Origin of the sequence: Dactylosporangium sp. CA-139114, from assembly GCF_050955725.1 — a bacterium.
In the GTDB taxonomy this organism is placed as follows: Bacteria; Actinomycetota; Actinomycetes; order Mycobacteriales; family Micromonosporaceae; genus Dactylosporangium.
The window spans coordinates 5,003,162-5,060,832 of sequence record NZ_CP192080.1 but is presented as its reverse complement, the minus strand read 5'-3'; the positions used below and the strand labels follow the sequence as shown (position 1 = coordinate 5,060,832).

At 76.1% G+C, this 57,671-nt stretch carries 6 protein-coding genes (2 of these 6 running past the window's edge); all 6 read right to left on the bottom strand.

The features are described from left to right. Tightly spaced (at most 42 nt apart), the 6 genes in view from ACQP2P_RS22460 to ACQP2P_RS22435 form a layout consistent with a single transcriptional unit that may run on beyond the window. Nucleotides 1-256: the 5' portion of a phosphopantetheine-binding protein gene (locus ACQP2P_RS22460; RefSeq protein ID WP_433618874.1), read on the bottom strand. 377 nt of this gene lie to the left of the window's left edge; only the first 256 of its 633 coding nucleotides appear in the window; its start codon is at nt 254-256; its stop codon lies beyond the left edge, outside the window. Between the two features lie 32 nt (nt 257-288). Beyond that, nucleotides 289-10,890, bottom strand: coding sequence for a type I polyketide synthase (locus ACQP2P_RS22455; protein WP_433618872.1), 10,602 nt, complete (start codon nt 10,888-10,890; stop codon nt 289-291). A gap of 42 nt (nt 10,891-10,932) precedes the next feature. Further along, on the bottom strand, nt 10,933-24,465 hold the full coding sequence (locus tag ACQP2P_RS22450; RefSeq protein WP_433618870.1) for a type I polyketide synthase: 13,533 nt from the start codon (nt 24,463-24,465) through the stop codon (nt 10,933-10,935). Further along, entirely contained in the window at nt 24,462-35,147 is a 10,686-nt protein-coding gene (locus ACQP2P_RS22445) for a type I polyketide synthase (protein WP_433618868.1), read from the bottom strand. The genes ACQP2P_RS22450 and ACQP2P_RS22445 overlap by 4 nt, the downstream gene beginning before the upstream one ends. Before the next feature lie 38 nt (nt 35,148-35,185). Next, nucleotides 35,186-48,520 carry a type I polyketide synthase gene (locus tag ACQP2P_RS22440; protein WP_433619213.1) on the bottom strand — a complete coding sequence of 4,445 codons (13,335 nt, stop codon included), beginning with the start codon at nt 48,518-48,520 and terminating at the stop codon, nt 35,186-35,188. Between the two features lie 29 nt (nt 48,521-48,549). Then, nucleotides 48,550-57,671 carry the 3' portion of a type I polyketide synthase gene (locus tag ACQP2P_RS22435; RefSeq protein ID WP_433618866.1) on the bottom strand. It continues 700 nt past the right edge of the window, so the window shows 9,122 of its 9,822 coding nt (coding positions 701-9,822); the start codon falls outside the window, past its right edge; it ends in the stop codon at nt 48,550-48,552.

Sequence of the window (57,671 nt, the reverse complement as noted above, 5' to 3'; positions counted from 1 at the left end):
GCTCGGCGAAGAGCGCCTCGGGCGCGACGGCGTCGGCCGAGCCCAGGCCCATCAGCTCCGCGACGGTCTCGCGGACGGTGTCGAGCAGCACCTGTTCCTGTTCCGCCGGGGGCTTGGCCGCCAGGTCACGCGCGAGCGCCCCGGTGTCCGGCGACCGGGTCGCGGCGTCGCCCTCCGGGCTCGGGTCCGGGTCCGCGGTTGCACGCAGGCGCTGCCCCATGCGGGACAGGAACGACCGGGAACGCTGCTCGTGCATGGCTGAACCTTCCTAGCGGCGGTGGGATGGGCTCAGGAGATCCCGAATTCCTTTCCGATGAACGCGAAGACTTCGTCGTCGGTCGCCGACTCGAGGTCCGGCGCGGCGGCCCCGTCGTCGAGGCGGCCGACCGGGGAACTGGCCTTGGCCAGCAGCTCGTACATGCGGGCGGTGAACCGGGCCCGGGCGGCGTCGTCGAGCGGCACGGCCGACAGCAGGCCCTCCAGCGCGTCGAGCTCGGTGAAGACCGGCTGGGTGGACGGGGCGGCGTCGGTGACCAGCTCCGAGCCCAGCCGCTCGGCCAGGGCGGCCGGGGTCGGGTAGTCGAAGACGAGCGTCGCCGGCAGCCGCAGCCCGGAGATGGCGTTGAGCCGGTTGCGCAGGTCGACCGCGGTCAGCGAGTCGAAGCCGAGGTCGGTGAAGAGCCGGTCGGGGTCGATCGCGTCGGCCGAGGCGTGGCCGAGCACGGCCGCGATGTGGGTGCGCACGACGTCGAGCACGACCCGGCCCCGGTCGGCCTCGGGCACGCCGGTGAGGCGCTGGCCCAGGGTCGGGCCGCCGGTGACCGCGCCGCCGTCGGCGCTGCGCCGAAGGCCGGTGCGGACCAGGCCGCGCAGGATGGGCGCGAGGGCGCCCGCCTCGGCCTGGGCCCGCAGCGACGCCTGGTCGAGGCGCAGCGGCAGGATCGTCGCGGCATCCAGGCCGATCGCCGTGTCGAAGAGCGCGAGCGCCTGTTCGGTGCTGAGCGTGGTGGCGCCCTGGTCGGCCATGCGGCGCCGGTCGGCGTCGTCGAGGTGGCCGGTCATGCCGCTGGCCTGGGCCCACAGCCCCCAGCCGAGCGAGAGGGCGGCCCGGCCGGTGCCGCGGCGATGGGCGGCGAGCGCGTCGAGGTAGGCGTTGGCGGCGGCGTAGTTGGCCTGGCCGGCGCTGCCGAACGTGGCGGCCGCGGAGGAGAACAGGACGAACGCGGCCAGGTCCTCGCCCGCGGTCAGCTCGTGCAGGTTCCGGGCCGCGTCGATCTTGGGCCGGGCGACCGCGTCGAGCCGGCCGGGCGTGAGCGCGGTGAACACCCCGTCGTCGAGCACGCCGGCGGCGTGGACGACCGCGGTCAACGGCCGGTCGGCGGGGACGGCGGCCAGCAGCGCCGCCAGGGCGTCCCGGTCGGCGGCGTCGCACGCGACGACGTCGGCGCTCGCGCCCAGCGCGGCCAGCTCGGCCACGAGCGCGCCGGAGCCGTCGGCGGCCGGGCCGCTGCGGCTGGCCAGAATGAGGTGGCGGACGTTGTGGGCGGTCGCGAGGTGGCGGGCCAGGATGCGGCCGAGGGTGCCGGTGCCGCCGGTGATGAGGACGGTGCCGCCCGGGTCGAGCGACCGCTCGGTGCGCTCGGCGTTGGCGGGCACGCGGCCGAGCCGGGGCACGAGCACCTGCCCGCCGCGGATCGCCAGCTGCGGCTCCCCGCTGTGGACGGCGGCCGCGAGCGACTCGCCCGGCTCGTCGGCGTCGACGAGCTGGAACCGGCCGGGGTGCTCGGACATCGCCGCGCGGACCAGGCCCCAGATCGGCGCGGCGGCCAGGTTCACCGGGGAGTCGCCGGCGGCGACGGCCCCGCGGGTCACGATGACGAGCCGGGAGCCGGCCCGCCGCTCGTCGCCGAGCCAGGCCTGCATCTGCCCGAGCACGTCGTGGGTCGTGGTGCCCGCGATGAGGACCACGTCGGGCGTCTCGGCGTCGATGTCGGGCCGGATGCGCGCGCCGGCCGCCTCCATCGCGGCGCAGAGCGCCAGATCGTCGTCGCCGCGCACGACCCAGCCCGCGGTGCCGGGCACGGGGCCGGTGGGCACGGCGAGGGGGGTCCAGTCGACGCGGTAGAGGGAGTCGTTGCGGGCCCCGGCGGCGCCGATGGCGTCGGCGTTCACGGGCCGCATGATGAGCGACTCGACGGTGACGACCGGCGCGCCGGTGGGGTCGGCGACCTCGAACCGGACGCCGGCCTCGCCCGCGGCGGCGAGCCGGACGCGCAGGGCGCCGGCGCCGCGGGCGTGCAGCGTCACGCCGGTCCACGCGAACGGCAGGCGGGGCACGGTGGGGTCGCCGCCGTCGCCCATCCGGCCGAGGAAGCCGACGATCGGCATGGCCTGCAGGGCGCCGTCGAGCAGCGCGGGGTGCACGCCGAAGGGGTCGGCCTGGCCGCGGTACTCCACCGGCAGCTCGACCTCCGCGAACACCTCGTCGCCGCGGGTCCAGGCGGCCCGCAGGCCCCGGAAGGCCGGGCCGTAGCCGAAGACGGTGGACTCGACGCCGGCGTAGAAGTCGTCGGTCTCGACCGCGACGGCGCCCGCGGGCGGCCAGACGCTCAGGTCGAACGCGCCGGCGGCGGGCCCGGACGCGGCCGGGGCGAGCACGCCGGCGGCGTGGCAGGTCCAGTCCCCATCCCGAAGCCCTAGGCCAGCCGGGGTCGGCTCCGCGGCGCCGTCGTGGGGCCGGGAGTGCAGCTGGATCGTGCGCCGCCCGTCGCCGTCGGGCGCGCCGACCGCGAGCTGGACGGCGAGCGCCCCCTGCTCCGGCACGACGAGCGGGGCGAGCAGCGTCAGCTCGTCGACGCGCGGGCAGCCGACCTGCTGGGCGGCGTGGTTGGCGAGCTCGACGAAGCCGGTGCCGGGCATCAGGATCGTGCCCATCACGCGGTGCTCGGCGAGCCACGGGTGGGTGCGCACCGACAGCCGGCCGGTGAACAGCACCCGGTCGTCGTCGGGGTACGTGACCGCGGCGCCGAGCAGCGGGTGGCCGGCGTCGAGCAGGCCGGCCGAGCCGACGTCGTGGATCGGGTTCGGCTGCGGGTCGAGCCAGAAGCGCCGGCGCTGGAAGGCGTACGTCGGCAGGTCCACCGGGGCCGCCGGGGCGAGCACGGCGGTGTAGTCGACGGGCAGGCCGATGCAGTGGGCGTGGGCGAGGTTCGTGAGCAGCCGGGTGGGCTGGTCGGCGTCGCGGCGCAGGGTGTCGAGGATGTGGGCGTCCTCGGCGATCTGCGCGAGGGCCATGGTCAGCACCGGATGGGCGGAGACCTCCACGAACGTGCGGTGCCCGGACTCGAGCGCGGTCCGCACCGCGGCCTCGAACTCGACCGGCTGCCGAAGGTTGTCCATCCAGTACTCGGCCGACATCGTCGCCCCGGCCACCGTCGAGAGCATCGGGATGTGGGCGGGCTGGATCGTGATCCCGGCCAGATCCGCGAGCACCTGCTCACGGACCCGCTCCACGCTCGGATGGTGCGAGGCGTAATCGACGGAGATGAGCCGAGCCCGCTCCACCCGCGACACCAGATCCTCAACCGCGCCCACCGGCCCCGCCACGACAACCGTCCGGGGACCGTTGACCGCCGCGACGACCACACCCTCAGGCAGCAGCGCGGTGACCTCGCCGGCCGACAGCGGAATCGAGGCCATCGTGCCGGTGCCCTTCAGCGCCTTCAACGCCCGCGCCCGCACCGCAACCACCCGGGCCGCGTCGTCCAGCGACAGGATCCCGGCCACGTGCGCGGCCACGATCTCGCCCTGCGAATGACCGATCACCGCATGCGGCCTCACACCCGCCTGCAGCCACACCCGCGACAACGCCACACCGACCGCGAACAGCACCGGCTGCACGACCTCGACCCGGTCCAGCCACCCAGTGTCGTCACCGGTCAACAGACCCGCGATGTCCACATCCAGCCACGGCGTCAGGGCGAGCTGGCACTCCACGATGGCGTCGGCAAACACCGGGCACGAGGAGAACAGCCCCGCGGCCATGCCGGCCGACTGACTGCCCTGACCCGGGAACACCCACACCACGCGGCCGCTCTGGCTCGCGGTGCCGGTGATCGTCAGGTCGTTCAGGCTCGCGACGAGCTCCTCGGTGGTCCGGCCGACGGCGGCCGCCCGGTGGTCGAACACGGCCCGGGTGGTCGCGAGGGACCAGGCGATCTGCTCGGCGGGTGCGGTGTGGGCGACGTCCGCGAGGCGGGCCGCCTGCTCGGCGACCGCCGCGGCACTGCGGCCCGAGATCGGCCACACCACCGCGCCGGTCACCAGGCCGGTGGCGGGGGGCGGCTCGGGAGCGTCCGACGGCTCGGGCTGCTCGATGATGACGTGGGCGTTGGTGCCGCTGATCCCGAACGACGACACGGCCGCCCGCCGCGGGCGATCCACGGACGGCCAGTCCCGGTTCTCGGTGAGCAGCGAGACCGCGCCGGCGGTCCAGTCGACGTGCGGGGTCGGCTCGTCCACGTGCAGGGTCTTCGGCAGCACGCCGTGGTGCATCGCCATGATCATCTTGATCACGCCGGCGACGCCCGCGGCCGCCTGGGTGTGCGCGATGTTGGACTTGATGGAGCCGAGCCACAGCGGCCGGTCGCGGTCCTGGCCGTAGGTCGCGAGCAGCGCCTGGGCCTCGATCGGGTCGCCGAGCGTCGTGCCGGTGCCGTGCGCCTCGACGGCGTCCACCTCGGACGGGCTCAGCGCCGCGTTGGCGAGGGCCTGGCGGATGACCCGCTGCTGCGAGGGGCCGTTCGGGGCCGTCAGGCCGTTGGAGGCGCCGTCCTGGTTGACCGCGCTGCCGCGCACGACGGCGAGGACCGGGTGGCCGTTGCGCCGGGCGTCGGCGAGGCGCTCGACGAGGAGCACGCCGACGCCCTCGCCCCAGCCGGTGCCGTCGGCGCCGGCGGCGAAGGACTTGCAGCGGCCGTCGGTCGCGAGGCCGCGCTGGCGGGAGAACTCCACGAACGCGGCGGGCGTGGCCATCACCATCACGCCGCCGGCCAGCGCGAGGTCGCACTCGCCGAGGCGCAGCGAGTGGCAGGCCCAGTGCAGGGCGACCAGCGAGGAGGAGCAGGCGGTGTCCATCGACACCGAGGGGCCCTCCAGGCCCAGGACGTACGACAGACGCCCCGAAACGACGCTGGACGTGATGCCGGTGAGGCCGTAGCCCTCGGCGCCGGCCGGGGCGTTGCCCAGCAGCGTGCCGTAGTCCTGCCCGCTGGTGCCCATGAACACGCCGGTCGGGCTGCCGCGCAGCGCGTGCGGGTCGAGGCCGGCCCGCTCCAGCGCCTCCCAGGACGTCTCCAGCAGCAGCCGCTGCTGCGGGTCCATCGCGACCGCCTCGCGGGGGCTGATGCCGAAGAAGTCGGCGTCGAACTCGCCGACGCCGCCGAGGAAGCCGCCGGCCTGGGCGTAGAACGTGCCGGGCTGGTCCGGGTCGGGGCTGTAGAGCGACTCGAGGTCCCAGCCGCGGTCGCCGGGCAGCTCGACGACGGCGTCGACGCCGTCGAGGACAAGCCGCCAGAGCTCCTCGGGGCTGCGGACGCCGCCGGGGTAGCGGCACGCCATGCCGACCACCGCGATCGCGTCGTCGCCGGTGTTCGCGTCCGCCACGACGGCGGGCCGGACCGGCTGGACGGTGCCGGCGATCTGGGCCGAGAGGTGCTCGGCGAGGTCGAGCGTGGTCGGGTAGTCGAAGATGAGCGTCGCCGGCAGCCGCAGGCCGACCGCCGAGCCCATCCGGTTGCGCATCTCGACCGCGGTGAGCGAGTCGAAGCCGAGCTCGCTGAACGCCTTGCGGGCCTCGATCGCGGCCACGTCGGCGTAGCCGAGGACCGCGGCGGCCTGCGACCGGACGAGCTCGACGAGGGCGCCGCGCCGCTCGGCCTCCCCCAGCGCCGCGAGCTGCTCGCCGAGCGACGGGCCGGCCGCGATGTCCGCGGCCGCGCGGACCTGGCCGCGGATGAGTCCCCGGTAGAGGGCCGGCACCGTGCCGCGCCCGATCTGGGCGCGCATCGCGGCCAGGTCGAGGCGGGCCGGAACGAGCGCCGGTCCCCCGGCGGCGTCGGCCGCGTCGAACAGCGCCAGCCCCTCCTCGGCCGTCATCGCCGTGACGCCGGAGCGGGAGATCCGGCTGAGGTGGACGTCGTCGAGCTCGGTGGTCATGCCGCTGCGGTCGGCCCACAGCCCCCAGGCCAGCGACAGCGCGGCGAGGCCCCGCTCGCGGCGGTAGTGCGCGAGGCCGTCGAGGAAGGCGTTCGCCGCCGAGTAGTTGCCCTGGCCGGGGCCGCCGGCGGTGGCGGCGAGCGAGGAGTACATGACGAACGCGGCCAGCTGGTGCCCGGCGGTCAGCTCGTGCAGGTGCCAGGCGGCGTCGGCCTTGGAGCGCAGCGTGCCGGCCATGCGGGCGGGGCTGAGCGAGGAGATGACGCCGTCGTCGCGGACACCGGCCGCGTGGATGACGGCGGTCAGCGGGTGCCCGGCCGGGATGCTCGCCAGCAGCGCGGCCACGGCGTCGCGGTCGCTCGCGTCGCAGGCGACGACCTCGGCGGCCGCGCCCAGCTCCGCCAGCTCGGCGACGAGCTCGGCGCTGCCCTCGGCGGCCGGGCCGCGGCGGCTGGTGAGGATCAGGTGCCGGGCGCCGCGGGTGGTGACGAGGTGGCGGGCCATGAGCCGGCCCAGGGTGCCCGTCGCGCCGGTGATGAGGACGGTGCCGTCCGGGTCGAAGGCGGGGGCCGGGTGCTCGGCGGCGGGCACGCGGCCGAGCCGGGCCGCGAACACGGTGCCCGTGCGCACGGCCAGCTGCGGCTCGTCGGTGCCGAGCGCGGCGGGCAGCGCGGCGACGGTGGCCGGGTCCTCGTCGAGGTCGAGCGCGACGAAGCGGTCCGGGTTCTCCGACTGGGCCGAGCGGATGAGGCCGGCCACGGCGGCGCCGGCGAGGTCCGACACGCCCGGGTCGGCCGGTGTCGCGACCGCGCCGCGCGTGACCAGGGCGAGGCGGGTGTCGGCGAGCACGTCCTCGGCGAGCCACTCCTGCAGCAGGCGCAGGGCGTGGTTCGTGACGGCGGCGACCGCCGCGGGGACGTCGGCGGGCTCGCCGGCCACGCCGCAGGCGGCAGTGCAGGCCGCGAGGGCCACGTCCGGGGCCGGGGCGCCCGCCCGGACGGCGGCGGCCAGGGCGGCCACGTCCTCGTAGCGGGCCGCGGCGACGGCTTCGAGACCGTCGCCGAGGATCGCCCAGGTGCCGGAGCCGGTGCCGGGGGCGCCGGGGATCGGGGTCCAGTCGACGCGGTAGAGCGAGTCGGTGTGCCCGGCGCCCGCGACCCGCAGCTGGTCGGCCGAGACCGGGCGCAGCACCAGCTCGTCGACGGCGGCGACCGGCGCGCCGGTCACGTCGGCGACCGCGAGCCGGATGCTGTCCCGGCCGGTGGGCGTCACCCGGACCCGCAGCGCGGCGGCGCCGGCCGCGTGCAGGCTGACCCCGTTCCAGGAGAAGGGCAGGCGGCCGTACCCGACCGGCGCGCCCGGGTGCTCCCCGGCGGGCGGCGGGTTGGTGAGGCCGAGGGTGTGCAGGGCGGCGTCGAGCAGGACCGGGTGCAGCTCGTAGTGGCGGGCCTCGGCGGCCGGCTCCTCGGGCAGGACCAGCTCGGCGAAGACGTCCTCGCCGCGGCGCCAGCCGGCCCGCAGCGCGTGGAAGGCGGGGCCGTAGTCGTAGCCCTGGGCGGCGAGGCCGCGGTACAGGTCGCCGGTGTCGACGGACTCGGCTCCGGCCGGGGGCCACTGCGCGAAGTCGGACCAGGTCGCGTCGCCGGTCGCCGCCGGTTCGAGCACGCCGCTGGCGTTGCGGGTCCAGATCGGCTCGTCGGCGGTGTCGTCGGTCAGCGAGTGCAGCGCCAGCGTGCGGCAGCCGGTGTCGTCGGGCGGGCCGATCCACAGCTGGATGTCGACCCCGCCGGTCGGCGGCAGGATGAGCGGGGCCTCGAGGGTCAGCTCGCGTACCCGCTCGGCGCCCACCTGCGCCCCGGCGCGGATGGCCATCTCGACGAAGCCGGTGCCGGGCAGCAGCACCGTGTCGAAGACGACGTGGTCGGCGACCCACGGGGTGTTCTGGCGCGACAGGCGCCCGGTGAACAGCACGGCGTCGGCCTGGGCGACGGAGACGACGGCGCCGAGCAGCGGGTGCTCGGCGGCGCGCAGGCCGATGGCGGCGGGCTCGCCGCCCATGCCGCGCCCCGGGCGGGGCCAGTAGCGCTGACGCTGGAACGCGTAGGTGGGCAGGTCCACCCGGCGCGGCGCGGTGCCCGCGAAGACGGCGCTCCAGTCGACGGTGACCCCGTTGACGTAGAGCCCGGCGAGGGCGGCCAGCAGCGCGGTGGCCTCGTCGCGGTCGCGGCGCAGCGAGGCGACCACGACCGCCTCGTCGGAGGGCAGGTGCGGCACGAGAACCGCGTCCGGCCCGACCTCCACGAAGGTGTCGACCCCGGCCTCGCGCATGGCGGCCACGTTGTCGGCGAACAGCACCGTGCCCCGCACGTGCCGCACCCAGTAGTCCGCGTCGAACTCCGTGATGAGCCCGCCGGTGACGTTGGAGACGATCGGGATCTGCGGCGGATTGAAGGCGACGCCTTCCAAGACCTCGCGGAACTCGTCCAGCATCGGCTCCATCAACGCCGAGTGGAACGCATGCGACACCCGCAGCCGACTGGTCCGGACCCCAGGGAACTCTGGAAGCAGCTCCGCCGGGCCCGATAACACCCAGGACGACGGCCCATTGATAGCAGCCACCGAAACACCCTCGGGCACGTTCTCAACCGGAGCGCCGACCGCGAGCATCCCGCCACCCGGCGGCAGGGCCTGCATCAACCTCGCCCGCGCCGCGACCACCTTGCAGGCGTCCTCCAGCGACCACACCCCGGCCACATAGGCCGCGGCCAGCTCACCGATCGAGTGCCCGCCGACCACCGAAGGCTGGAGACCCCACGCCTTCAACTGCTCGTAGAGGGCGACCTCGATCGCGAACAACGCCGGCTGGGTGATCTCGGTTTCGTCGATCCGCTCGTCCGGCAGCTCACCGAAGTGGGAGCGAACCTCGGCGTACACCCGCTGGAACACCGGGAAATCACGCAGCCCGGAACCCATGCCGGCCCGCTGGGCGCCCTGGCCCGAGAACAGCACGCCGACCCGCCGGCCGGGCGTCGCGACGCCGGACACCGCGCCGCTGAGGGTGTGCAGGCCCGCGGACAGGGACTCGCGGTCGGCGGCCAGCACGACGGCGCGGTGCTCGAAGGCGGGGCGGGTCGCGACCGACGACCAGCCGACGTCCAGGGCGGACGCGTCGCCGGGCAGCGACCCGGACCAGCGGGCGGCCTGCTCGGCGAGGGCGGCCGCGCTGCGGCCGGACACCACCACGGGCACGACCGGCAGGGTCGCCGTGGCCGGGGACCGCTGCGCCGGGGCGTCCTCGGGGGCCTCTTCCAGGATCAGGTGGGCGTTGGTGCCGCTGACGCCGAACGACGACACGGCGGCGCGGCGGGGGCGTCCGGCGCGCGGCCACTCCTGCGCGTCCGTCAGCAGCGACACCGATCCGGCGGTCCAGTCGACGTGCGGCGTCGGCTCGTCCACGTGCAGCGTCTTCGGCAGCACCCCGTGGCGCATCGCCATGACCATCTTGATCACACCGGCGACGCCCGCGGCGGCCTGGGTGTGCCCGATGTTCGACTTGATGGAGCCGAGCCACAGCGGCCGCTCGCGGTCCTGCCCGTAGGTCGCCAGCAGCGCCTGCGCCTCGATCGGGTCACCGAGCGTCGTGCCGGTGCCGTGCGCCTCGACGACGTCCACGTCGGCGCCCGCAAGGCCGCCGTTGGCGAGCGCCTGGCGGATCACGCGCTGCTGGGCGGGGCCGTTCGGGGCGCTCAGGCCGTTGGAGGCGCCGTCCTGGTTGACCGCGCTGCCGCGCACGACGGCGAGGATCGGGTGGCCGTTGCGCCGGGCGTCGGCGAGGCGCTCGACGAGGAGCACGCCGACACCCTCGGACCAGCCGGTGCCGTCGGCCGCGGCGGCGAACGCCTTGCACCGGCCGTCGGCGGCGAGGCCCCGCTGGCGGGAGAACTCCACGAACGCGGCCGGCGTGCACATGACGGTGACGCCGCTGACGAGCGCGAGCCCGCACTCCTGCTGGCGCAGGGCCTGGGCGGCCAGGTGCAGGGCGACCAGCGACGAGGAGCAGGCGGTGTCGACGGTCACCGCGGGGCCCTCCAGGCCCAGGGTGTAGGCGATGCGGCCGGCCACGACGCTGCCGGCGTTGCCGGTCATGAGGTGGCCCTCGAGCCCCTCGGCGGCGCCCATGACGACGGCGCCGTAGTCCTGGCCGGTGCTGCCCGCGAAGACGCCGGTCTGGCTGCCCTGCAGCGACAGCGGGTCGATCCCGGCGCGTTCCAGGGCCTCCCAGGAGGCCTCGAGCAGCCACCGCTGCTGCGGGTCCATGGCGAGGGCCTCGCGCGGCGAGATCGAGAAGAACGCGGGGTCGAAGTCGGCCATGCCGTCGACGAAGCCGCCCTGGCGCGCGTAGGAGGTGCCGAGGGTGTCGGGGTCGGCGTCGTACAGCGACTCGAGGTCCCAGCCGCGGTCGGCCGGGAAGTCGCCGACCGCGTCGCGGCCGGCCGCGACCAGGTCCCACAGCTGCTCGGGCGAGGCGACGCCGCCGGGGAACCGGCAGCTCATCGCGATGATCGCGATCGGCTCCTGCCGGCCGGACTCGACCTCGCGCAGGCGCTGGCGGGCCTGGTGCAGGTCGGCGGTGACCCGCTTGAGGTACTCGAGGAGCTTCGCCTCGTCAGCCACGGCCCGTCAACTCCTTCGTCAGCGCCGTTCTCGCGATGGCCATCACGACACCCCCAGCTCGCGGTCGATGAAGTCGAACAGCTCGTCCGGAGTCGCCGACTCGATCCGCTCGGTGACCGTCCCGTCCCCGGCGCCGTCCTCGGCGTTGACGGCGGCGAGCAGCGCGTGCAGCCGCTCGGCGATCCGGGCCCGGGCGCTGCGGTCGGGCGCGGCCCGGGTCAGCGTGGCCTCGAGCCGGTCCAGGTCGCCGAAGACCGGGTTGTCGACCGCCACGGCACCGTCGAGGACGAGGGCCCGCACGTAGTCGGCCAGCGCGACACAGTTGGGGTAGTCGAACACGACGGTCGCCGGCAGCCGGACCCCGGCCGCGGCGATCAGCCGGTTGCGCAGCTCGACGCCGGTGAGGGAGTCGAAGCCGAAGTCGCGGAAGGGCCGCTCGACCTCGATCGCCTCGGGCGAGGCGTGGCCCAGGACCGCGGCGGCGTGCCCGCGCACCAGGTCGACGACGGCCTGCTCCTGCTCGGCGGGGGCGAGGCCGGCGAGCCGGGCACCGAGCGCCGGGCCGCCGGCGGCGTCCCCGGCCGGGTCGGCGAGGGCCTGGCGGGCCTGCGGGGCGATCCGGCCGAGCAGCGGGCACGGGCGCACGGCGACGAGGCCGGGCACGAACCGCTCCCAGTCGATGTCGGCGACCACCGTGACGGGCTCGCCGCGGCCGAGGCTCTGGCGCAGCGCGGCCAGGGCCCGCTCGGCCGGCAGGCCGGTGACGCCGCTGCGCTTGCGGCGCTCCTCGACGACGGCGTCGCCCGCGGCCATGCCGTCGACGGCCCAGGGGCCCCAGGCGACGGCGGTCGCGGGGAGGCCGCGGCGGTGCCGGCGCTCGGCGAGCGCGTCGAGGAAGGCGTTGGCCGCGGCGTAGCTGCCCTGGCCGGCGCTGCCGATCTCGGCGGCCATCGCGGAGAACAGGACGAACGCGCGGAGGTCGTGGTCGCGGGTGAGCTCGTCGAGGTTGAGCGCGCCGACGGTCTTGGGCCGCAGGACGGCGCTGACGCGTTCGGCGGTGAGCCGGTCGAGGACTCCGTCGTCGAGGACGCCGGCGGCGTGGAAGACGGCGGTGAGGGGCAGCTCGGCCGGGACGGCGGCGAGCACGGCGGCGAGCGCGTCACGGTCGGCGACGTCGGCCGCGGCGATGGTGACCCGAGCGCCGAGGGCCTCCAGGCGTTCGGTGAGGGCGGCCGCGCCGGGCGCGTCGGGCCCGCGGCGGCTGAGCAGCAGCAGGTGTTCGGCGCCGCGCTCGGCGAGCCAGCCGGCCAGCTCGGCGCCGAGGGCGCCGGTGCCGCCGGTGACCAGGACCGTGCCGCGGAACTCGGGCTCCGCGTCGGCGTCGGGCTCGACGGCCGCGGCCCGCACGAGCCGCCGGCCGAGCAGTCCGCCGCCGTCGATGGTGAGCTGGTCCTCGCCGTGCGCGCCGGTGAGCGCGGCCCACACCAGGTCCCAGCCGCGATCGTCCATCGTGGACGGCAGGTCGATCAGGCCGCCCCAGCGCTCGGGGTGTTCGAGGGCGACGACGCGGCCGAGGCCCCAGATCGCGGCCTGCTCCGGGTCCGTCCCGGCGCCGCGGGTGAGGCACCACAGCGGGGCCGCGACGCCGGCCGCGCCGAGGGTCTGCACGAGCGCGAGGGTCGTGGTGAGCGAGTCCGCCACGTGCAGGACGCCGTCGAACACCACGTCGGCCGGGATGTCCGAGCCGGGGCTGAGCACGTGGGTCCGCGCGCCGCGGCGCTGGAGCTGCTCGGCCAGGCCGTCGTCCGGTCCGGCGGCGACGATCAGCCAGCTGGACGGGCCGGTGGTCGGCTCGGGGCGCGGGATCGGGTCCCAGGCGATGCGGTACGCGAGGCCGTCGGTCACGGCGCGGGCCTCGCGGCGGCGGCGCCAGTCGGCGAGGGCGGCGAGGTCCTCACGCTCGACGGCGGCCCAGAAGTCGGCGTCGAGGCCGTCGGCCGCGGCCGGTTGCTGCGGGGCGGGGGTGGGCCAGAAGCGTTGCTGCTGGAAGGCGTACGTCGGCAGGTCCACGGTCGCCGTGTGCGGCAGCACGGTGTCGAAGGTGACGGGGTGCCCGAGCGTCCAGGCCTTCGCGAGGTTGGTGAGCAGCCGGGTGGGCTGGTCGGCGTCGCGGCGCAGGGTGTCGAGCACGTGGGCGTCGTCGACGATCTGCGTGAGCGCCATCGTGAGCACCGGATGGGCGGAGATCTCGACAAAGGTGCGGTGCCCGGATTCGAGGGCGGTGCGCACGGCGGACTCGAACTCGACGCGCTGGCGGAGGTTGTCCATCCAGTACTCGGCGGACATCGTCGCCCCGGCGACCGTCGAGATCATCGGCGTGTGCCCGGGCCGGACGGTGATGCCGTCGAGGCCGGCGAGCACCTGGTCCCGGACCTGCTCCACGCTGGGGTGGTGCGAGGCGTAGTCGACCGGAATCAGCCGCGCGCCCTCGACGCGGTCCACGAGGCGCTGCACCGCGTCCGGCTCCCCCGCCACCACCAGCGTCCGCGGCCCGTTGACCGCCGCGACCACCACATCGTCGGGCACCTCGTCCACCGTCAGCGGCACCGAGGCCATCGTCCCGGTGCCCTTCAGCGCCTTCAACGCCCGCGCCCGCACGGCGACGACCCGGGCGGCGTCGTCCAGCGACAGGATCCCGGCCACGTGCGCGGCCACGATCTCGCCCTGCGAGTGACCGATCACCGCGTGCGGCTTCACGCCCGCGTGCTGCCAGACCCGTGAGAGGGCCACGCCGACGGCGAACAGCACGGGCTGCACGATCTCGACCCGGTCCAGCCACCCAGTGTCGTCCCCGGTGAGCAGGCCCGCGATGTCGACGTCCAGCCACGGCGCCAATGCCAGCTGGCACTCCAGGATCGCGTCGGCGAACACCGGGCACGAGGAGAACAGGCCCGCCGCCATGCCCGCCGACTGGCTGCCCTGGCCCGGGAACACCCACACCATCCGCCCGCCGTCGCCGGCCGCGACGCTCAGCTCGTCCAACCCGGCGAGGAGTGCTTCGGTGCTGTCGCCCACGGCGGCCGCCCGGTGTTCGAAGGCCGACCGGGTCGACGCGAGCGACCAGGCGATCCGGTCGGCGGGGAGCCCGGGGTTGGCGCGGACGAACCGGGCCAGCCGTGCGGCCTGGGCGCGCGCCGCGGCCGGGGTCCGGCCGGACACCGGCCAGATCACGGCGCCGGACACGAGGCCGTCGGCCGGCGGTGTTTCGGCGGCCGGCTCGTCGGGCAGGGCCAGGATGACGTGGGCGTTGGTGCCGCTGATGCCGAAGGACGACACCCCGGCCCGGCGCGGCCGACCGGTCGCCGGCCACGGACGGGCCTCCGTCGCCAGCTCGACCGCGCCGGCCGTCCAGTCCACGTGCGGGGTCGGGGCGTCGACGTGCAGGGTCGCCGGCACGACACCCGCCCGCATGGCGAGCACCATCTTGATGATGCCCGCGACGCCCGCGGCCGCCTGGGTGTGGCCGATGTTCGACTTCACCGAGCCGAGCAGCACCGGGGTGTCGCGGTCCTGGCCGTAGGTGGCCAGGAGGGCCTGGGCCTCGATCGGGTCGCCGAGCGTGGTGCCGGTGCCGTGGGCCTCGATCACGTCGACGTCGGCGGGGACGAGCCCGGCGTCGGCGAGGGCCTGGCGGATCACCCGCTGCTGCGACGGGCCGTTCGGGGCCGTCAGACCGTTCGAGGCGCCGTCCTGGTTGACCGCGCTGCCCGCGACGATCGCGAGCACCGGGTGGCCGTTGCGGCGCGCATCGGCCAGGCGCTCGACGAGCAGGAGGCCGACGCCCTCGCCCCAGCCGGTGCCGTCGGCGGAGGCCGCGAACGCCCGGCAGAGCCCGTCGGGCGACAGGCCGCGCTGGCGGGAGAACTCCACCAGCAGGCCCGGCGTCGCCATGATGGTCACGCCACCCGCGAGGGCCAGGTCACACTCGCCCCGTCGCAGGGACTGCACCGCGAGGTGCAGGGCCACCAGCGACGATGAGCACGCTGTGTCCACGGACACGGCCGGTCCCTCCAACCCCAACGCGTACGCCACCCGCCCGGACACCACCGACGCTGCATTGCCCGTGCCCGCAAAACCACCCGTGTCGTCCACGGCTCCCATCAGCAGAGCCCCGTAATCCTGACCGTTGGTCCCCACAAAGACCCCAACCGGCGCACCGCGCAACCCCTGAGGATCCACCCCGGCCCGCTCGATCGCCTCCCACGCGGACTCGAGGAGCAGCCGCTGCTGCGGGTCCATGGCGAGGGCCTCGCGGGGGCTGATGCCGAAGAACCCGGCGTCGAACTCGCCGGCGTCGTAGACGAACGCGCCGGAGCGCACGTAGGAGGTGCCGGCGCGGCCCGGGTCGGGGTCGTAGAGGCCGTCGATGTCCCAGCCGCGGTCGGTGGGGAGGGTGGAGACGGCGTCGCGGCCGGCCGCGAGCATCCGCCAGAACTCCTCGGGGGTGTCGCTGCCGCCGGGGAAGCGGCAGCTCATGGCGACGATCGCGATCGGCTCCTCGGAGCCGTCGGAGACCCCGGTGGGCCGGGCGGCGGTCGCGGTGGCGCCGCCGAGCTCCTCGTCGAGGTGGCGGGCCAGGGCGGTCGGGGTCGGGTAGTCGAAGACGAGGGTGACGGGCAGCCGCAGCCCGGTCGCGGTGGCGAGCCGGTTGCGCAGGTCGACGGCGGTGACGGAGTCGAAGCCGAGGTCGCGGAAGGCGTGGCCGGGCACCACGTCGTCGGGGGCCGGGTAGTTGAGCACGGCGGCGGCCTGGGCGCGGACCAGGGTGAGCAGGGTGGCGTGGCGCTCGGCGGCGGCGAGGCCGGCGAGGCGGGTGCCGAGCGGGGAGCCGTCGGCCGTCCCGGTCGCGGCGGCCGGGCCGGCCGCGACCTCGGTCGCGCGGAGCCGCTGGACGTCGGGGACCTCGGCGATGAGCGGGCTGGGGCGGGTCGCGGTGAAGGCGACGAGGTACCGCTCCCAGGAGATGTTCGCGATCGTCAGGAACGCCTCGTCGTGGTCGAGGGCCTGCTGGAGGGCGGCCACGGCCAGCTCGGGGGCCATCTCGGGGGCGCCGTGGCGGTCGAGGGTCCGGCCGAACTCGCCCGCCGCCATCCCGCCGCCGCCCCACGCGCCCCAGGCGATCGAGGTCGCGGCCAGCCCGGCCGCCCGGCGGTGCTGGGCGAGGGCGTTGAGGAAGGCGTTGCCGGGCGCGTAGTTGGCGACCCCGGAGGCCCCGGCGGTGCCGGCCAGGGACGAGAAGAGGATGAACGCGGACAGGTCCCGGTCGCGGGTCAGCTCGTGCAGGTTGAGCGCGGCCATGGCCTTCGCGGCGAGGGCGCGGTCGAGCTGGTCGACGGTGAGCGAGTTGATCACGGAGTCGTCCAGCACCGCGGCGGTGTGCACGACGGTGGTCAGCGGGTGCTCGGCGGGGATGGCGGCGATGACGGCGGCGAGCGCGTCGCGGTCGGCGGCGTCGCAGGCGGCGACGGTGACGCGGGCGCCGAGCGCGTTGAGCTCGGCCTCCAGCCCGTCGACGTCGATGGCGTCGCGGCCGCGGCGGCTGACGAGCACGAGGTGCTCGGCCCCGTTGTGGGCGAGCCAGCGGGCCATGTGCCGGCCGAGGGCGCCGGTGCCGCCGGTGACCAGCGCGGTGCCGGTCGGCCGCCAGGTCCGGGCCGGAGCGGCGCCGGCGAGCGGGGCGCGCAGGAGCCGCCGGCCGAGCACGCCGGCGGCGCGGATCGCGGTCTGGTCCTCGCCGGTGGCGCCGGCCAGCACGGCGCAGAGCCGCCGGCCGGTCTGGCCGTCGAAGGTCTCGGGGAGGTCGACGAGGCCGCCCCAGCGCTCGGGGTGCTCCAGCGCCGCGACCCGGCCGAAGCCCCAGACGATCGACTGCAGCGGGTGCGGCAGGAGGTCGGTCTCGCCGGCGCGGACGGCGCCGCGGGTGGCGCACCACAGCGGCGCGCGGAGCCCGGCGTCGCCGAGGGCCTGGACGAGGGCGACGGTCGCGGCGAACCCGCCGGGCACGGCGGGGTGGCCGGCGTGCGGGCGCTCGTCGAGGGCGAGCAGGGACAGGATGCCCGCGACCGGCTCGCCGCCGGTGGCGTCGGACACGATGGCGGCCAGGGCGTCGCGGCCGGTCTGGTCGGGCCGGATCAGCACCGGCAGGGCCTCGGCGCCGGCGAGCTCGAGGGCGTCGACGCACTCGGCGGCGGCGTCCATCGCGATCCCGGCCGGGGTGAGGATCAGCCAGACGCCGTCGAGGGTGCTCGCGGACGGCAGCGGGATCGGGCGCCAGGCGTCGCGGTACCGCCACGAGTCGATCTCGGCCCCGCTGCGCCGCTCGCGCCGCCAGGACGACAGCGCCGGCACCAGGGCGTCGAGCGAGGAGCGGGTGTGCTCGCCGAGCTGGGCGACGAGCTCCCCGATGTCGGCGCGGTCGACGGCGGCCCAGAACGGGTCGTCGGCCGGGCTCGTCGCCGCGTCCGCGGCGGGCCGCGCGGACGGCCAGTAGAGCCTGCGCTGGAACAGGTACGTGGGCAGGTCGACGCGGCGCGGGTGGTGCCCGGCGAACGCGGGCCGCCAGTCGACGCGGGCCCCGCCGGCGTGGGCCTCGGCGAGCGAGGTGAGGAACCGGTCGAGGCCGCCGTTGTCGCGGCGCAGGGTGCCGAGCACCGCGGCGGGCGGGGCCGAGGAGTCGGCGGCCCGGACGTCGTCGACGGTCTGCTGGACGGCCAGGGTGAGCACCGGGTGCGGGCTCACCTCGGCGAACACCCCGAAGCCCTCGGCGAGCAGGCCGCGGACGGCGTCCTCGAAGCGGACGGTCCGGCGCAGGTTGCGCAACCAGTAGGCGGCGTCGAGGGTCGTCGTGTCGGCCCAGCCGGGCTCGACGGTGGAGTAGAACGGGATCTCGGCCGGGCGCGGCTCGACCCCGGCCAGCTGCTCGGCGAGCCGGGCCTCGATCCGGTCGACCTGGGCCGAGTGCGACGCGTAGTCCACGGCGATGCGCCGGACCCGGACGCCGCGGGCCTCGTAGGCGGCGACGAGCTCGTCGAGCGCGGCGGTGGCGCCGGAGACGACGACGGACGCGGGGCCGTTGACGGCGGCGAGCGCGACCTCGCCGGGCCAGCCGGCGATCGTCGCCTCCGCCTCGGCGGCCGGGGTGGCGACGGAGACCATGCCGCCGAGGCCGGCGAGCTCGAGGATGGCACGGCTGCGCAGCGCGACGATCCGCGCGGCGTCGCCGAGGCCGAGCGCGCCCGCGACGCAGGCGGCGGCGATCTCGCCCTGGGAGTGCCCGACGACGGCGGCGGGCTCGACGCCGTAGGAGCGCCAGAGGGCGGCGAGGGAGACGCCGACGGAGAACAGCACCGGCTGGACGACGTCGACCCGCTCCAGCGGCGGGGCGCCCTCGACGCCGTGGATCACGTCGAGCAGGGACCAGGAGATGTGCGGGGCGAGGGCCGCGGCGCACTCGTGCAGCCGCTCGGCGAAGACCGGCGCGGTCGCGAGGAGCTCGGCGGCCATGCCGGCCCACTGGGCGCCCTGGCCGGGGAAGACGAAGGCGACCTTGGCCGGGCCGGCCACGCCGCGCACGGCGTTCGCGGCCTGCTCGCCGGCGGCCACGGCCCGCAGCGCGGCGACGTGCTCGGCGGCGGTCCGGCCGAGGGTGACGGCCCGGTGCTCGTGAGCGGCCCGGGTGGTCACGAGGGAGCTGCCGATGTCGGCCGGGTCGGCGGTCTCGGCCCGGTCCGCCAGCGCCGCGGCGGCGGCCCGCAGCGCCTCGTCGGACTTGGCGCTGACGACCCAGGGCAGCGTCGTCGCCGCGCCGCCGGGCCGCGGCGGCACCGGCTGGTCGGGCGCCTGCTCGAGGATCGTGTGCACGTTGGTGCCGCTGATGCCGAACGACGACACCGCGGCGCGGCGGGGCCGGTCGGCGGCGGGCCAGTCGCGGCGCTCGGTGAGCAGCTCGACCGCGCCGGCGGACCAGTCGATGTGGGTGGACGGGCGGTCGACGTGCAGGGTCGGCGGGAGGACACCGTGGCGCAGCGCCATCACCATCTTGATGACCCCGGCGACGCCCGCGGCGGCCTGCGTATGGCCGATGTTGGACTTGATCGAGCCGAGCCACAGCGGCCGGTCCCGGCCCTGCCCGTAGGTGGCGAGCAGCGCCTGGGCCTCGATCGGGTCGCCGAGCGTGGTGCCGGTGCCGTGGCCCTCGACGGCGTCGATGTCGCCGGTGGTGAGCGCGGCGTTGGCGAGCGCCTGGCGGATGACCCGCTGCTGGGCCGGGCCGTTCGGGGCCGTCAGACCGTTGGAGGCGCCGTCCTGGTTGACCGCGCTGCCCCGCACGACGGCGAGGATGGGGTTGCCGTCGCGGCGGGCGTCGCTGAGGCGCTGCAGCACCAGGACGCCGGCGCCCTCGCCCCAGCCGGTGCCGTCGGCGGCGTCGGCGAAGGCCTTGCAGCGGCCGTCGGCGGCCAGGCCGTTCTGGCGGGCGAAGCCGATGAAGATGCCCGGGGTCGCCATGACGGTGACGCCGCCGGCGAGGGCCAGGTCGCACTCGCCCTGCCGCAGGGCCTGGGCGGCCAGGTGCAGCGCGACGAGCGAGGACGAGCACGCCGTGTCGACGGTGACGGCCGGGCCGTGCAGGCCGAGGGTGTAGGCGACCCGGCCGGAGATGACGCTGGCGCTGCTGCCGGTGGACAGGAAGTTCTCGTCGGCGCCGCCGGTGGCCATGAGCAGCGAGCCGTAGTCCTGCCCGTTGGTGCCGACGAAGACGCCGGTGGAGCTGCCGCGCAGGGCGTCCGGGTTGAGACCGGCCCGCTCGATCGCCTCCCAGCAGGTCTCCAGCAGCAGCCGCTGCTGCGGGTCCATGGCCAGGGCCTCGCGCGGGCTGATGCCGAAGAACGCCGCGTCGAACTCGCCCGCGCCGGCGACGAACCCGCCGTCGCCGGCGACGTCCCAGCCCCGCTCCGCGGGCACCGGCCCGAGCGCGTCGACGCCGTTGACGACGAGGTCCCAGAGCTGCTCGGGCGAGGCGACCCCGCCGGGCAGCCGGCAGCCGATGGACACGATCGCGATCGGCTCGTCGGTGGCGGCGCCGGCCGCGGGCCGGTCGAGCGTGGCGGTCCCGGCAGTGGTTCCGGCAGTGGTTCGGGCGGAGAGCTGGTGCAGGTGACCGGCGAGCTCGGCGACGGTCGGGTAGTCGAAGACGACGGTGGACGACAGCGTCAGGGCGGTCGCCTGGGCGAGCCGGTTGCGCAGGTCCAGCGCGGTCAGCGAGTCGAAGCCGAGGTCCTTGAACGGCCGGTCGGGCAGCCGGTGGCGCTCGGGGTAGCCGAGGACGTCGGCGGCCTGGGCGGCGACGAGGTCGGTGAGCTGGGCGAGGGAGCGCCCGGCGGGGACGGTGCCGGCGGTGATGTGCTGGGCCGAGTCCCCGCCCGGCCCCGGGTGGACGCCGGGCAGGCCGTGCAGGAGCGGCTGCGGGCGCTGGGCCGCGAGGGAGCGGGCGAGCCGGGGCCAGTCGGCGTCGACGACGGCGAGGGCCGGGTGCGGGCCGTTGACGCGGGCGAGGGCGCGGACGGCCTCGGCGGGCGGGAGCGGCTTGAGGCCGCCGCGAGCGAGCCGGGCGGCGGTGGCGGCGTCGGCGGCCATGCCGGCCTCGGCCCACGCGCCCCAGTCCAGGGCGGTGGCGGGCAGGCCCCGGTCGCGGCGCCAGGCGGCGAACGCGTCGGCGTAGGCGTTGCCGGCGGCGTAGTTGCCCTGCGCGGCGCTGCCCCACACGCCGGCGACGGAGGAGAAGAGCACGAACGCGGACAGGGCACGGCCGGCGGTCAGGTCGTGCAGGTGCCGTACGGCCTCCACCTTGACGGCCAGCACGCGCTGCATCCGGTCGGCGTCGAGCCCGTCGAGGACCCCGTCGTCGAGGACGCCCGCGGTGTGCACGACCGCGTCGAGGTCCTCGATGCCGTCGAGCACCGCGGCGAGCGCGTCCCGGTCGGTGCAGTCGGCGGCGACGATGTCCACGGCCCCGAGCCGGCGCAGCTCGTCCGCGCCCGGGGCGGCGGGCCCCTGCCGGGACAGCAGCACCACGCGGGTCGCGCCGTGCTCGAGGGCCCAGCGCGCGACGTGTGCGCCCAGTGCGCCGGTACCGCCGGTGACGAGCACGGTCCCCGCCGGCGCCCAGGCGTCGGCCGGTGCCGCGGTGCGCACGAGCCGCCGCCCGTGGATGCCGCTGCGGCGCAGCGCCACCTGGTCCTCGCTCGCCCCGGCGAGCACGGCCGGGAGGTGCCGCAGCGCCAGGTCGGCGCCGGGCGCCGCGGCGGCCGGCAGGTCGATCAGGCCGCCCCACCGGTCCGGCCGCTCGACGCCGGCGACCCGGCCGAGCCCCCAGGCGAGGCTCGACAGCGGCTCGCTGATCCGCTCGCCGGCCCCGACGCTGACGGCGCCGCGGGTGACGCACCAGACGGGCGCGGTGCTGCGCTGGACGGTGTCGAGCAGCAGGGCGACGCCGGCGGAGACGCCCGGGTGCCCGGCGAGCACGGTGTCGTGCTCGGGCACGACGACGATGACCCCGGCCGCCCCGTCGAGATCGTCCCCCGCGGTGGCGACGGTGGCCCCGGCGGTCTCCAGGATGCCGGCGATGTCGGCGGCACCCCCATCCGCCGACAACACCACCCAGCGCCCGGTGAGCCGGCCGTCCGCGGCGGGCGTCGGCAGCGGCTCCCACCGCACCCGGTGGCACCAGCCGTCGAGGGCGCTCTCCCGGGCCCGGCTGCGCCGCCACGCCGACAGCACCGGCACGAGCGCGTCGAGCGAGCCGCGGACCTCCTCCCCCGCGCCGAGCCGCTCGACGAGGTCGGTGACGTCCTCGCGCTCGACGGCGGCCCAGAACTCGGCGTCGGCCCCGAAGACCGGCAGCTCGCCGGGCTCGGGCCAGTAGCGGGTGCGCTGGAACGGGTAGGTGGGCAGGTCCAGGTGGGGGTCGGCGGCAGCCGCGCCGGCGACGCCGGTGACGGCCGCCCAGTCGATGTCGACGCCGGAGACGAACAGCTCGGCGACGGCCCGCAACAGCGACTCCCGCTCGTCCCGGCCGCGGCGCAGCGTCCCGGCGACCACGGCGTCACCGGCGGGCAGGTGCGGTACGAGCACCGTGTCGGGGCCGACCTCGAGGAACGTGTTGATGCCCCGGTCCCGCAGCGTCGTGACGTCGTCGGCGAACCGGACGGTCTCGCGCACGTGCCGCACGAAGTACTCGGCGTCGAACCTGTCGATCAGCTCGCCGGTGACGTTGGAGACGATCGGGATCTTCGGCGGGTGGAACGTGACGCCGGCGAGCACCGCGCGGAACTCGTCCAGCATCGGGTCCATCAGCGCCGAGTGGAACGCGTGGGAGGTCCGCAGTCTCCGGGTCCGGTGCGGGGTCCGCAGGGCGTCGAGCGCCTCGGCCGGTCCCGACAGCACGATCGCGTCCGGCCCGTTGACGGCCGCGACGGCGACGCCCTCGGGCAGGTCCTCGACCGCGCCGGCGACCGCGAGCATCGCGCCGCCGGAGGGCAGGGCCTGCATGAGCCGGGCGCGGGCGGACACGATCGCGCAGGCGTCCTCGAGCGACCAGACGCCGGCGACGTAGGCCGCGACGAGCTCGCCGATCGAGTGGCCGCCGACGACCTCCGGCTTGAGGCCCCAGGCGCGCAGCTGCTCGTACAGCGCCACCTCGATCGCGAACAGGGCCGGCTGCGTGATCTGCGTTTCGTCGATCCGCTCGTCCGGCAGGTCGCCGAAGTGCGCGCGCACCTCGTCGTGGACACGGGTGAAGACCGGGTGCACGCCGTGCAGCTGGGCACCCATGCCGGCGCGCTGGGCGCCCTGGCCCGAGAAGAGCACCGCGACCCGGCGGCCGGGCGCCGCGACCCCGGCGACGGCCCCGGCGAGGTCGGACGGGTCCTGCGTAACGGCGACGGCCCGGTGCTCCAGGACCGACCGCGCCGCGATCGACGCGCGGCTGACCTCCGCGGCGGTGACCTCCGGGTGGGCCTCGGCCCAGCGGGTCCACCGACCGGTCAGGGCCTCCAGGGCGGCGGCGCTGCGGGCCGACAGCAGCACCGGCACCGGACCGGCCGGCGGGGCCGGCCGGTCCGTGGCTTCGGCCTCGGGGGCCTGCTCGAGGATCGTGTGCGCGTTGGTGCCGCTGACGCCGAAGGACGACACGGCGGCCCGTCGCGGGCGGTCCGTCGCGGGCCACGGCCGGGCCTCGGTGAGCAGGGACACCGATCCGGCGGTCCAGTCGACGTGCGGCGTCGGCTCGTCCACGTGCAGCGTCTTCGGCAGCACCCCGTGACGCATCGCCATGACCATCTTGATGACCCCGGCCACACCCGCCGCCGCCTGCGTGTGCCCGATGTTCGACTTCACCGAACCCAGCCACAGCGGCCGCTCACGGTCCTGGCCGTAGGTCGCCAGCAGCGCCTGCGCCTCGATCGGGTCACCGAGCGTCGTGCCGGTGCCGTGCGCCTCGACGACGTCCACGTCGGACGGCGTGAGCCCGGCACTGGCGAGGGCCTGGCGGATGACCCGCTGCTGGGCGGGGCCGTTCGGGGCGGTGAGACCGTTGGACGCGCCGTCCTGGTTGACCGCGCTGCCCCGCACGACGGCGAGGATCGGGTGGCCGAGCCGCTGCGCGTCGGAGAGCCGCTCCAGCAGCAGCAGGCCGACGCCCTCCGACCACGAGGTGCCGTCGGCGGCCGCGGCGAACGCCTTGCAGCGGGCGTCCTGGGCGAGTCCGCGCTGGCGGGAGAAGCCGATGAAGACGTGCGGGGTCGCCATGACGGTGACGCCGCCGGCGAGGGCCAGGTCGCACTCCCGCTGCCGCAGGGCCTGCCCGGCCAGGTGCAGGGCCACGGTCGACGACGAGCACGCGGTGTCGACGGTGACGGCCGGGCCTTCGAGGCCGAGGGTGTAGGCGACGCGGCCGGAGACGACGCTGGCCGCGTTGCCGGTGAGCAGGTGGCCCTGGGCGCTCTCGCTCTGGGCGAGCACGCCGTCGTACCCCTGCGACGAGGCGCCCACGAAGACGCCGGTCCGGCTGCCGCGCAGGGCCGCGGGGCTGAGCCCGGCCCGCTCGAAGGCCTCCCAGGACGTCTCCAGCAGGAGCCGCTGCTGCGGGTCCATGGCGAGCGCCTCGCGCGGGCTGATGCCGAAGAACTCGGCGTCGAAGTCGCCGGCGCCGTAGAGGAAGCCGCCCTCGCGGACGTAGCTCGTGCCGGGCTTGTCGGGGTCGGGGTCGAAGAGCGCGTCGAGGTCCCAGCCGCGGTTGCCGGGGAACTCGGCGATGCCGTCGGCGCCGTCGGCGACGAGCCGCCAGAGGTCCTCGGGGCCGGTCACGCCGCCCGGGTACCGGCACGTCATCGCGACGATCGCCAGCGGCTCGCTGTCGCGGTCCTCCAGCTCACGCACCCGTCGCCGGCTGCGGCGCAGCTCCGCGGTGGTGCGCTTGAGGTACTCGACGTATTTCTCGTCCTCGACGGCGCCGGTCATTGTGTCTCCAGTTCGCGGTCGATCAGGTCGAAGATGTTCTCGGCGGTGGCCCGGTCGAGGTCGTCGTCGTCCTCGGCGCCGGGGTCGCGGCGGTCGGTGAGCCGCGACAGCAGCGCGCCGAGCCGCTCGGTGACGGCGGTGAACCCGTCGTCCGCCGGGTCGAGGCCGGCCAGCAGCGCCTCGAGCCGGTCGAGCTGGTCCGCGGCCCGCTGCCCGGCCGTCGGGGCGGCGGTGACGAGCTGGGCCAGGAGGTGCTCGGCGAGGACGTTCGGGGTGGGGTGGTCGAACACGACGGTCGCGGCGAGCCGCAGGCCGGTCGCGGCGCCGAGCCGGTTGCGCAGCTCGACGGCGGTCAGCGAGTCGAAGCCGAGCTCCCGGAAGGCGCGGCCGGGGTCGATGCCGGCCGGGTCGGGGTGGCCGAGCACGACGGCGACGTGGGCGCAGACGAGCGCGAGCACGGCCGGGCCGCGCTGGTCGTCGGGCATCGCCTCGAGCCGCGTGCGCAGCCCGTCGGCCGCCTGCTGCGCCCCGCCCGCGGCGACCGTGCGCCGGGCCGGGCGGAACAGCCCCGACAGCAGCGGCGGCACCGGGCCGGGGCCGGGCCCGGCGGCCAGGCGGGTCGGCACGAGCAGCGGCCGGCCGGAGCGCAGCGCCCGGTCGAAGAGGTCCAGCGCCTCGGCGGTGGCCAGGGCGTCGACGCCGGCCCGGGCGAGCCGGCGCACGTCCCCGGCGGCCAGGTGCCCGGTCATGCCGCTGGCCTGCTCCCAGCGGCCCCAGGCGAGCGACGTCGCCGGGTGGCCGTGGGCGCGGCGGTCGTGGGCGAGGGCGTCGAGGTAGGTGTTGGCGGCGGCGTAGTTGCCCTGGCCGGGGCCGCCGAGCACGCCCGCGGCCGCGGAGAAGAGCACGAAGGCGGCCAGGTCCGTCCCGCGCGTGGCGTGGTGCAGGTGACGGGCGGGGTCGGCTTTGGCGCGCAGTACCGCCGCAATGCGCTCGGCCGTCAGCGACTCGATCACGGCGTCGTCGAGGACGCCGGTCGCCACGATCACGGCGGTCAGCGGGGCGGCGGGGTCGACGCCGGAGACCAGCTCGTCCACCGCGTCGGCGTCGGTCAGGTCGGCGGCGGCCACGGTCACCTCGCAGCCGGCCGCCTTCAGCTGCGCGGCCAGGTCGACGGCGCCGTCGGCGTCGAGGCCGCGGCGGCTGGCCAGCAGCAGCCGGCGGGCGCCGTGGCGCCGGACGAGGTGCCGGGCGAGCAGCGCGCCGAGGGTGCCGGTGCCGCCGGCGATGAGGATCGTGCCGTCGGGGTCGATCGGGCGCGGGACGGTGACGGCGATCTTGCCGATCTGGCGAGCCTGGCTGAGGAAGCGCAATGCCTCCGGGGCCTGGCGGACGTCCCAGGCCCGCACCGGCAGGGGCCGCAGCACGCCCCGCGCGAAGAGGTCCATGAGCTCGGTGAGCATCGCGCCGATGCGGTCGTAGCCGGCCTCGATGAGGTCGAAGGCGCGGTAGCGCACCCCCGGATGTTCGCGCTCGACGTCCTGCGGCGGCCGCTTGTCGGTCTTGCCGAGCTCCACGAACCGCCCGCCCTCGGCGAGCAGCCGCAGCGACGCGTCGACGAACCCGCCGGTCAGTCCGTTGAGGACGACGTCGACGCCCCGGCCGCCGGTCCGCTCGCGGAAGGCGTCCTCGAAGTCGAGGGTCCGTGACGACGCCAGCGCGATCCCGGTGGCGCGCAGCGCCGGCCACTTGCCGGGGCTGGCGGTGCCGAAGAGGGTCGCGCCGAGGTGCTTGGCGAGTTGTACGGCCGCGAGCCCGACCCCACCGGCGGCGGAGTGGATCAGCACGGACTCGCCGGGCCGCACGTTCGCGACGTCGACGAGCCCGTAGTAGGCGGTGAGGAACGCGACCGGGACGGTGGCGGCCTCGGTGTAGGACCAGGCGGCCGGCTTGTGCGCGAGGAGCCGGGCCTCGGTGACGGCGGTCGAGGCGAACGAGCCGGAGAAGATGCCCAGCACCGCGTCGCCGGGCGCGAACCCGGTGACCTCCGCGCCGACCTCGGCGACGACACCGGCCCCTTCGTTGCCCAGCACGTGCTGGTCGGGCACCATGCCGAGGGTCAGCACGACGTCGCGCAGGTTGACGCCGGAGGCTCGCAGCTCGACCCGGACCTGGGTCGGGCCGAGCGGGGCGGCGGCCTCCGGCGCGGGCCGGACGACGAGGCTGTCGAGGCTGTTCTGCTCGCCGACGTCGAGCCGCCACGGCAGCGCGCCGGTCTCCGGCAGCACGACGGTGCCGTGGCGCCCGGCCCGGGCGAGCCGCGGGACGAGCAGCGCGCCGCGGCGGACGGCGAGCTGCGGCTCGTCGCCGCTCAGGCGGTCCTCGGCGGAGCCGTCGGTGTCGAGCAGGACGAACCGGCCGGGGTGCTCGGACTGGGCCGAGCGGACCAGGCCCCACACGGGGGCGGCGGCCAGGTCCGGCACCGCCTCCGCGCCGTCGACCGCGATCGCGCCGCGGGTGCGCAGGACCAGCCGGGCGGCGTCGAGGGCCGGCTCGGCGAGCCAGGCCTGCAGCAGCGCGGCGGTCTCGGCGGTGGTGCGCAGCGGGTCGGTCCCGGTGATGTCGGCGATGACGGCGTCGGGCGCGGGTTCGCCGGCCGCGATGGCGGCGACGAGCTCGGGCAGGGGGCGGCGGTCAAGGGTGTGCTCGGTGGCGGTGGTTTCGATCCAGTCGATCTGGTACAGCGACTCCCCGTCCGCCTCCGCGGCCGCCCCGGCCCCGGCGGCGGGCCGGAACGCGAGCGAGGCCACGGCGGCGACGGGCTCGCCGTGCTGGTCGTCGACGCTGATGCGGACCGCGTCGTCACCGGCCGGGGCGAGGCGCACCCGCAGCCGGGTGGCGCCCTGCGCGTAGAGGTCGACGCCGGCCCAGGCGAACGGCATGTACGCCCGGCCCTCGGCCTCGCCGAAGAAGCCGCCGAGCGCGGTGGCCTGCAGGGCGGCGTCGAGCAGGGCCGGGTGGAGCCCGAAGCGTTCGGTGTCGGCGTCCGGGTCGGGCAGCGCGACCTCGGCGAGCAGTTCGTCGCCGTGGCGCCAGACGCGCTCGAGGCCGCGGAAGGCCGGGCCGTACGCGAGGCCTCGCTCCGCCATCGCCGCGTACCACTCGGCGGGCTGGAACGGGATCGGCTCGGCCCCGGCGGGCGGCCAGGCCCCGGTCGCGCCGCCCGTGGTCGCCGGGCCGGCGGGCGCGACGAGGCCGTCGGCGTGGCGGGTCCAGGGGGCATCGAGGGGCCCGTCGGGCTGGGAGTGGATGGTGACCGGCCGCAGCCCGGACTCGTCGGGGGCGCCGACGCGGACCTGGACGCGGACCGCGCCGGTCTCCGGGAGGGCGACGGGCGCGGCGAGGGTCAGCTCCGCCACCCGGTCCGCGGCGAGCTGCTCGCCGGCCCGCAGCACCAGGTCGAGCAGTGCGGTGCCGGGCACGATGACCGTGCCGCCGACGCGGTGGTCGGCGAGCCACGGCTGGATGGTCACGCCGAGCCGCTCGGTGACGACCAGGCCGTCCTCGCCGGCGAGCCGCACGGCCCCGAGCCCGTCGGAGGCGGTGTGCTGCGGTGCGGTGATGCTGGGCCAGAACCGTTGCCGCTGGAAGGGGTACGTGGGCAGGTCCACGATCGCGGTCCGCCCCAGCACCCGGTTCCACGCGACGGGGTGCCCGAGCACCCAGGCCTTCGCGAGGTTGGTGAGCAGCCGGGTGGGCTGGTCGGCGTCGCGGCGCAGGGTGTCCAGGACGTGGGCGTCGTCGACGATCTGCGTGAGCGCCATCGTGAGCACCGGATGGGCGGAGATCTCGACAAAGGTGCGGTGCCCGGATTCGAGGGCGGTGCGCACGGCGGACTCGAACTCGACGCGCTGGCGCAGGTTGTCCATCCAGTACTCGGCGGACATCGTCGCCCCGGCCACGGTCGAGATCATCGGCGTGTGGCCGGGCTGGATCGTGATCCCGGCCAGATCCGCGAGCACCTGGCCCCGGACCCGCTCCACGCTCGGATGATGCGAGGCGTAGTCGACCGGAATCAGCCGCGCGCCCTCGACGCGGTCCACGAGGCGCTGCACAGCGTCCGGCTCCCCCGCCACCACCAGCGTCCGCGGCCCGTTGACCGCCGCGACCACCACATCGTCGGGCACCTCGTCCACCGTCAGCGGCACCGAGGCCATCGTCCCGGTGCCCTTCAGCGCCTTCAACGCCCGCGCCCGCACCGCCACGACCCGGGCCGCGTCGTCCAGCGACAGCATCCCGGCGACGTGCGCGGCCACGATCTCGCCCTGCGAATGACCGATCACCGCATGCGGCTTCACACCCGCGTGCAGCCACACCCGCGACAACGCCACACCGACCGCGAACAGCACCGGTTGCACGATCTCGACCCGGTCCAGCCAGTCCGTGTCATCCCCGGTCAACAGACCCGCGATATCCACATCCAGCCACGGCGCCAAGGCGAGCTGACACTCCAGGATCGCGTCGGCGAACACCGGGCACGACGAGAACAGGCCCGCCGCCATACCCGCCGACTGGCCCCCCTGGCCCGGGAACACCCACACCATCCGCCCGCCGTCGGCCGCGCCGGTGATCTCGACGGGGGCCAGCAGCTCTTCGGTGGTCCGGCCCACGGTGGCCGCCCGGTGGTCGAACACCGCCCGGGTCGTCGCGAGCGACCACGCGATCCGCTCCGGGGAGGCGGTGTGGGCGATGTCCGCGAGCCGGGCCGCCTGCTCGGCGACCGCCGCGGCGCTGCGGCCCGAGATCGGCCAGACCACCGGCCCGATGACCAGGCCGCTCGTCTCGGGGGTCTCGCCGGGCGTCTCGTCGGGCAGGGCCAGGATGACGTGGGCGTTGGTGCCGCTGATACCGAACGACGACACGCCGGCCCGGCGCCGGCCGGTGGACGGCCAGGGCCGGGCCCCGGTCGCCAGCTCCACCTTCCCCGCCGACCAGTCCACGTGCGGGGTCGGGGCGTCGACGTGCAGGGTCGCCGGCACGACACCCGCCCGCATGGCGAGCACCATCTTGATGATGCCCGCGACGCCCGCGGCCGCCTGGGTGTGGCCGATGTTCGACTTGATCGAGCCCAGCAGCAGCGGCTCGCCCCGATCCTGACCGTAGGTCGCCAGCAGCGCCTGCGCCTCGATCGGATCACCCAGCGTCGTGCCCGTGCCGTGCGCCTCCACCACGTCCACGTCGCACGGTGCCAGACCGGCGTCGGCGAGCGCCTGGCGGATCACCCGCTGCTGCGACGGGCCGTTCGGGGCCGTCAGACCGTTCGAGGCGCCGTCCTGGTTGACCGCGCTGCCCGCGACCAGCGCGAGCACCGGGTGGCCGTTGCGGCGCGCATCGGCCAGGCGCTCCACGAGCAGCACGCCGACGCCCTCGCTCCAGCCGGTGCCGTCCGCCGCGGCCGCGAACGCCTTGCAGCGGCCGTCCTCGGACAGGCCGCGCTGCCGCGAGAACTCCACCAGCAGACCCGGCGTCGCCATGATGGTCACGCCACCCGCGAGGGCCAGGTCACACTCGCCGCGCCGCAGGGACTGGACGGCCAGGTGCAGGGCCACCAACGACGAGGAACACGCCGTATCCACGGACACCGCCGGCCCCTCCAACCCCAACGCGTACGCCACCCGCCCGGACACCACCGACGCTGCATTGCCCGTGCCCGCAAAACCACCCGTGTCGTCCACGGCTCCCATCAGCAGAGCCCCGTAATCCTGACCGTTGGTCCCCACAAAGACCCCAACCGGCGCACCGCGCAACCCCTGAGGATCCACCCCGGCCCGCTCCACCGCCTCCCACGACGCCTCCAGCAGCAGCCGCTGCTGCGGGTCCATCGCCAGGGCCTCGCGGGGGCTGATGCCGAAGAACCCGGCGTCGAAGGCGGCGGCGCCGTCGAGGAAGCCGCCCGCGGTGGCGTAGAAGGTCCCGGCGCGCTCGGGGTCCGGGTCGTAGAGCCGGCCGAGGTCCCAGCCGCGGTCGGCCGGGAAGTCGGACATGACGTCGACGCCGCCGTCGACGACGCGCCAGAGGTCCTCGGGGCTCGTCACGCCGCCCGGGTAGCGGCAGCTCATCGCGACGATGGCGATCTCCTCGCCGAGCCCGTCGGCGGGGCCGGCGACCGCCGCGGGCCCCTGCGCCTCGCCGGGCAGCAGCACGGTGAGGAGGTGGTCGGCGAGCGCGCGGGGCGTCGGGTAGTCGAACACGAGCGTGGTCGCCAGCCGCAGCCCGACCGCGGCCGACAGGCGGTTGCGCAGCTCGACCGCGGTGAGCGAGTCGAAGCCGCAGTCGCGGAACGTGCCCGTCTCGGGCAGGTCGGTGGCGTCGGCGTGGCCGAGGACCGCGGCCGCCAGGTCCCGCACGAGCGTGGTGAGCACGTCGAGGCGGGCGGCGGTGTCGAGGCTCGCCAGCCCGGCGCGCAGCGAGACGGCCTCGTCGGCGAGGTCGGCGCCGATCGGGTCGCCGGCGTCCATGGCGCGGGCCGCCTCCGCGACGCCGCGCAGCAGCGGCCGGGGGCGGGTGGCGGCGAACGTCGGGGCGAAGCGGCGCCAGTCGACGTCGGCGATGGTGACGCAGGCGTCGCCGTGCTCGACGGCCTGGCGCAGCGCGGCGATGGCGAGGGCCGGGTCGAGGCCGGGCACGCCGCGGCGGCGCAGCTGCTCCTCGGTGGTGTCGCCGTCCGAGCCGGACTCGCCGGCCATGCCGCCGGCCGCCCACGGGCCCCAGGCGATCGCGGTGCCCGGCTTCCCGGCGCGGCGCCGCTGCTCGACGAGGGCGTCGAGGTGGGCGTTGGCGGCGGCGTACGCGGACTGCCCGGCGCTGCCCCAGGTGCCGGCGATGGACGAGTACACGATGAAGGCGTCGAGCTCGCGCTCGGCGAAGACGCGGGCGAGGTTGGTGGCGCCGTCGGCCTTGCCCGCGGCCACGGCGGCGAACTCGGCCGCGGTGACGTCGGCGAGCGGCGTGGTCTGCGAGCGGCCGGCGGTGTGGACGACGGCGGTGATGCGGTCGCCGCCGGCCTCGACGCCCTCGACGAGCGCGGCGAGCGCCCGGGCGTCGGCGACGTCGACGGCGGCGACGGTGACGCGCACGCCGAGGTCGCGCAGCTCGGCCGCGTGCTGCTCGGCGCCGGGCGTGTCCAGGCCGCGCCGGCCGAGCAGGACCAGGTGGGCGGCGCCCTCGGCGGCGAGCCAGCGGCCGAGGTGCCGGCCCAGGGCCCCGAGGCCGCCGGTGATCAGGACGGTCCCGGACGGGGTCCACGGGCGGGCCGCGGGGTTCCCGCCGATCTCGGCGCGGACGAGCCGGCGCACGAAGACCCCGGCGGGGCGGATCGCGAGCTGGTCTTCGTCGGAGGTGCCGGCCAGGACGGCGCGGAGCTTCGCCCAGGTGTCCGTGTCCGCATGCGGCGGCAGGTCGATCAGGCCGCCCCAGCGCTGCGGCGCCTCCAGGCCCACGACCCGGCCGAGGCCCCAGGTGGCGGCCTGCGCCGGGTCGATGTCGCGGTCGTACGGCCCGGCCGCCACCGCGCCCCGGGTGACGAACCAGAGCCTCGCCTCGCCGGGCGTCTGGCTCAGCGCGAGGTTGGCGAGCAGCCCGCCCTCCCGGTCGAGCGCGAGCAACGACACGATGCCCCGCACCGGCTCGCCGTCCGCGGCGGCCTCGACGGCCTCGACGGCCTCGACGGAGGGCACGATCTCGACGTCCGCTCCCCCGTCGCGCAGGGCCGCGGCCACGTCACCCCCATCGGTCCCGGGCGGGACGACCACGAGCCACCGGCCGGCGAGATCGGTCGCGGCGGGGTTCGCGATGGGCGTCCAGCTGATCTTGTACCGCCACGAGTCGATCAGCGACCGGTCGCGCTGCCGCCGCCGCCACGAGGAGAGCAGCGGCACGACCACGCGCAGCGACTCCTCGGCGGCGTCGTCGGCGTGCAGGGTCGCGGCGAGGCCCGCGAGCTCCTCGCGCTCGACGGCGGACCAGAAGCGGGCATCCGCGGCGCTGGGCTGGTCGGCGGGCTCGGCGGTGCCGGGCTCGGGCCAGTACCGCTGCTCCTGGAACGGGTACGTGGGCAGGTCGACCGCCCGCCCGGCGCCCCCGAGCACCGCGGCCCAGTCGACGTCGACCCCGGCCACGTACAGCCCCGCGACGGCCCGCAGCAGCGACTCCCGCTCGTCCCGGTCGCGCCGCAGCGTCCCGACCACCACCGCGTCATCGGACGGCAGGTGCGGCACGAGCACCGAGTCGGGCCCGACCTCCAGGAAGGTGTCGACCCCGGCCTCGCGCATGGCGGCCACGTCGTCGGCGAACAACACGGTGCCCCGCACGTGCCGCACCCAGTAGTCGGCGTCGAACTCCGTGATCAGCCCACCGGTGACGTTGGAGACGATCGGCAGCTGCGGCGCATGGAACGTGACCGTGTCGAGGACCGCGCGGAACTCGTCGAGCATCGGCTCCATCAGCGCGCTGTGGAACGCGTGCGACACCCGCAGCCGGCTCGTCCGAACGCCAGGGAATTCGGGCAACAACTCGGCCGGGCCGGACAGGACCCACGCGTTCGGGCCGTTGATCGCGGCAACGGAGACACCCTCGGGCACGTCCTCAACCGGAGCGGCAACCGCGAGCATCCCCCCACCGGCCGGAAGCGCCTGCATCAACCTCGCCCGGGCCGCGACCACCTTGCAGGCGTCATCCAGCGACCACACCCCGGCCACATAGGCCGCGACCAGCTCACCGATCGAGTGACCGCCGACCACCGAAGGCTGGAGACCCCACGCCTTCAACTGCTCGTAGAGGGCCACCTCGATCGCGAACAACGCCGGCTGGGTGATCTCGGTTTCGTCGATCCGCTCGTCCGGCAGCGCACCGAAGTGCGCACACACCTCGGCGTACACCCGCTGGAACACCGGGAAGTCCAGACCGGCGCCCATCCCGGCCCGCTGGGCGCCCTGGCCCGAGAACAGCACGCCGACCCGCCGGTCGGGGGCCGCGAGCCCCACCACGCCGCCGGAGAGGTCACGCAGGCGTTCGACCAGCTCCTCGCGGCGCTCGGCCAGGACCACGGCCCGGTGTTCGAGCACCGACCGCGACGCGATCGACGCCCAGGCGACATCGCCGGGCTCGGCCTCGGGGTGCGCCGCCAGCCACCGCGACCAGCTCCCCGCGACCGCGGTGAGCGCGGCGGCGCTGCGGCCCGAGACGAGCACGGGCACCGGGCCGCCGGCCGGGCGCGCGTCGGGCGCCGGCTCCTCCTCGGGCCGCGGTTCGGGCTGTTCGAGGATGACGTGCGTGTTGGTGCCGCTCATGCCGAACGACGACACCGCGGCCCGGCGCGGGCGGTCCACGGCCGGCCACGGCCGCGCCTCGGTCAGCAGCGAGACCGCCCCGGCCGCCCAGTCGACGTGCGGGGTCGGCTCGTCGACGTGCAGGGTCTTCGGCAGCACGCCGTGGCGCATCGCCATGACCATCTTGATGATCCCGGCGACGCCCGCGGCGGCCTGGCTGTGGCCGATGTTCGACTTGATGGAGCCGAGCCAGAGCGGCGCGTCGGCGGGGCGCTCCTGGCCGTAGGTGGCCAGCAGCGCCTGGGCCTCGATCGGGTCGCCGAGCGTGGTGCCGGTGCCGTGGGCCTCGACGGCGTCGACCTCGTCCGGGGTGAGCCGGGCGGTGGCGAGGGCCTGGCGGATGACCCGCTGCTGCGACGGGCCGTTCGGGGCCGTGAGCCCGTTGCTGGCGCCGTCCTGGTTCACCGCCGAGCCGCGGATGACGCCGAGGACCCGGTGGCCGAGCCGGCGGGCGTCGGCGAGGCGTTCCAGGACGAGCACGCCGACGCCCTCGGACCAGCCGGTGCCGTCGGCGGCGGCGGCGAACGACTTGCAGCGGCCGTCGGCGGCGAGGCCGCGCTGGTAGGAGAACTCGACGAACGCGCCCGGGGTCGCCATCACGGTCGCGCCGCCGGCCAGGGCGAGGGTGCACTCGCGCTCGCGCAGGGCCTGGCAGGCCAGGTGGATGGCGACGGTGGACGAGGAGCAGGCGGTGTCGACGGTCACGGCGGGGCCTTCGAGGCCGAACGAGTACGCCAGCCGGCCGGACACGACGCTGGCCGCGGTGCCGGTGAGCAGGTAGCCCTCGACGCCGGCCGCCGCCTGCTGCAGCAGCGCGGCGTAGTCCTGGCCGGAGGTGCCGATGAAGACGCCGGAGCGGCTGCCGCGCAGCGACAGCGGCGCGATCCCGGAGCGTTCCAGGGCCTCCCAGGCGACCTCGAGCAGCAGCCGCTGCTGCGGGTCCATCGCCGTCGCCTCGCGCGGGGAGACGCCGAACAGCGCCGCGTCGAACCCGCCGGGCGCGTCGAGGAAGCCGCCGAGCGGGGCGTAGCCGGCGTCGAGGCCGTACCCGGTGCCGTGTCCGAGCCGGGCGTCCCAGCCGCGGTCGGCGGGGAAGCCGGAGATGGCGTCCCGGCCGGTGGCGACGAGCTCCCAGAGGTCCTCGGGGCTGGTCACGCCGCCCGGGTACCGGCAGCCCATGCCGACGATCGCGACGGGGTCCAGCTCGGGCTCGGAGAGGTCCCGCAGCCGCTGGCGGGTCTGCTGCAGCTCGGCGATGACCCGCGCGAGGTACTCGCGGAGCTTCTCCTCATCCGCCATCAGTCTGTCCTTCTTTCAGCGTCGGTCCGGCGGTCCGTTCAGGACAGGCCGAGCGCGTTGTCCACGAGGTCGAACAGTTCCTCGTTGCTGGCGACCCGGAGGGTGTCGACGGCCTCGGCGCCGCCGTCGGCGGGCTCGGCCGCGGTGAGCCGCTGCAGCAGGCTCTGCAGGCGCAGGGTGACCCGCATCCGGCCGAGGTCGTCCTGCGGGCGGCGGCTGAGCATGTCCTCGAGGCCGTCGAGCTCCTCGGTCGTCGGCAGCGTCTCGTCCCCGCCGCCGTCGCCGAGCTCGGCGCGCAGGTGCTCGGCGAGGGCGATCGGCGTCGGGTAGTCGAAGACGATCGTGGTGGCCAGCCGCAGCCCGGTGGCGGCGGCGAGCCGGGCCCGCAGCTCGACGGCGGTGAGGGAGTCGAAGCCGACCTCGCGGAACGGGCGGCTGCGCTCGAGCTCGTCGGCGCGCTCGTGGCCGAGGACCCCGGCCGCCGCGGTGAGCACCAGGTCGACGAGGAGGCGGGCGCGGTCGGGCTCGGCCAGGCCGTCGAGGCGGCGGCGCAGGTCGGCGCCCGCGTGCTCGTCGGGTCCGTCGGGGCCGTCGCGGTCGGCGGGGCCGTCACCGGCCTCGGGGATCAGGCTCAGCAGCGGCCGCGGGCGGGCCGAGGCGTAGATCGGGGCGAAGCGCGGCCAGTCGACGTCGGCCACCACGAGCGTGGGGTCGTCGTGGGCGAGGGCGTCGTGGAGTACCGAAACCGCCGCCTCGGGATCGAGGAGCCGCACGCCCCGGCGGGCCATCTCGGCTCCGGTCGGCTCGTCGATCATCCCGCCGCCGCCCCACGGGCCCCAGGCGACGGAGACGGCGGGGATGCCCTCGGCGCGCAGGCGCTCGGCCCAGGCGTCGAGGAACGCGTTGCCGGCCGCGTAGGCGCCGTGCCGGCCGACGCCCCACACGCCCGCGACGGAGGTGAAGTAGACGACGGCCTCGAGGTGGTCGCGGTCGATGAGCTCGTGCAGGTTGCGGGCGCCGGCGAGCTTCGCCGCGGTCACCTCGGCCAGCTCGCCGACGGGCACGTCCGCGACCGGGGTGAGCCGGGCGACGCCGGCGGCGTGGACGATCGTGGTGATGGTCTCGCCGTCGCGGCGCAGGCGGTCCGCGAGCGCGGCGACGGCGCCGCGGTCGGTCACGTCGCAGGCGAGGACGCGGACCGTGGCCCCGGCGGCGGTGAGGCGTTCGGTGAGCTCGGCGGTGCCGGGCGCGTCGGGGCCCTGGCGGCTGACGAGGATCAGCCGTTCGGCGCCGTTGCCGGTGAGCCAGCGCGCGGTGTGGGCGGCAAGGCTGCCGCTGGCGCCGGTGATGAGGGTGGCGCCGGTCGGCCGGAACGGGCGGGTCGCCTCGGCCGACGTGGTCGCCCCGGCGCGGACGAGCCGTCGCGTGTGGACGGTGCCGGGCCGGATCGCGGTGTGCTCGCGGTCGGTGGTGAGCGTGTGGGCGAGCTGCGTGACGGCGGCCGGGGTGAGCTCGGCGGGCAGGTCGACGAGGCCGCGGTACAGGTGCGGCCGCTCCAGCGCCGCGACGTGGCCGAGGCCCCAGGTGGCCGCCTGGTCGGCGTCCGGCGGCAGGTCTTCGGGGCCCGTCTTGACCGCCTGCTGGGTGCAGAGCCAGACGGCGACGGGCTGCCGGAGGAGCTCCAGGTTGGCCGCGAGGCCGGCGGGGAGGTGCGGGTGGCCGGCGTGCGGCGAGGTGTCGAGGGCGAGCAGGGAGACGACGGCGGTCGGCTGGAAGTCGCCGAGCGCGGCTTCGAGGTCGGTCGTGGCCTCGGCCGCGGCGCCGTGCTCCCGCAGGCCCTTGGCGATCTGCTCGGCCGTGTCCGTGGTGGCCGGGGTGTGCACGAGCAGCCAGCGGTGCCCGGCGGCGTCGGCGCGGGCGGCGGGTTGCTCCGCGGGCCAGGTGATCCGGTAGCGCCACGGCCGCGTCTGCTCGGTGTTGCGCAGGCGGGTGAGCGCGGGCAGGACCTCCCGCAGGGGCTGGTCGGCGTCGAGACCCCGCAGCAGCTGCCAGAGTCCGTCGTCGGCGCCGGTCGGCGGCTTGATGGTCGGCCAGTAGCGGCGGCGCTGGAACGGGTAGGTCGGCAGTTCGGGGAGGCGCCCGCCGGGCTTGAGGATCCGCTCCCACGGGATCGCGACGCCGTGCGCGTGCAGGCGCCCCAGCGCGTCCGCGATGGTCGAGCCGGGCCGCATGACGGGGACGGCGACGACTTCGTCGGCGTCGAGCATCGGGGTCAGCACCGCATCGGGCCCGATCTCCAGGAACGTGTCCGCACCGTGCCCCCGCACGAACGTGACGGCGTCGGCGAACCGCACCGTGTCCCGGGCGTGCCGCACCCAGTACTCCGCGTCGAACTCCGTGATCAGCTCGCCGGTCACCGTGGACACGATCGGGATGCTGGGCGCGTGGAAGGTCATCGCCGCGACCTCGGCCCGGAGCGGCTCCAGCATCGGGTCCATCAACGCTGAGTGGAACGCGTGCGACACCGTCAGCCGCTTGGTCCGGAACGGCAGGTCCAGGGCGTCGAGCACGTCGGCCGGCCCGGAGAGCACGATCGACTCCGGCCCGTTGACCGCCGCCACCGATACCCCGTCCGGCAGGATCTCGGGGTGTCCACCGACGGCCAGCATCGCCCCACCGGCCGGGAGCGCCTGCATGAGCCGCCCACGGGCCGACACCAGCCGGCACGCGTCCTCAAGCGACAGCACCCCGGCCACATAGGCCGCCGCGATCTCGCCGACCGAGTGCCCCATCACCCACGCGACCGGGACACCCCACGACCGCAGCAACTCCGCCGTCGCGATCTCGACCACGAACAGCGCCGCCTGCGTGAACACCGTCTGCGTCAGCCGCTCACCATCGGTGAACATCACCGACTGCAGACCATCCGGCAACAGCTCGCACGCACGATCGACCACATCGGCGAACACCGGGAACGCCTCATACAGCTCGCGGCCCATCCCGGCCCGCTGCGCGCCCTGGCCCGAGAACATCCACACGACACCGCCGCGCTCCCCCGCGCGCGTGCCCTCGACGGATCGCAGCCCGGCGAGCAGTGCCGCCTTGTCGCGGCCGGTGACCGCGGCGCGGACGCCGAGGTGCGAGCGGTGGACGGCCAGTTCCCAGGCGGGGTCGGCGCCGGAGGTCTCGGCCCAGTCGGCGAGCTGCGCGGCCCGGGCCTTGAGTCCGGCGGCGTCGGCCCCGGAGATCAGCCACACGCCGTCCAGGGTGCCGCCGCTGCTCCCGGCCGGCGGCTCGGTCGCGATCGGGGGCGCTTCGAGGATGGTGTGCGCGTTGGTGCCGGAGATGCCGAACGACGACACGGCGGCGCGGCGCGGGCGGCCGTTGTCGGGCCAGGCCCGGGCCTCGGTGAGGATGGACACCGCGCCGGCCGACCAGTCCACGTGCGGGGTCGGCTCGTCGACGTGGAGCGTTCGCGGCAGGATGCCGTGTTCGAGGGCCTTCACCATCTTGATCACCCCGGCGACACCGGCCGCGGCCTGGGTGTGCCCGATGTTCGACTTCACCGACCCGATCCACAACGGCTCCCGCCGGTCCCGGCCGTAGGTGGCGATCAACGCCTGGGCCTCGATCGGGTCACCGAGCCTCGTCCCGGTGCCGTGGGCCTCCACGACGTCCACGTCGGCGGCGTCGAGGCCGGCACCCGCCAGGGCCTGCCGGATCACCCGCTGCTGCGCCGGGCCGTTCGGGGCCGTCAGACCGTTCGAGGCGCCGTCCTGATTGACCGCGCTGCCGGCCACCACCGCGAGGATCGGGTGCCCGTTGCGCCGCGCGTCCGACAGGCGTTCCACGAGCAGGACGCCGACGCCCTCGCCCCAGCCGGTGCCGTCCGCGCCCGCCGCGAAGGACTTGCAGCGGCCGTCGCCGGCGAGGCCGCCCTGCGCATCGAACTCCAGGAACGCCCCCGGCGTCGACATCACCGTCACACCACCGGCCAGAGCCAGGTCGCACTCCCCGTTCCGCAGCGCCTGGACGGCCAGGTGCAGCCCGACGAGCGACGACGAGCACGCGGTGTCGACGGTCACGGCCGGCCCCTGCAGCCCGAACCAGTAGGCGAGCCGCCCCGACACCACCGACGCCGAGTTCCCCGTCGCCTGATAGCCGTCGACCTCGGCCCCGGCACCCAGCAGCAGCGTCCCGTAGTCCTGGCCGTTGGTTCCCATGAACACGCCCGTCAGCGAACCCTTGAGCCCGTCCACCGGCACCCCGGCGCCCTCGAAGACCTCCCAGCAGACCTCCAGCAGCAACCGCTGCTGCGGATCCAGGGCCAGGGCCTCCCGCGGCGAGATGCCGAAGAACCCGGCGTCGAACTCGGTGGCGCCGTCCAGGAATCCGCCGACCCGGGCGAAGTCGCCGCTGAGCCCGTCCCACCCGCGGTCCGCCGGGAACCCGCCCATCGCGTCGCGGCCCGCGTCGACCAGGTCCCACAGGTCGTCGGCCGAGCGCACGCCACCCGGGAAGCGGCAACCCATGCCGACGATGACGATCGGCTCGCCGTCGACGGCGACCGCGGCGCGGACCTGCTCGTCCGCGGCCCCACCGGCCAGGAACCCGGCCAGCTCCGCGACCGAGGGGTGGTCGAACACGACCGTCGAGGACAGCTCCACCCCGCACAGCCGCGCCAGCCGGTCCCGCAGCTCCACCGCGGCCAGCGAATCGAACCCCAACTCCCGGAACGGCCGCCGAACCCCGACCGCATCCACCCCGGCATGCCCGAGCACCGCCGCGACCTCACGCCGGACCAGACCCACCAGCTCGTCCCGCGACCGCCGCACCACCACCGCCGACGACACCGGCGCCTCGACCGGCGCCACCACGTCGAACAGCCCGCCGACGCCGACCGCCCGGAATGCCTTGGCCAGCACGTCCCAGTCGACGTCGGCGACCGTGAGCAGCGGCTCGGCGTTGACCAGGCGGCTCAGGCCGGCGACCGCGGCGCCGGGATCGAGGAGGGCGAGCCCGCGCCGGTGCAGCCGGGCCGCGGACTGCTCGTCGGCCATGCCGCCGTCGCCCCACGGCCCCCAGGCGAGCGAGGTGGCGGCGAGCCCGCGGCCGCGGCGGAGCGCGACGAGCGCGTCGGCGGCTGCGTTCGCCGCGGCGTACGCGCCCTGCCCCGCGCCGCCCCACACGCCGGCCGCCGAGGAGAAGACCACGAACGCGTCGAGCCGCCGGTCGCGGGTGACGGCGTCGAGGTTGACGGCGCCGGTGAACTTGGGGCCGAGCACGGCGGCGAGCTCGTCCTCGGAGAGGTCCTGGACGGCGGTCGGCGCGCCGGGCACGCCGGCGGTGTGCACGACGGCGGTGAGGTCGTCGATGCCGCCGGTGATGCGGGCGAGGGCGTCGCGGTCGGTGATGTCGCACGCCTCGATGTCGGCCGCGCCGTGGGCGCGCAGGCCGGCGAGGAGGTCTTCGGCGCCGGGGGCGTCGAGGCCGCGCCGGGACAGCAGGACCACGCGTGCGGCGCCCGCCTGGAGGGCCCAGCGGGCCACGCGGGCGCCGAGGGCGCCGGTCCCGCCGGTGACCAGGACGGTGCCGGAGGGTGTCCAGGTGGGCTCGGCGGGCAGGGTGGCGCGGGTGAGCCGGGGGGCGTACGCCTTCCCGCCCCGGATCGCGACCTGCCGCTCGCGGCCGTCGGCCAGCACGGCGGCGATGCCGCCGTCGCCGTCGAGGTCGATGAGGCCGCCCCAGCGTGAGGGCTGCTCCAGCGCGGCGACCCGGCCCAGGCCCCACACGACCCCGGCCTCGGCGTCGGTCACCACGTCATCCAGCACGTCACCCGCGTCGACCGCGACGGCCCCGCGGGTCACGCACCAGACCTTGGCGGCGCTGTCGCCGCGCAGCTGGTCCAGGACGGCCCCGGCGGAGGGCTCGACCAGCACCACGCCGGCGAGACCGTCGAGGTCCGCCGGCTCGGTCTCGACCGTGGCCCCGGCCGCGCGCAGGTCGGCGGCGACGGCGTCACCGGGTTCGAGGACCAGCCACCGGCCGGTGAGCGCCGCGGTGGACGTGGGCAGCGGGGTCCACCGGACGCGGTACGCCCACGAGTCGACCTTCCCGGTCCGGCGCGCCGGGGCGGGCCAGAACCGCTCCCGCTGGAACGCGTAGGTGGGCAGCCCGAAGACGGGTCGCCCGGCGCCCCCGGCGACGGCCTTCCAGTCCACGTCGACCCCGGCCACGAACAGCTCGGCGACGGCCCGCAGCAGCGTCTCGGACTCGTCGCGGTTCCGCCGCAGCGACGCGACGACCACGGCATCGTCCCCGTGCAGGTGCGGCGCGAGGATGGCGTCGGGCCCGACCTCGACGAACGTGTCAACGCCCTCGGCGCGCATCGCGGCCACATTGTCGGCAAACAACACCGTGCCCCGCACATGCCGCACCCAGTAATCGGCGTCGAACTCGCTGATGAGGCCACCGGTCACGTTGGAGACGATCGGGATCTGCGGCGGATGGAACGTGACGGTGTCGAGGACCGCGCGGAACTCCTCCAGCATCGGCTCCATCAACGCGCTGTGGAACGCATGCGACACCCGCAGCCGACTCGTCCGAACACCTGGGAACTCGGGCAGCAGCTCGGCCGGGCCCGACAACACCCAGGACGACGGCCCATTGATAGCAGCCACCGAAACGCCCTCGGGCACGTCCTCGACCGGAGCGCCGACCGCCAGCATTCCCCCACCCGAAGGCAGGGCCTGCATCAACCTCGCCCGGGCCGCCACGACCTTGCAGGCGTCCTCCAGCGACCACACCCCGGCCACATACGCCGCGGCCAGCTCGCCGATCGAGTGACCGCCGACGACCGACGGCCGCAAGCCCCAGGCCTTCAACTGCTCGTACAACGCGACTTCGATCGCGAACAACGCCGGCTGCGTGACCTCCGTGTCGTCGATCCGCTCGTCCGGCAGCTCACCGAAGTGCGCACACACCTCGGCGTAGACCCGGTTGAACACCGGGAAGTCGAGCGTGGAACCCATCCCGGCCCGCTGGGCGCCCTGGCCCGAGAACAGCACCCCGACCCGGCGGGCCGCGGCAACACCCGTCACCGGCTCGCCCGGCAACAGCACCATGCGGTGATCGAAGGTGGCCCGCGACAGCAGCGAACGCCCGACATCAGCCAGGCTCAACTCCGGATGCGCGTCCACGAACGCCGACACACGCGCGGCCGACTCCCGCACCGCCTCGGGCGAACGAGCCGACACGACCAGCGGCACCAGGGACGCCGCGACGGGCTCCGGTTCCGGCTCCTCGAACGCCTCCAGGATCACGTGGGCGTTCGTGCCGCTGATGCCGAACGACGACACGGCCGCCCGGCGGGGGTGCCCGTTGACCGGCCACGCCTGCGGCTCGGTCAGCAGCGACACCGCGCCGGCCGACCAGTCGACGTGCGGGGTCGGCTCGTCCACGTGCAGGGTCCGGGGCAGCACGCCGTGGCGCATGGCGAGGACCATCTTGATCACACCCGCGACACCCGCGGCGGCCTGCGTGTGGCCGATGTTCGACTTGACCGAGCCGAGCCAGAGCGGCTTTTCGCGGTCCTGGCCGTAGGTGGCGAGCAGGGCCTGGGCCTCGATCGGGTCGCCGAGGCGGGTGCCGGTGCCGTGCGCCTCGACCGCGTCCACGTCCGACGGGTTCAGTCCGGCGCCGGCGAGCGCCTGGCGGATCACCCGCTGCTGCGAGGGACCGTTCGGAGCCGTCAGCCCGTTCGACGCGCCGTCCTGGTTCACGGCGGAGCCCCGCACGACCGCGAGCACCGGGTGCCCCAGCCGCCGCGCGTCCGACAGACGCTCCACCAGCAGCACGCCGACGCCCTCGGACCAGCCCGTGCCGTCCGCCGCCCCCGCGAAGGACTTGCAGCGGCCGTCGAAGGAGAGGCCGCGCTGCTTGGAGAACTCGACGAACGTGCCCGGCGTGGCCATCACGGTGACGCCGCCGGCCAGGGCCAGGTCGCACTCGCCCTGGCGCAGCGACTGGGCGGCGAGGTGCAGGGCGACCAGCGAGGACGAGCAGGCGGTGTCGATGGTGACGGCGGGGCCCTCGAAGCCGAAGGTGTACGCGATGCGGCCGGAGACGACGCTGCCGGAGTTGCCGGTGCCGACGTAGCCCTCGACGCCGGCGGGGGCGTCGAGGAGCTGGGAGACGTAGTCGTGGTACATCACGCCGGCGAAGACGCCGGTGCGGGAGCCGCGCAGGGTGGCCGGCTCCAGGCCCGCCGACTCCAGGACCTCCCAGGACGTCTCCAGCAGGAGCCGCTGCTGCGGGTCCATGGCCAGGGCCTCGCGCGGGCTGATGCCGAAGAACTCGGGGTCGAAGAGCGCGGCGTCGTAGAGGAAGCCGCCGAGCTGCGTCGAGCTCGCCCCGTCGCGCAGCTGTGCCAGGTCCCAGCCGCGGTCCGTGGGGAACTCGCCGATGCCGTCGCCGCCGGTGCGCAGCAGGTTCCAGAGGCCCGCGGGGTCCTGGACGCCGCCCGGGTAGCGGCAGGCCATGCCGACGATCGCGATCGGGTCGTCGTCGGTGGCCCGGCGAAGGGCGACGACCCGCCCGGCCTCGGCGCCGGTGAGCCGGTCGAGGACGAAGCCGGCGAGCAGCAGCGGGTTCGGGTAGTCGAACACGACCGTGGCGGGCATCTGCAGGGCGGTCGCGGCGGTGAGACGGTTGCGCAGGTCGACGGCGGCGAGGGAGTCGAATCCCATGTCCCGGAAGGCCCGGTCGAGCACCACGGGCTCCGGGTCCGGGTAGCCCAGGACGGTGGCGACCAGGGCTCGTACGAGACCGACGACCACGTCCCGGGCCTCGTCCCGCGGCAGTCCGGCGAGCCGGGTCCCCCAGTCGCCGCTCGCGCCCCCGGCGACGGCCCGGCGGGGCGCGGTCCGGCCGACGAGGGGCCGCAGCACCTCGGGGACGCCGGCCAGGCCCCGCAGCGCGTCGAGGTCGAACCGGGCGGCGACGAGCAGGGCCGGGGCGCCGGCCAGGGCGTCGCCGAGCATCGCGAGCCCGGTCCCGGCGTCGAGGGCGGCGGCACCGGTGCGGGCGAGGTCGGCGCCCATGCCGAGGTCCCAGAGCCCCCACGCGATCGAGACCGCGGGGAGCCCGAGCGCGCGCCGGTGGGCGGCGAGCCCGTCGAGGAAGGCGTTGCCGGCCGCGTAGGCCGCCTGCCCGGGGCTGCCGACGACCCCGGCCAGGGAGGAGAACAGCACGAACAGTCGCAGCGGATGGTCGCGGGTCGCCTCGTGCAGCCACCACGCCCCGGCCACCTTCGGCGCCAGCACCCGGCTCACCCGCTCCGGCGTCAACCCCGTGAACACCCCGTCGTCGAGGACGCCGGCCGCGTGCACGACACCGACCAGGTTCGCCATGCCGGCCACCAGCTCGAAGACCGCGTCCCGGTCGGTGACGTCGCACGCCACGACCCGCGCCCCGGGCACCTCACCACCACGCCGCCCGACCAGCACCACCTCACCGGCACCACACACGTCCACCAGCCACCGCGCCACGACCCGGCCCAGCGCACCCAGCCCGCCGGTGACCAGCACCGTGCCACCGGCCAGGTCCACGGCACCGGACGGCGACGAGGACCGGGTCAGTCCCGGAACGAGCACCGCACCGTCGCGAACCCGAACCTCGCCGAGCCCGGCCGCGACCACACCACCGAGCACTTCCGCGGCGGCGTCACCGGAGACCAGCACGATCTGGCCCGGGTGCTCCGCGGCCGCCACGCGCAGCAGACCCCACACCGCTGCCGCGCCCAGATCATCCGGCTCCGCCACGACGACCAGACGACCAGACCCCGCCAGCACTCGCCCCGCGACCGACAGCGCCTCGCCGACCAGCGCGTCCACCGCCCCCGGGACGGACGCGTCGCCGATCGGCGGCACCCGCCACACCGTCACGTCCGCGTCCAGCGGCGCGGGCGGGACCTCGCGCGGCTGCCACGCGACCTCGTACAGGTCCCGGCGGGCGGACGACCCGGTGGTCACCGCCCGCAGCACCACCCGCTCGATCGACACGACCGGCTGCCCGGACTCGTCGGCCGCGAGCAGCTCGAAGCCGGCGGCGGCGGTGCCCCGGATGCGCACGCGCAGGGCGGCGGCGCCGGTCGCGTGCACGCGGACCCCGGCGAAGACGAACGGCAGGCCCGCGTCCGGGTCGAGCCGCCCGATCGGGTGCAGCGCCGCGTCCAGCAGGGCCGGATGGACCGCGAACGACCCCGGGTCGTCCACCGCCACCTCGGCGAACAGCTCGTCCTCGCCGCCGCGCCACAGCCGCCGGAGTCCCTGGAACGCCGGCCCGTACGTCACCGCCGCCCGCGAGTACCAGTCGCCGACCGGCACCTCGTCGCCCGGCGTCCACGCGAACGAGACCTCGCCGGCGGCGACGCCCAGCGTGCCCTCCGCGTGCCGGACCCACTCGTCCTCGGCGTCGGGCCGCGACGAGATGGTCACCGCACGGCGACCGGACGCGTCCGCCGGCCCGACCCGGACCTGGACCGCGACCCCGCCCGCGGGCGGCACGGCCAGCGGCGCGACGAGCGACAGCTCCTCCACGACGGCGGCGCCGACCTCGTCGCCGGCCCGGACCGCCATCTCGGCGAGCGCGGTCCCGGGCACGACCACCACGTCCCCGATCGCGTGGTCGGCGAGCCACGGCTGGGCCGCGAGCGAGAGCCGGCCGGTGAGCAGGACGACATCGTCCTCGGCGACGCGCAGCGCCGCGCTCAGCAACGGATGCCCGACCACCCCGAGCCCGGCCCCGGCCAGGTCCCCGACGCCGCCGGCCGACTCGAGCCAGTAGCGCTCGTGCTGGAACGCGTACGTCGGCAGCTCGACGGTCCGTCCCCCGGCCCCGGCGAACACCGCGTTCCAGTCGACCTCGACCCCGGCCACGAACAGCTCGGCGACGGCCCGCAGCAGCGTCTCGGGCTCGTCGCGGTTCCGCCGCAGCGACGCGACGACCACGGCCTCGTCCCCGTGCAGGTGCGGCGCGAGGATCGCGTCCGGCCCGACCTCGACAAAGGTGTCGACACCCTCGGCGCGCATCGCGGCCACGTTGTCGGCAAACAACACCGTGCCACGCACGTGCCGCACCCAGTAGTCGGCGTCGAACTCCGCGATCAGCCCACCGGTGACGTTGGAGACGATGGGGATCTGCGGCGGGTTGAAGGTGACGCCTGCCAAGACCTCGCGGAACTCGTCCAGCATCGGCTCCATCAACGCCGAGTGGAACGCGTGCGAAACCCGCAGCCGACTCGTCCGGACCCCCGGGAACTCGGGCAGCAACTCGGCAGGACCGGACAGCACCCACGCGTTCGGCCCATTGATCGCCGCAACCGAAACACCCTCGGGCACGTCCTCAACCGGAGCGCCGACCGCCAGCATCCCGCCACCCGGCGGCAGGGCCTGCATCAACCTCGCGCGGGCCGCGACCACCTTGCACGCGTCCTCCAGCGACCACACCCCGGCCACATACGCCGCGACCAGCTCACCGATCGAGTGACCACCGACCACCGAAGGCTGCAGACCCCACGCCCTCAACTGCTCGTACAGGGCGACCTCGATCGCGAACAGCGCCGGCTGGGTGATCTCCGTGTCGTCGATCCGCTCGTCCGGCAGCGCACCGAAGTGGGACCGCACCTCGGCGTACACCCGCTGGAACACCGGGAAGTCACGCAGCCCGGAACCCATGCCAGCCCGCTGGGCGCCCTGGCCCGAGAACAGCACGCCGACCGTGCGACCGGTGGCGACGCCCGCGACCGGGCCGCCCGGCAGCATGACCAGGCGGTGGTCGAACCGGGCCCGGGCGGCAATCAGCGAGTGGGCGGCGTCCACCCGGCGCACGTCCGGATGGGAGTCGAGAAACGCGGTGAGGCGCTCGGCGTACGCGTGCGCCGACGCGGCCGAGCGCGCCGACACCACCAGGGGCACGACCGGCAGCGGCGCGTCCGCCGGGGCGGGCTCCGGCGCGGTCTGCGGCGGGGCCTCGATGACGACGTGGACGTTGGTGCCGCTCACGCCGAACGAGGAGATCCCGGCCCGGCGCGGGCGGTCCGCGGCCGGCCACGGGCGGGCCTCGGTGAGCAGGGACACCGCGCCCGCGGTCCAGTCGACGTGCGGGGTGGGCTCGTCCACGTGCAGCGTGCGGGGCAGCACGCCGTGGCGCATCGCCATGATCATTTTGATGATGCCGGCCACGCCCGCGGCGGCCTGGGTGTGGCCGAGGTTGGACTTGATCGAGCCGAGCCACAGCGGACGGTCCTCCGGGCGGTCCTGCCCGTAGGTGGCCAGCAGCGCCTGGGCCTCGATCGGGTCGCCGAGGACCGTGCCGGTGCCGTGCGCCTCGACGGCGTCGACCTCGGCGGTGGACAGGCCGGCCCCGGCGAGGGCCTGGCGGATGACCCGCTCCTGCGACGGGCCGTTCGGGGCGGTGAGCCCGCTGCTGGCGCCGTCCTGGTTGACCGCGCTGCCCCGCACGACGGCGAGGATCGGGTGGCCGAGGCGCTCGGCGTCGGAGAGGCGCTCGACGACGAGCATGCCGACGCCCTCGGACCAGCCGGTGCCGTCCGCGGCGCCCGCGAAGGACTTGCAGCGGCCGTCGGGGGCGAGGCCGCGCTGACGGGCGAACTCCACGAAGGTGCCCGGGGTCGCCATCACGGTCACACCGCCGGCGAGGGCGAGGTCGCACTCCCCCTGCCGCAGCGCCTGGACGGCGAGGTGCAGCGCGACGAGCGAGGAGGAGCAGGCGGTGTCGACGGTGACGGCCGGGCCCTCCAGGCCGAAGGTGTAGGCGACGCGGCCGGAGTGGACGCTGCCGGAGTTGCCGGTGCCGAGGTAGCCCTCGACGCCGGCGGGGACGTCCATCGCGCGGGAGACGTAGTCGTGGTACATGACCCCGGCGAAGACCGCGGCGCGGCTGCCGCGCAGGCGGGCCGGGTCGAGGCCGGCCGACTCGAAGGCCTCCCAGGACGCCTCCAGCAGGAGCCGCTGCTGCGGGTCCATGGCGAGGGCCTCGCGCGGGCTGATGCCGAAGAACGCCGGGTCGAAGTGGGCGGCGTCGTGCAGGAAGCCGCCGTGGCGGACGTAGGTGGCGCCGCTGCGGTCGGGGTCGGCGTCGTACAGGCCGGGCAGGTCCCAGCCGCGGTCGTCGGGGAACCCGCCGATCGCGTCGCCGCCCTGCGCGACGAGCCGCCAGAGGCTCTCGGGGTCGGTGACGCCGCCGGGGTACCGGCAGGACATGCCGACGATCGCGATGGGTGCGTTCCCGCGGGCCTCGAGCTCGCGCAGCCGGCGCTTGGTGTCGCGCAGGTCCGCCGAGGCGCGCCGCAGGTAGTCGAGGAACTCTGCCTCAGTGGGCATCAGACGGCCCCTAGTTCGTCGTCCAGGAAGGTGAAGAGCTCCTCGGCCGACGCGGTCTGCAGCGCCAGGTCGCCGCCGGCCGCCTCGGGCGTCGTCCACCGGGCGAGCAGGTCGCGCAGGCGGCTGCCGACCACGGCGCGGTGGGTGTCGTCGAGCGGGACCGCGTCCATGCTCGCCTCGATCCGGGTCAGCTCGCCGAGGATCGCGAAGGCGGAGACCGCCTTCTCGGCCGCGAGGGTCGAGGCGAGGTAGTCGGCGAGGGCGGCGCTCGTCGGCCGGTCGAAGATGAGCGTCGAGGGCAGCCGCAGGCCCGTGACGGCGTTGAGGCGGTTGCGGAACTCGACCGCCATGAGCGAGTCGAAGCCGAGCTCGAGGAAGCCGCGATCCTCGTCGATCGAGCGCATCGAGGCGAAGCCGAGCACCGCGGCGGCCTGGGTGCGCACGAGGTCGGCGAGCATCCGGGTGCGCTCGGGGCCGTCCAGCCCGGTGAGCGCGGCCCGCAGCGCGGCGGCCGGGTCGTCCGCCCCGCCCCGCGGCGCCGCCCCGGGGCCGGCGGTCGGGACGAGGGAGCGCAGCACGGGTGGTACCTCGGCCGCGCCGGCGTTCTTGAAGGCGGTCTGGTTCAGCCGCAGCGGGGCGAGGACCGGCTCGGGGCGGCCCAGCGCCTGCGAGAACAGCGCCAGGCCCTCGTCGGGCGCGAACGGGGTCAGGCCGCCGCGGGACATCCGGCGCGCGTCGGCGTCGGCGAGGTGGCCGGTCATGCCGCCGGCGCCCGCCCACGGGCCCCAGGCGATGGAGATGCCGGGCAGGCCGCGCGCCCGCCGGTAGTGGGCGAGCCCGTTGAGGAACGCGTTGCCGGCGGCGTAGTTGGACTGCCCGGGCCCGCCGAGGATGGCGGCCGCGGAGGAGAACAGCACGAAGGCGCGCAGCGGCAGGTGCTCGGTGACCCGGTGCAGGTTCCACGCGGCGTCGACCTTGGGCCGCAGCACGGTGTCGTACCGCTGCGGCGTCTGCGCGCTCAGCACGCCGTCGTCGAGCACGCCGGCCATGTGCACCACGCCGACGAGCGGGTGCCCCGCGACCGTCCGGGCCAGCTCGGCGTGGTCGGCGACGTCGCAGGCGGCCAGGTCCACGGATGCGCCGAGCGCTTCGAGCTCGGCCACCAGCGCGGCGGCGCCCGGGGCGTCGGGCCCGCTGCGGCTGAGCAGCAGCAGCCGGCGCGCGCCGTGGGCGGTGACGAGGTGGCGGGCCATGAGCCGGCCGAGCGCGCCGGTGGCCCCGGTGACGAGGACGGTGCCGTCGCCGAGCGCGGGCGGCTCGTCGGCGGGCGCCTCCACCGGGCGGCCGAGACGGGCCGCGTACACCTGCCCGGCCCGAATGGCGATCTGCGGCTCGCCGCCGGCGAGCGCGGCGGGCAGCGCGGCCTCGGACTCGGGGGCGTCGTCGAGGTCGGCGAGCACGATGCGGCCGGGGTTCTCCGACTGGGCCGAGCCGAGCATGCCCCAGAGCGCGGCGGCCGGCAGGTCCGTGACGGTGTCGCCGTCGGCGACGGGCACCGCGCCCCGGGTCACGACCGCGAGCACCCCGTCCTCGTCGGCGAGGAAGGCCTGGACCCGGGCGAGCATCTCGTGCACGCGCCGGTGCGTGTCGGCGACCGCGTCGTCGGCCGCGCCGGTGGCGGTGTGGATGACGGCGTCGGCGCGGGCGCCGGGCTCGGTGGGCACCGGGATCCACTCCGGGCGCAAGAGCGAGCGGCTGCCGGTCGACAGCTGCCCGGCCTTCACCGGGCGCAGGACGAGCTCGGCGACCGAGGCGACCGGGGCGCCGGTCGTGTCCGCCATGGCGATGGCGAGGCCGCCACCGTCCGACGGGGTGAGCCGCACGCGCAGCTCCGAGACGCCGGTCGCGTGGACCGCGACGCCGTTCCACGAGAACGGCAGGCCGGGCTCGGCGGGCGGCTCGTCGGAGGCGACGGCGGCGGGCGCGCCGAGGGCGTGCATCGCCGCGTCCATGAGCGCGGGGTGCAGGCCGAAGGCGCGGGCGTCGGCGACGACGGACGCGGGCAGAACGACCTCGGCGAAGACCTCCCGGCCGAGGCGCCAGGCGGCGCGCAGGGCCTGGAAGCTCGGCCCGTACTGGTAGCCCTGGGTCGCCAGCCGCGGGTAGATGTCGTCGACCACGAGCGCGTCGGCGCCGGCGGGCGGCCACTGTCCGGCGAGGTACGCGGGGGTGCCGGAGTCGGCGGTGAGCAGGCCGGTCGCGTGCCGCTGCCACTGCCGGGCCTCGGGGTCGTCGCCGGGCGCGTCGGGGCGCGAGTAGATCGCGACCGGGCGGCCGCCGGACGGGTCGGGCGCGCCGACGCGGGCCTGCAGGTCGACGCCGCCGGCCCGGGGCAGCACGAGCGGCTGCTCCAGCGTCAGGTCGGCCACCCGGGGCGCGCCGACGCGGCGGCCGCACCAGGAGGCCAGCTCGACGAAGGCGGTGCCGGGGATGAGGATCGTGTCCATGACGGCGTGGTCGGCCAGCCACGGGTGCGTGCGCAGCGAGATCCGGCCGGTGAACAGGGTGCCCTCGCCCTCCGGCAGCTCCGTGGCCGCGCCGAGGATCGGGTGGCCGGTGGAGTCCAGGCCGGTGGTGGTGATGTCGGCCGTGCCGTTCGGGGCGTCCTGCATCCAGTACCGCTCACGCTGGAACGCGTACGTCGGCAGGTCGACGCGGACGGCGCCGGTGCCCTCGAAGAGCCGAGGCCAGGCGACCGGGACGCCGGCCACGTGCAGCCGGCCGAGGGCGGCGAGCAGCTCCGGGGACTCGGGCCGGCCGGCCCGGCCCAGCGGCACGGCGAGGGCGTCGGCGTGCGGCACGAGCGCGCTGAGCACGGCGGCCGGGCCGAGCTCGACGAACGCGCGGGCGCCGAGGGAGTGCAGGCGGGCGACGGCGTCGGCGAAGCGGACGGTGTCGCGGACCTGGGTGACCCAGTAGTCGGCGTCGAACGCGGTGATCGGCGCGCCGGTGACGGTGGAGACGATCGGGATCCGCGGCGGGTGGAAGGTGATCGTGCGCAGCACCTCGCGGAACGGCTCCAGCATCGGCTCCATCAGCGCGCTGTGGAACGCGTGCGAGACCCGCAGCCGCTTGCCCGGCAGCGTGTCGATGAGCTCGGCCGGGCCGGACAGCACGATCGAGCCGGGGCCGTTGACCGCGGCCACCGAGACGCCGTCGGGCAGGTCCTCGACGGGCCCGGCCACGGACAGCATCGCGCCGCCGGCGGGCAGGTCCTGCATGAGCCGCGACCGGGTGTCGACGAGCAGGCACGCGTCGGGCAGGGAGAGCACGCCGGCGACGTGGGCGGCGCTGATCTCGCCGATGGAGTGCCCGGCGAGATGGTCGGGGCGCAGGCCCAGGTGCTCCAGGAGGCGGAACAGGGCCACCTCGAAGGCGAAGAGGGCGGCCTGGGTGTACCGCGTCTGGTCGAGCCCGTCCGCGTCGGCGTGCATGACGCTCGCGAGGGGCCGCGGCAGCAACTGGTCGAAGTGGACGCACACCGCGTCGAAGGCGGCGGCGAAGACGGGGTGCTCGCGGGCGAGCTCGGCGCCCATGCCGAGCCGCTGGGCGCCCTGGCCCGGGAACAGGAACGCGACGCCGGGCCGGGCGGCGGCCGTGCCGGTGGCGACGGCCGGGTGCTCGCGGCCGGCGGCGAGCGCGTCGAGCCCGTCGGCGAGGGTCTGCCGGTCGGGCGCGACGACGACGGCCCGGCGTTCGAGGGCGGCGCGGGCCACGGCCGAGGAGTAGGCGAGGTCGGCCGGGCGCAGGTCCGGGTGCTCGGCGACGAACGCGGACCAGCGGGCGGCCTGGGCCGTCAGCGAGGCGCCGTCGCGGGCCGAGAGCAGCACCGGCACCGGCGAGCCGGGGACCGGGCCGGCGGCGACGGGTTCGAGGACGTCCTCCTCGATGATGGTGTGGGCGTTGGTACCGCTGATGCCGAACGACGACACCGCCGCGCGCCGTGGCCGGGTCGCCTCCCAGGGCCGGGCCTCGGTCAGCAGGGACACCGCGCCGGCCGTCCAGTCGACGTGCGGCGTGGGCTCGTCGACGTGGAGGGTCTTGGGCAGCACCCCGTGCCGGATCGCCATGACCGTCTTGATGATGCCGGCGACGCCCGCGGCCGCCTGGGGATGACCGAGGTTGGATTTCACCGACCCGAGCCACAGGGGGCTCTCGCGGTCCTGGCCGTAGGTCGCCAGCAGCGCCTGGGCCTCGATCGGGTCGCCGAGGACCGTGCCGGTGCCGTGCGCCTCGACCAGGTCGACGTCGTCGGTGCCGAGCCCGGCCGCGGCGAGCGCGGCCCGGATGACCCGCTGCTGCGACGGCCCGTTCGGGGCGGTGAGCCCGTTCGAGGCGCCGTCCTGGTTCACCGCGGAGCCGCGCACGATCGCCAGGACCTGCCGGCCGTCGCGCCGGGCGGCGCTGAGCCGCTGGACGAGGAGCAGGCCGACGCCCTCCGACCAGCCGGTGCCGTCGGCGCTCGCGGCGAAGGCCTTGCAGCGCCCGTCGCCGGCGAGGCCGCCCTGGCGGGAGAACTCGGCGAACGTGTTCGGGGTGGCCAGCACGGCGACGCCGCCGGCGATCGCGAGCTCGCACTCGCCGTTGCGCAGGGCCTGGGCCGCCAGGTGCAGGGCGACCAGCGACGACGAGCACGCGGTGTCGACGGTGACGGCGGGGCCCTCGAGGCCGAAGGCGTAGGCGACGCGGCCGGAGATGACGCTGCCGGAGCCGCCGGTCATCAGGTAGCCCTCGACGCCCTCGGGCACCTGGGTCAGGCCGCTGCCGTAGCCGGATCCGGACGCGCCGACGAAGACGCCGACCTGGCGGCCGCGCACGCCGTGCGCGTCGATGCCGGCCCGCTCGAAGACCTCCCAGGCCGCCTCGAGCAGCAGCCGCTGCTGCGGGTCCATGGCGAGGGCCTCGCGCGGGGAGATGCCGAAGAACGCGGCGTCGAAGCCGGCCACGTCGTCGAGGAAGCCGCCCGCGCCGTCGGCCGCGGCCCACCCCCGGTCGGCCGGGAAGGCCCCGATCGCGTCGACGCCGTCGGCGACGATCCGCCAGAGGTCCTCGGGGCTGGTGATGCCGCCGGGGTAGCGGCACGCCATGCCGACGATCGCGATCGGGTCATCCGCCGGGGACGCCGACGGGTCCGGCCCGGCCACCGCGCTCGCGCCGCCGAAGACCCGCTCGTGCAGGTGCTCGGCGAGCACGATCGGCGTCGGGTAGTCGAAGACCAGCGTGGACGGCAGCCGCAGGCCGGTGACGTCGTTGAGCTTGTTGCGGAACTCGACCGCGGTGAGCGAGTCGAAGCCGAGCTCCTTGAACGGCCGGTCCCGCAGGTCCTCGCCGACGCCGTGGCCGAGCACGACCGCGGTCTGGGCGCCGACCAGGTCCAGCAGCGCCCGCCGCTGCTCGTCCGCGCCGAGCGCCGACAGGTGGGCCAGCGACGAGGGGATCGCCCCGCCGGGCGCGCCGGCCGAGTCCTGCTCGGCGGCCTCGGTGAGCGCCAGCACGGCCGGCAGGTCGGCGAGCAGCGGGCTGGGGCGGGACAGGCTGAACGAGGGGTAGAAGCGCGACCAGTCGACGTCGGCGACGGTCATGCACGCGTGCGGCCGCTGCAGCACCCGGTCCAGGGCCGCGAGCAGGCGCTCGGGCGGCACCGGGGGCACGCCGAGGCGCTGCATCGCCTGCGCGGCCGGGGTCTTGGCGGCCATGCCGTCGCGGCCGCCCCAGGCCGTCCACGCGACCGCGGTGCCGGCCAGCCCGCGGGCTCGGCGGTGCTGGGCCAGCGCGTCGAGGACCGAGTTCGAGGCGCCGTACGCGCACTGCCCCGCGCTGCCCCAGATCGCCGAGATCGAGGAGTAGAGCACGAACGCGTCCAGCGGCCGGTCCCCGACGGCCGCGTCGAGGTGCAGGGCGCCGAGCACCTTCGCGGCGGTGACGGCGGCGAAGTCGGCGAGGGTGGTGTCGCTCATCGCGGCGAGCTGGTCGACGCCGGCCGCGTGCACGATCGCGGTCAGGCCGGGCAGCCCGGCGACGAGGGCGGCGACGGCGTCGCGGTCGGTCACGTCGCAGGCGACGACCTCGACCCCCGCCTCCCGCGCGAGCTCGGCGGCGCCCGGCGCCTCGGCCCCGCGCCGGCTGACGAGCACGACCCGTTCGGCGCCACGATCCAGCAGCCAATGCGCCAGTTGTGCGCCCAGCGCCCCGGTGCCGCCCGTGACGAGCACGGTGCCCGAGGGCTGCCAGGGACGTTCGGCGGCCCCGCCGGGCGGGGCGGGCAGCAGCCGCCGCCCGTAGGCGCCCGAGCCGCGCAGCGCGACCTGGTCCTCCCCGCCGGCCAGGATTGCCGGGAGGCGCCGCAGGCCGTGCCGGTCGATGGTCGCGGGGAGGTCGACGAGCCCGCCCCACCACTGCGGGTATTCGAGGGCGGCGGCCCGGCCGAGACCCCAGACGAGCGCCTGGAGCGGGTGCTCGACGGGGTCGGCGGGCCCGACGGAGACGGCACCGGAGGTGAGGCACCACAGGCGGGCCGTGCTGCCGATGTCGTCGAGGGCCTGGGTGAGCACGAGCGCGGCCGCGGAGCCGATCGAGCTGCCGGGGAGCCCGTCGACGGGACGGTCCTGGCCGGCGGTGACCAGGATGACGCCGGCCGCACCCGTCACCTTCGCCGCGAGCCGGGCGCGATCGAGATCCTCTTCGCCGTATTCGAGCGCCACGGCCCCGTCGAGCGTGGCGAGCAGGTCGGCGATCCACTGTGGAGCGTCGGTGCGCGGGACCAGGACCAGCCAGGGCCCGCTCGGCGCCGGGCGCTCGGGGACCTCGAAGGGCTTCCATTTGATGAGGTACGACCACGCGTCGAGCTCGGAGCGCTCGCTGCGGCTGCGGCGCCAGCGGTCCAGGACGGGCAGCGCCGACTCCAGCGACTCCAGCTCCGGGCCGGTGGCGAGCTGCTGGACCTCGCCACGCTCGACGGCGGCCCAGAACTCGCCGTCGCCGCCGGTCGCCGGCGGCGGCCCGGGCCGCGGCCAGAACCGCTGCTCGGCGAACGCGTAGGTGGGCAGCGGGACGCGGCGCGCGCCGGTGCCGGCGAACAGCGCGGCCCAGTCGACGGTGCGGCCCCGCACGTGCAGCTGGGCCAGGGCGGTGAGGGCGGCGTGCGGCTCGGGCCGGTCGCGGCGCAGGACGGGCACGACGAGGACCTCGCCGGGGCGCTCCCCCAGCGTGTTCTCGGCCATCGGGGCGAGGACGCCGTCCGGGCCCAGCTCGACCAGCGCGGTCACGCCGAGGTCGGCGAGGGCGGTGACGGCGTCGGCGAAGCGGACGGCGCGCCGGACGTTGCCCACCCAGTAGGCGGCGTCGAACTCGGTCACCGGCGCGCCGGTGACCGTCGACATGAACGGCACCGCCGGCGGGTTGAACGTGAGCCCGGCCGCGATCCGGCCGAACTCGTCCAGCATCGGGTCCATGAGCGGGCTGTGCGAGGCGGTGCTGATGCGCAGCAGCTTGGTGCGGGCCTCGCGGGCGGCCCAGAGCGCCTTGACCTCCGCGACCGGGCCGGCCTCCCCGGAGACGACCACGGCGGCCGGGCCGTTGACCGCGGCGATGACGACGCGGCCGCCGAACGGCTCCAGCGTCGGGGCGACGTCGGCCTCGGGGGCGCCGATCGCGAGCATCGCGCCACCGCCGGGCAGCTGCTCCATGAGCCGGCCGCGGGCGGCGACGAGCACGCAGGCGTCGGCGAGGGACAGCACGCCGGCGACGTGGGCGGCGGCGATCTCGCCGAAGGAGTGCCCGACGACGTGGTCCGGCCGCAGGCCCCAGCCGCGCACCAACGCGGCGAGGGCGACCTCGACGGCGAAGAGCGCGGCCTGGGTGTAGCGGGTGCGGTCGAGCAGCTGCGCCTCGGGGGTGCCCTCCGCGGCGAAGACGACGGGCTTGAGGGGCTGGGGCAGGTGCGGGTCGAGCAGCGCGCAGACCTCGTCCAGGGCGCGGTCGAACGCCGGGTACGCGGCGGCCAGTTCGCGGCCCATGCCGGGGCGCTGGCCGCCCTGGCCCGAGAACATGAACGCCAGGGGGGCCGTGGTGGCGCCGGCGGTACCGTTGCCGGACACGACGTCCGCGGAGGGCTCCCCGGCGGCGAGTTCGCCGAGGGCGCGCAGGGCGTCCGCGCGGTCGCCCGCGAGCACGACGGCCCGGTGCTCGAACGTGGAGCGGGACACGACCGCGGACAGGCCGGTGTCGGCGAGGCGCCGCGACTCGTCCGTGCCCAGCCAGCCGGCCAGCTTGCGGGCCTGGCGGGCGACGCCCTCGTGGTCGCGGGCCGACAGCACGATCGGCACCAGCGGGGGCTCGACGCCGTCCGCGTCCCCGGCCGCGTCCTCGGTTGCCGCGGCCGGGGCCTCTTCGAGCAGGACGTGGGCGTTGGTGCCGCTCATGCCGAACGAGGAGACGCCGGCGCGGCGGGGCTCGTCGCGGCGCGGCCACGCCTCGGCCCGCAGCGGCAGCGCGAGCGCGCCGGTGGACCAGTCGATGTCGGGCGACGGCTCGTCGACGTTGAGCAGCTTCGGGAAGAGCCCGTTGCGCATCGACATGACGGTCTTGATGACGCCCGCGACGCCCGCCGCCGCCTGGCAGTGGCCGATGTTCGACTTCACCGAGCCGACCCGCAGCGGCCGGTCGGCGGGGCGGGACTGCCCGTAGGTGGCCAGCAGCGCCTGCGCCTCGATGGTGTCGCCGAGGGGCGTGCCGGAGCCATGGGTCTCGACGATGTCGATCTGGTGCGGCGAGAGCTGGGCGTTGGTGAGCGCCTGGAGGATGACGCGCTGCTGCGACGGGCCGTTCGGGGCCGTGAGGCCGTTGGAGGCGCCGTCCTGGTTGACCGCGCTGCCGCGCACGACGGCGAGGATCGGGTGGCCGTTGCGCTGCGCGTCGGAGAGCCGCTCCAGCAGCAGCACGCCGGCGCCCTCGCCCCAGCCGGTGCCGTCGGCGCCGGCGGCGAACGGCTTGCACCGGCCGTCCGGGGCCAGGCCGCGCTGGCGGCTGAAGCCGATGAACGCGGCCGGGCTGCACATGATGG

Bases quoted from the DNA above. Each gene is read 5' to 3' on its own strand.
- ACQP2P_RS22450 (WP_433618870.1), bottom strand. From the start codon at position 24,465: ATGACCGGCGCCGTCGAGGACGAGAAATACGTCGAGTACCTCAAGCGC.
- ACQP2P_RS22445 (WP_433618868.1), bottom strand. From the start codon at position 35,147: ATGGCGGATGAGGAGAAGCTCCGCGAGTACCTCGCGCGGGTCATCGCC.